This is a genomic window from Stenotrophomonas sp. TWI1151 (genome assembly GCF_039673135.1).
GTDB lineage: Bacteria > Pseudomonadota > Gammaproteobacteria > Xanthomonadales > Xanthomonadaceae > Stenotrophomonas.
On the sequence record NZ_JBDJLA010000018.1, the window covers coordinates 1 to 41,007 of the forward strand.

At 67.2% G+C, this 41,007-nt stretch carries 36 protein-coding genes; 11 read left to right on the forward strand and 25 right to left on the reverse strand.

Annotated features, from left to right (window positions below):
- Positions 1-253: 253 nt before the first annotated feature.
- From ABE422_RS17165 to ABE422_RS17175, 3 genes are read right to left on the reverse strand one after another with little or no spacing between them, the layout of a single operon-like run.
- Positions 254-1,693 carry a TolC family protein gene (locus tag ABE422_RS17165; protein ID WP_346483396.1) on the reverse strand — a complete coding sequence of 480 codons (1,440 nt, stop codon included), beginning with the start codon at positions 1,691-1,693 and terminating at the stop codon, positions 254-256.
- The gene (locus ABE422_RS17170; RefSeq protein WP_313211681.1) at positions 1,690-3,660 is read right to left on the reverse strand and encodes a MacB family efflux pump subunit; all 1,971 of its coding nucleotides are present in this window, start codon (positions 3,658-3,660) and stop codon (positions 1,690-1,692) included. The genes ABE422_RS17165 and ABE422_RS17170 overlap by 4 nt, the downstream gene beginning before the upstream one ends.
- Positions 3,657-4,925, reverse strand: a complete 1,269-nt coding sequence (locus ABE422_RS17175) for an efflux RND transporter periplasmic adaptor subunit (RefSeq protein WP_313211683.1) — start codon at positions 4,923-4,925, stop codon at positions 3,657-3,659. Before ABE422_RS17175 ends, ABE422_RS17170 begins: the two co-directional genes overlap by 4 nt.
- A 172-nt stretch (positions 4,926-5,097) precedes the next feature.
- Here ABE422_RS17175 and ABE422_RS17180 point away from each other — a divergent pair, with 172 nt between their 5' ends.
- The 3 genes from ABE422_RS17180 to ABE422_RS17190 all read left to right on the forward strand — a co-directional run bounded on the left by ABE422_RS17180 (position 5,098) and on the right by ABE422_RS17190 (position 10,422).
- The gene (locus tag ABE422_RS17180) at positions 5,098-5,826 is read left to right on the forward strand and encodes a response regulator transcription factor (RefSeq protein ID WP_121041545.1); all 729 of its coding nucleotides are present in this window, start codon (positions 5,098-5,100) and stop codon (positions 5,824-5,826) included.
- Entirely contained in the window at positions 5,823-7,241 is a 1,419-nt protein-coding gene (locus ABE422_RS17185; RefSeq protein ID WP_313211684.1) for an ATP-binding protein, read from the forward strand. Before ABE422_RS17180 ends, ABE422_RS17185 begins: the two co-directional genes overlap by 4 nt.
- Positions 7,242-7,449: 208 nt before the next feature.
- The gene (locus ABE422_RS17190; RefSeq protein WP_313211686.1) at positions 7,450-10,422 is read left to right on the forward strand and encodes a two-component regulator propeller domain-containing protein; all 2,973 of its coding nucleotides are present in this window, start codon (positions 7,450-7,452) and stop codon (positions 10,420-10,422) included.
- Between the two features lie 6 nt (positions 10,423-10,428).
- On the opposite strand, the gene rnt is transcribed toward ABE422_RS17190, so the two are convergent.
- From rnt to ABE422_RS17270, 16 genes are all read right to left on the reverse strand, one after another.
- Complete coding sequence (gene rnt / locus ABE422_RS17195; RefSeq protein WP_088433103.1) at positions 10,429-11,016, reverse strand: ribonuclease T; 588 nt, start codon at positions 11,014-11,016, stop codon at positions 10,429-10,431.
- A 111-nt stretch (positions 11,017-11,127) separates the two neighbouring features.
- Complete coding sequence (locus tag ABE422_RS17200; protein ID WP_346483397.1) at positions 11,128-11,637, reverse strand: DoxX family protein; 510 nt, start codon at positions 11,635-11,637, stop codon at positions 11,128-11,130.
- Between the two features lie 24 nt (positions 11,638-11,661).
- Positions 11,662-12,417: a putative DNA-binding domain-containing protein gene (locus tag ABE422_RS17205; protein WP_313211688.1), complete on the reverse strand. Its 756-nt coding sequence runs from the start codon at positions 12,415-12,417 to the stop codon at positions 11,662-11,664.
- Entirely contained in the window at positions 12,410-13,282 is an 873-nt protein-coding gene (locus ABE422_RS17210; protein WP_346483398.1) for a DUF692 domain-containing protein, read from the reverse strand. The genes ABE422_RS17205 and ABE422_RS17210 overlap by 8 nt, the downstream gene beginning before the upstream one ends.
- The gene (locus ABE422_RS17215) at positions 13,269-13,643 is read right to left on the reverse strand and encodes a hypothetical protein (RefSeq protein WP_313217755.1); all 375 of its coding nucleotides are present in this window, start codon (positions 13,641-13,643) and stop codon (positions 13,269-13,271) included. The genes ABE422_RS17210 and ABE422_RS17215 overlap by 14 nt, the downstream gene beginning before the upstream one ends.
- 295 nt (positions 13,644-13,938) lie before the next feature.
- Complete coding sequence (gene phoU / locus ABE422_RS17220) at positions 13,939-14,646, reverse strand: phosphate signaling complex protein PhoU (protein WP_152151802.1); 708 nt, start codon at positions 14,644-14,646, stop codon at positions 13,939-13,941.
- Between the two features lie 65 nt (positions 14,647-14,711).
- Positions 14,712-15,542: a phosphate ABC transporter ATP-binding protein PstB gene (pstB, locus tag ABE422_RS17225; protein WP_313211720.1), complete on the reverse strand. Its 831-nt coding sequence runs from the start codon at positions 15,540-15,542 to the stop codon at positions 14,712-14,714.
- A gap of 19 nt (positions 15,543-15,561) precedes the next feature.
- Complete coding sequence (pstA, locus tag ABE422_RS17230) at positions 15,562-16,428, reverse strand: phosphate ABC transporter permease PstA (protein WP_313211691.1); 867 nt, start codon at positions 16,426-16,428, stop codon at positions 15,562-15,564.
- Positions 16,428-17,396 (reverse strand): phosphate ABC transporter permease subunit PstC, encoded by a 969-nt coding sequence (pstC, locus tag ABE422_RS17235; RefSeq protein WP_313211692.1) that lies wholly within the window; start codon positions 17,394-17,396, stop codon positions 16,428-16,430. Before pstC ends, pstA begins: the two co-directional genes overlap by 1 nt.
- A gap of 109 nt (positions 17,397-17,505) precedes the next feature.
- A complete protein-coding gene (gene pstS, locus ABE422_RS17240) occupies positions 17,506-18,597 on the reverse strand; it encodes a phosphate ABC transporter substrate-binding protein PstS (protein ID WP_313211694.1) in 1,092 nt (363 codons plus the stop codon).
- A gap of 302 nt (positions 18,598-18,899) precedes the next feature.
- Entirely contained in the window at positions 18,900-19,919 is a 1,020-nt protein-coding gene (gene pstS / locus ABE422_RS17245) for a phosphate ABC transporter substrate-binding protein PstS (RefSeq protein ID WP_070471808.1), read from the reverse strand.
- Between the two features lie 123 nt (positions 19,920-20,042).
- Complete coding sequence (locus ABE422_RS17250; protein ID WP_313217759.1) at positions 20,043-20,822, reverse strand: hypothetical protein; 780 nt, start codon at positions 20,820-20,822, stop codon at positions 20,043-20,045.
- A 103-nt stretch (positions 20,823-20,925) separates the two neighbouring features.
- Positions 20,926-22,137 (reverse strand): OprO/OprP family phosphate-selective porin, encoded by a 1,212-nt coding sequence (locus ABE422_RS17255; RefSeq protein WP_313211697.1) that lies wholly within the window; start codon positions 22,135-22,137, stop codon positions 20,926-20,928.
- 180 nt (positions 22,138-22,317) lie between these two features.
- Entirely contained in the window at positions 22,318-22,992 is a 675-nt protein-coding gene (gene nth / locus ABE422_RS17260; RefSeq protein ID WP_313217761.1) for an endonuclease III, read from the reverse strand.
- Positions 22,992-23,354, reverse strand: coding sequence for a hypothetical protein (locus ABE422_RS17265; RefSeq protein WP_313217762.1), 363 nt, complete (start codon positions 23,352-23,354; stop codon positions 22,992-22,994). Before ABE422_RS17265 ends, nth begins: the two co-directional genes overlap by 1 nt.
- A 3-nt stretch (positions 23,355-23,357) precedes the next feature.
- Positions 23,358-24,140, reverse strand: a complete 783-nt coding sequence (locus ABE422_RS17270; protein ID WP_313217763.1) for an enoyl-CoA hydratase-related protein — start codon at positions 24,138-24,140, stop codon at positions 23,358-23,360.
- A 167-nt stretch (positions 24,141-24,307) separates the two neighbouring features.
- Between ABE422_RS17270 and ABE422_RS17275 the strand changes: the two genes are divergently transcribed.
- The 3 genes from ABE422_RS17275 to ABE422_RS17285 all read left to right on the forward strand — a co-directional run bounded on the left by ABE422_RS17275 (position 24,308) and on the right by ABE422_RS17285 (position 26,787).
- Positions 24,308-25,009 (forward strand): FKBP-type peptidyl-prolyl cis-trans isomerase, encoded by a 702-nt coding sequence (locus ABE422_RS17275; protein WP_019185884.1) that lies wholly within the window; start codon positions 24,308-24,310, stop codon positions 25,007-25,009.
- 87 nt (positions 25,010-25,096) lie between these two features.
- Positions 25,097-25,900, forward strand: a complete 804-nt coding sequence (locus ABE422_RS17280) for a CoA pyrophosphatase (protein WP_070426970.1) — start codon at positions 25,097-25,099, stop codon at positions 25,898-25,900.
- Positions 25,897-26,787, forward strand: a complete 891-nt coding sequence (locus ABE422_RS17285; RefSeq protein WP_070426971.1) for a sulfurtransferase — start codon at positions 25,897-25,899, stop codon at positions 26,785-26,787. The genes ABE422_RS17280 and ABE422_RS17285 overlap by 4 nt, the downstream gene beginning before the upstream one ends.
- 3 nt (positions 26,788-26,790) lie before the next feature.
- Here the strand turns inward: ABE422_RS17285 and ABE422_RS17290 are convergent, their stop codons facing one another.
- A complete protein-coding gene (locus ABE422_RS17290; RefSeq protein ID WP_346466661.1) occupies positions 26,791-27,360 on the reverse strand; it encodes an N-acetylmuramoyl-L-alanine amidase in 570 nt (189 codons plus the stop codon).
- A 57-nt stretch (positions 27,361-27,417) separates the two neighbouring features.
- Here ABE422_RS17290 and ABE422_RS17295 point away from each other — a divergent pair, with 57 nt between their 5' ends.
- From ABE422_RS17295 to ABE422_RS17305, 3 genes are all read left to right on the forward strand, one after another.
- The gene (locus ABE422_RS17295) at positions 27,418-27,945 is read left to right on the forward strand and encodes a hypothetical protein (protein WP_070426973.1); all 528 of its coding nucleotides are present in this window, start codon (positions 27,418-27,420) and stop codon (positions 27,943-27,945) included.
- A gap of 108 nt (positions 27,946-28,053) precedes the next feature.
- Positions 28,054-30,198 (forward strand): bifunctional 23S rRNA (guanine(2069)-N(7))-methyltransferase RlmK/23S rRNA (guanine(2445)-N(2))-methyltransferase RlmL, encoded by a 2,145-nt coding sequence (gene rlmKL, locus ABE422_RS17300; RefSeq protein WP_070427569.1) that lies wholly within the window; start codon positions 28,054-28,056, stop codon positions 30,196-30,198.
- A 15-nt stretch (positions 30,199-30,213) separates the two neighbouring features.
- Positions 30,214-30,750, forward strand: a complete 537-nt coding sequence (locus ABE422_RS17305) for a GNAT family N-acetyltransferase (protein ID WP_346466663.1) — start codon at positions 30,214-30,216, stop codon at positions 30,748-30,750.
- Positions 30,751-30,845: 95 nt separating this feature from the next.
- On the opposite strand, the gene ABE422_RS17310 is transcribed toward ABE422_RS17305, so the two are convergent.
- From ABE422_RS17310 to ABE422_RS17325, 4 genes are all read right to left on the reverse strand, one after another.
- Positions 30,846-31,181 (reverse strand): DUF3325 domain-containing protein, encoded by a 336-nt coding sequence (locus ABE422_RS17310; RefSeq protein ID WP_346482029.1) that lies wholly within the window; start codon positions 31,179-31,181, stop codon positions 30,846-30,848.
- The gene (locus tag ABE422_RS17315) at positions 31,178-32,794 is read right to left on the reverse strand and encodes a PepSY-associated TM helix domain-containing protein (protein WP_346483399.1); all 1,617 of its coding nucleotides are present in this window, start codon (positions 32,792-32,794) and stop codon (positions 31,178-31,180) included. Before ABE422_RS17315 ends, ABE422_RS17310 begins: the two co-directional genes overlap by 4 nt.
- Positions 32,791-33,150, reverse strand: coding sequence for a DUF3649 domain-containing protein (locus ABE422_RS17320; protein WP_237393520.1), 360 nt, complete (start codon positions 33,148-33,150; stop codon positions 32,791-32,793). The genes ABE422_RS17315 and ABE422_RS17320 overlap by 4 nt, the downstream gene beginning before the upstream one ends.
- A gap of 83 nt (positions 33,151-33,233) precedes the next feature.
- Positions 33,234-35,465, reverse strand: coding sequence for a TonB-dependent siderophore receptor (locus tag ABE422_RS17325; RefSeq protein WP_346483400.1), 2,232 nt, complete (start codon positions 35,463-35,465; stop codon positions 33,234-33,236).
- A gap of 384 nt (positions 35,466-35,849) precedes the next feature.
- On the opposite strand from ABE422_RS17325, the gene ABE422_RS17330 reads away from it, so the two are divergent.
- Together ABE422_RS17330 and ABE422_RS17335 are read left to right on the forward strand one after the other, a co-directional pair.
- Positions 35,850-38,210, forward strand: a complete 2,361-nt coding sequence (locus ABE422_RS17330; protein ID WP_083279878.1) for a TonB-dependent receptor — start codon at positions 35,850-35,852, stop codon at positions 38,208-38,210.
- Positions 38,210-39,505, forward strand: coding sequence for an aminotransferase class V-fold PLP-dependent enzyme (locus ABE422_RS17335; RefSeq protein WP_346466667.1), 1,296 nt, complete (start codon positions 38,210-38,212; stop codon positions 39,503-39,505). The genes ABE422_RS17330 and ABE422_RS17335 overlap by 1 nt, the downstream gene beginning before the upstream one ends.
- Before the next feature lie 63 nt (positions 39,506-39,568).
- Here the strand turns inward: ABE422_RS17335 and ABE422_RS17340 are convergent, their stop codons facing one another.
- Complete coding sequence (locus ABE422_RS17340) at positions 39,569-40,861, reverse strand: DUF445 family protein (RefSeq protein WP_346483401.1); 1,293 nt, start codon at positions 40,859-40,861, stop codon at positions 39,569-39,571.
- Positions 40,862-41,007 lie beyond the last annotated feature (146 nt).

Sequence of the window (41,007 nt, forward strand, 5' to 3'; positions counted from 1 at the left end):
ATCGATAGCCGACCAACGGTCGGCTCTACGTGGTGCATCGATAGCCGACCAACGGTCGGCTCTACGTGGTGCATCGATAGCCGACCAACGGTCGGCTCTACGTGGTGCATCGATAGCCGACCAACGGTCGGCTCTACGTGGTGCATCGATAGCCGACCAACGGTCGGCTCTACGTGGTGCATCGATAGCCGACCAACGGTCGGCTCTACGTGGTGCATCGATAGCCGACCAACGGTCGGCTCTACGTGGTGCATCAGCCCGCGCTTCCCCCCAGCGCCTTGAACAATGTCACATCGTTGATCAACTGCCGCTGGCGCACGGAGGCCAGTGACAGCTCGGCATCGCGCCGGGTCTGCTGCGCTTCCAGCCAGGTGCGCAGGTCGGTGGCGCCGACCCGGTAGCGCACTTCATACATCCGCTCGATCTCCACCGCTTCGTCGTAGGACGCCTGCGAGGCCGCCACCTGCGTGGCGAACTGGGTGCGCGCCGACAGGGCGTTGTCCACTTCCGACAGCGCGGTGTACAGCGTGCGGCGGAACCCGTTGGCCGCGATCTGGTAATCGGTGCCGGCCAGCCGGGTGTTCAACTGCGCCTGGCGCACATTGAGGAACGGCAACGACAGCCCGGCACCGAGGGTGGCCACCGGGTTCTTCAGCACGTCGGAGAGCGAGGTGGCGCCGGTACCGACGCTGCCGGTCAGGCTCAACGCCGGGTAGTACTGGGTAGCGGTGACCTTGATGGTCTTCAGGCTGTTGCGCAGGCGCAGTTCGGCGGCGCGCAGGTCCGGGCGGCGGCCGAGCAGATCGGCCGGCAGGCCTTCGGCAACCACCGGGCTGCCCACACGCTGCAGCTGCTGCGGCTCCTCGGCCAGTGCCAGCGGCTGCCCATCCAGCAGCACCGTCAGCGCATTGCGCGCGGCGACGCGCTGCTGCTCCAGTGCACTCTGCGCGGCGCGCTGGGCCTCCAGGCTCTGGGCCGCCTGGCGCACTTCCAGGCGCGAGACCGCACCGGCATCGAAGCGCGCCTGGACCAGCTCGCGGGTGCGCTGCAGGCGCTCCAGGTTGGCCTGGCCGGCGGCAATGGACTGGTTGAGGAAGGCCAGCGTCCAGTACTGCGTGGCCACGTCGCTGATCACCAGCAGCGCGGTGTTCTGCAGGTCTTCCTGGCTGGCCTGGGCTTCCCACTGGGCGATGTCACGCTGGGTGCGCAGGCGCCCCCACAGGTCGATCTCCCATTGCAGGGACACGCCGGCCGAACTGCCGCGGTTCCAGTCCGCGCTTTGGTCGATGGGGCGGTTGCCGCTGCTGCTGACGCTGCCCGAGGGCTGCGGCCACAGCGCGTTGTCGGCCAGACCGGCCTGCAGGCGCGCGCGCTGCACGGCCAGCCCGGCCGAGGCCAGGTCCGTATTGGCGGCCAGGGCGCGATCAATCACGCGGTCCAGGCCGGGGTCACCAAACTGGGTCCACCAGGCATCGCTGCGGACATCGGCCGTCGCCGCATGCGGTTGTTCGGTCACCGCTTCGGTGGGGGTGTTCAACGTGGCATCGCCACGGCCATAGGTCGCAGGGACCGCCGGTGCATCGATCGGGTAGCGGCCGGTGCTGACACAGGCCGACAAGGCCAGTGCGGTCACGCAGGCCAGGACCAGTGGACGCAGCGAAGCGGGGTGCAGCAGAGCAGGAGAAATCTTCATTCGCGCGCCAGCGCCTCCACGGGATCAAGTTGGGCGGCATTGCGCGCCGGCAGAAAACCAAACGCCACGCCGATCAGGCTGGAGCAGGCAAAGGCGGCCACGATGGATGCGGTCGAGAACAGCATCTGGAAGTCCGGCGCGAATTTGCCGAACAGCCAGCCGACCACCAGGGACAGGCCGACGCCGAGCAGGCCGCCGAGCAGACACACCAGCACCGCCTCGATCAGGAACTGCTGGCGGATGTCGCTCTGCCGCGCGCCGACCGCCATGCGCACGCCGATCTCGCGGGTCCGCTCGGTCACCGAGACCAGCATGATGTTCATCACGCCGATGCCGCCGACCAGCAGCGCGATCGCGGCGATGGCGCTGATCAGCAGGGTCATCGTGCGGGTGGTCTGCTCGATGGTCTGACGGATCTCGGCACTGTTGCTGAGGAAGAAGTCCTCGGTGCCGTGGCGCATGATCAGCAGCTTGGAGATGGCCGCCTGTGCGGCATCCATCGGGGTGGCGTCATCCACGCGCACGGTGATGCTGGACACATGGCTCTGGCCGAGCATGCGCGACATCACCGTGGTGTACGGCACCCACACGCTCAAGCTGGTACTGCCACCAAAGCCGAAGCTCTGCCGCTGGGCCACGCCGACCACGCGCACCGGCACGTTGCCGAGCAGGATCACCTGGCCCACCGGGTCTTCGCCGTTGGGGAAGAACTGGGTGCGGGTGTTCTCATCGATGATCGCCACCTGGGCCAGGCTGCGCACCGCATCGGTATCGAAGAAGCTGCCGGCGATCAGGGTGACGCCCTTGACCCGGAAGAACTGCTCGCCCACGCCGTTGACCTGCGCGGTAGCCGATTGGTTGCGGTAGCGCGCAGTCACCGAGGAGGACACGCTGGGCGTGGCGCTGTCGATGTAGCTCTGCCGCCCCAGCGCATCGGCGTCGCTGGCCTTGAGGGTCTGTACCCGGGCCGAGCGCATGTCGCCGAAACCGCGGCCGGGATACACGTCGATCGTGTTGGTGCCCAGCGCGCTGATGTTCTGCAGGATCTGCTGCTGCGAGCCATTGCCCATCGCCACCACCGAGACCACCGAGGCGATGCCGATGATGATGCCGAGCATGGTCAGGAAGGTGCGCAGGCGGTGGGCATTCATCGCCAGCAGGGCCATGCGGAACGCTTCGGTGAAACGATCCCGCGCAGCCCGCCAGCTGTGGCCCTTGCCGGCAGCCACGGTCGGCTGGCGCTGCGCGCGGTAGCTCGGCGCCTTCGGATTGATGCGGTCGGCGATGATCTCGCCGTCGCGGATCTCGATGATGCGCTGGGCGTGTTCGGCCACGCTCATGTCGTGGGTGACGATGATGATGGTGTGGCCCTCGGCATGCAGCTCGCCGAGGATGCCCATCACCTCTTCGCCGGATTTGGTGTCCAGTGCGCCGGTCGGCTCATCGGCAAGGATCACCTCGCCACCGTTCATCAGCGCCCGCGCAATGGAAACGCGCTGCTGCTGGCCACCGGAGAGCTGGCCAGGTTTGTGGTTCATGCGGTCGCCCAGGCCGAGCCGCTGCAGCAGCTGTTCGGCCCGCGCGGTACGCACCGGGCCGGGGCTGCCCGCATACACCGCCGGTACGGCCACGTTGCCGCGCGCATCCAGATCGCCGAGCAGGTGGTAGCGCTGGAAAATGAAGCCGAAGTGTTCGCGGCGCAGCTCGGCCAGTTCGTCCGGCTCCATGCGGCCGGTCTCGCGGCCGGCCACCTGGTAACTGCCGCGCGTCGGCCGGTCCAGGCAGCCGAGGATGTTCATCAGCGTGGACTTGCCCGAGCCGGACTGGCCAACGATGGCGACCATCTCGCCGGCCGCGATGTCCAGATTGACGTCGCGCAGCACAGCGATCGTTTCATCGCCTGCCGGGAACTCCCGGCGCAGGTCGCGCAGCCGCAGCAGCGGCGTGCCCGTCGAGGCGCTGCTCATCGGCGCGGCCCACCCATGCCGGGGCCGCTGATCCGCACGCCGCCGCCGCCGCGGTTGCCGCTGCCGGCGCCCTGCGCGCCGCCGCCTTCGCCCACGATGACCTTGTCGCCTTCTGCCAGGCCGGACAGCACTTCGGCAGTGGCGCCGTTGTTGATGCCGATCTTGACCTTGCGCGGCGTGGGCATGCCATCGGCATCGGCCACACGCACCATGTACTGCCCGTCACGGGTTTTCGGGCCGAGCGCAACGGCCGGGATGATCAGTACGTCCTTGGCCTGCTTGAGCATCACCGAGACCTGCGCGGTCATGTCGATGCGCAGCGTGCCGTCCGGGTTTTCCACGTCGAACAGCGCGTTGTAGTAGACCGCGGTGCTGGAGCTGGAGCTGGACGAGCTGGAGCTGGACGAGCTGTCATTGGCGATCGAGGCCGGTGCCGGGTTGATCTGGCGCAGCGTGGCGTGGAACTTGCGGTCCGGCTCGCCCAGCGTGGTGAAGTACACCGGCATGCCGGCCTTGATCTTGACCACGTCCGCTTCGGAGACTTCCGCATTGACCGTGACCAGGTCCAGACGGGCCAGCATCACGATGGTCGGTGCGGTCTGGTTGGCGTTGACGGTACGGCCCTCTTCGGCGACCACCGCCACCACGGTGCCGTCCATCGGCGCGGTGATGCGGGTGTAGGCCAGGTTGGCGCGGGCGGTGCCCAGTTCGGTTTCGCGGCCGGTGATCTGTGCATCGAAGGACTGGATCTGGGCGCGCGCGGTCTTGAGCTTGGCATCGGCCGCATCGAACTCGGCGCGCGAGGTGGCCTCGGCGGCGAGCATCTGCTGCTGGCGCGCGAACTCGAGCTCGGCTTCACGCAGGCTGGCCTGCTGCACCGCGCGCTGCGCCTTGACCTGGTCCAGCGAGGCCTGGGCGTTGAGCACCTGGTTCTGCTGGGTGGTGGCGTCGATCTCGGCGATCAGGTCGCCTTCCTTGACGCTATCGCCGAGCTGGACCTTCAGCGATTTGATCTGACCGGAGGCCTGCGCACCCACGCTGACCAGCTTGTAGGCATCGATAACACCGGTGGCTTCCACGGTCTGTTCGATATCGCCACGGCTGACCGGCGAGGTCGCCAGGGTGGGTGCGGCCGGCTTGCGCAGCATCCATGCCACAATCGCGGCGATCAGGACGAGCACCACGAGCAGCAGCAGGAGGCGAGCACGGCGGGTTCTGGGCAAACGGGGCTTCACGATGATCGTCAACTCGGCAGGCCGGTGCATCGGCGTTGTCAGCATTGTGAAGATCGTTCATTGCCGGCTCAATGCTCGCCGTGTACCAAGATGTATCCCTGCGGTGCTCAACACGTTTCGTTGTGTATCTGCATCACCCTTTGAAACAGACGTACGCAAACCAGGAGATGCGGTTCAGCTCCCGACAGGGGATGATCACCGCATGGAGACTGCCAACAGCATGCACAGACTGCTGATCGTCGATGACGACAACGATATCCGCCAGCTGCTCGCCGAGCAGCTTGGCCGCGCCGGCTACCTGGTGAGCACCGCCAGCGATGGCCAGGGCATGCGCCAGCTGTTGGAGCGCGAACACGTCGACCTGATCGTGCTCGACCTCAACCTGCCGCGTGAGGACGGCCTGACCCTGTGCCGCGATCTTCGCGCGCGCTCGAGCACACCGGTGATCATGTTGACCGCGCGCAGCGAGCCGATCGATCGCGTGCTCGGCCTGGAGATGGGCGCCGACGACTATCTGGCCAAGCCGTTCGAACCGCGCGAGCTCCTCGCCCGCATCCGCAACGTGCTGCGCCGCACCGAGGCGTTGCCAGCCAACCTGGAGCCGCTGGCGATCCGCCGTGCGCGCTTCTCCAGTTGGATATTCGATCTCGAACACCGCCATCTGGTCGATCCCGATGGGCGCGTGGTGGTTTTGTCCGGCGCCGAATTCCGGCTGCTGCGGGTGTTCGTCGGGCATGCCAACAAGGTGCTGTCGCGCGAACAGCTGGTCTCGCTGAGCAGCGGCCGCAACTACGAATCGCAGGATCGCGCCATCGATCTGCAGGTCAGCCGCCTGCGCAACAAGCTGGCCGATGATGGCGGCAGCGATGGCCTGATCAAAACCGTGCGCAACGAAGGCTATGTGCTTGCGGCGGCTGTCACCCTGGAATGAAACGCCTGCGCCACTTCTTTTCCTCGATGGTGGGGCGACTGTTCGTCATCCTGCTGCTGGGCATGAGCGTGGCCGCGATCGGCGCGACCATGCTGGCCAGTACCAAGCGCCAGCAGGAGTTCGAGCGGCAGAACCTCAACCGCATCGCCGACCGCCTGCAGGGGTTCGTGAATCTGCTGGACGGCAATCCCGAGCTGCGCCAGCGGCTGCTCACCAGTGGCGGGCCGAGTGTGCGGCAGCTGCCGGAGGGGGCACGCATCGGCCGACCCGATGCCGCGCTGATGGAGATCCTCGATGACCGGCCCGGCCCGGTGGCGAGCAGCCAGGTGGCTTTCACCTCCTTCCGCTCCTGCCTGCCGCGGCTGCCGGAGCTGCTGCCGCCGCCACCGCGCGACAAAGAAAAGATGCGGCACCCGCCGCGTGAGCGCGACCCGGCCTTCATCCCACCCAAGTGCCGCGTGGTCACGCTGCAGCTGACCGATGGCACACCGCTGCGGCTGGCGCTGGATTCCCCCGCCGTCGCGCACAATGGTGTGCTCGCCGTGGACCCGTTGTTCCTGACCTTGCTGGTCGTGGCGATCGCGATCCTGGCCTACATCGTGGCGCGGATGGCCAGCGCCCCGCTGCAGCGGTTGGCCGATGCCGCCGCCGCGCTGGGCGATGACCTGCAGGGCGCCCCGATGCCCGTGACCGGTCCGTTCGAGGTCCGCCGGGCCGCGGAGGCGTTCAACGCCATGCAGAAGCGGCTGCAGCGCCACCTTGGTGAGCGCACCCAGATGCTGGCGGCGATCACCCATGATCTGCAGACACCGGTGACGCGCTTGCGGTTGCGGCTGGAGAACGTCACCGATGAGACCTTGCGTGAACGCCTGATCGCCGATCTCGGCGCGATGCAGGCGCTGATCCGTGAAGGCCTGGAGCTGGCCCGCAGCGCCGAGAGCGCTGAACAACGTGCCGCGCTGGACCTGGATTCGCTGCTGGAGAGCATCGTCGAAGATGCCGCCGAAGCCGGCGCCGATGTCCATTTCGAGCAGCCCAGCGGGGCGGTGCTGATGCTGCGCCCGTTGGCGATGCACCGCCTGTTCTCCAACCTGGTCGACAACGCGGTGATGTATGGCCAGAGCGCACGCGTGCGGGTGGAGCAGGCCGGGCAGGACGTGGAGGTGCGCATCCGCGACAGCGGCCCCGGCCTGGCCGAGGACGAACTGGAAGCGGTGTTCGACCCGTTCGTGCGGCTGGAGACCTCGCGCTCGCGCCAGACCGGTGGTGCCGGGCTGGGGCTGACCATCGCCCGGGCATTGGCCGAAAAGGACGGCGCGACGCTGCACCTGCGCAACCATCCGCAGGGCGGGCTGGAAGCGATCGTCCGCTGGGCCGCGCCGGCGCGGGCGGCGGCGGGGCCACGCGGGGGCTGACGCTGGTCCCCCAAACCGAAAGGATTTGCCTACTATGGGCATCTCTTTCCAGCGTCTCCTCCATGAGAGCGTACGACTCTGCCAGCCATCGCGCTGGTGCACGGCCGTTCCCCCCATGCACACGGCGCCTGCCCAAGGTTGATCCATACGGATGAGCGATCGGGGGGGCAGGATCCGGTGGCGGCCGGCACACGTGAAGTTCTTGGGCATGCCAACGCTGCAGGCGGCAGCGCTATGGCTGTTGCTGCTGTGCGCGCTGCCATGGTCGCTGTCGGCGCAGGATGGGCCGCCGCCGCTGCGCGATTACGCCATCGACGTCTGGACCTCGCGCAACGGGCTGCCGCACAACTCCCTGCGTGATATCGCGCAGACGCCCGAAGGGCACCTGTGGTTTGCGACCTGGGAGGGGCTGGTCCGGTACAACGGCCTGGACTTCACCGTGTTCGACCGCAGCACCACCCCGGGCCTGCGCGACAACGGGGTCGGGGCGTTGCTGGTGGACCGCAGTGGCGGCTTGTGGATCAGTGATTCGCGCGGCAACGTGACCCGCCGGGGGGCGGATGGCCGCTGGCAGGTGTGGGAACACCGCGCCGACACACCGCAGGTGCTGATCCAGGCCATGCAGATGGACAGCCATGGGCGCCTGTGGCTGCTGTACGAAGGCAAGGGGATTGCCAGTCTGGGCCCCGACGGTACCTTCGATTACCAGGCGCCACCGGCCGACGTGCCGTTGGCGATGAGCTTCACCAAGCTGGTCGTGGATGCCCAGGACCGGGTCTGGGTCGGCACCCTGGATGGCCTGGTGGTGCGCGACAACGACGGGGTCCTGCGCCGGGCACCGGAGAGCTTCGGTCTGGGCCGTGGGCTGGTCTGGCCCTATCGTGCGCCGGATGGCGTGATGTGGGTGGTGGCCAGCGAGCGCATCTACCGCATGCAGGATGGCGTGCCTTTGCTGCAGCATCGCCTGCCCGGCGCGACCCACATCACGGCCATGCTGCAGGACCGCCACGGCGACCTGTGGCTGGGGACCGAAAACCAGGGCCTGCTGCGGCTGTCCCGGCACGGGCTGGAGCGGTTGCCGGCCGGGCTGTCCTTGCCCGGCGGGCGCGTGGTCAGCCTGCGAGAAGACGCCGAAGGCAGCATCTGGGTAGGCGCCAACGGTGGCCTGTATCGCCTGCGCGAAACCCTGTTCAGCAGCTACACCGAACGCGACGGGCTCAGTGGTGATTACGTCCGCACCGTCTTCGAGGATCGCCAACGGCAGCTCTGGATCGGCAGTGCGCGCGGGCTTGATCGCCGCGATGCCCAGGGAAACTTCAGTCCGGTGCCGCTGCGCAACAACGTCGGCAAGAGCCCCTCGGTGCTGAGTCTGGCCCAGGACCGTGACGGTGATCTGTGGGTGGGGACCTTCGGCGATGGCATCTTCCGGGTCGGCGAGAACGGGCAACCGCGGCGGACGTACGGCAGCGCCGACGGCCTGTTGGGGGGCAACATCCGCGCGATCAGCATCGACCGTGACGGGGTGATCTGGGCCGGCACCCAGAAAGGCGTGGTCCGCATCGTCGCCGACAAGGCCGAGCCGGTGGCCTTTCCCGGCATGCCCACCGGGCTGACCACCGCGCTGGCGCACGATGCCGAAGGCGCCCTGTGGATCGGCACCATCGAGGGCATCCGCGTGTTGCGCGGCAACCGCGTGCAGGTGATCGATCTGGAGGCACTGGGTGGTGGCCGCAGCGTGTTCGGCTTCCAGCAGATCGGCGATGCGATGTGGGTCAGCACCGATCGCGGCCTGTACCGCTACCAGGAAGGCAAGCTGGCACGGGTCGGCCTGGAGCAGGGCATGCCGGTGGATACGGTCTTCCAGCTGATTCCCGATCGCGTGGGCAACGTCTGGATCAGCAGCAACCGCGGCGTACTGCGGACCGACATGGCCATGCTCAACGCCGTTGCCGACGGGCGTGCCGCACGGGTCGAGGTCGAGCATTACAACGAGATCGACGGCATGGCCAACTCACAGGCCAACGGCAGTTCCGGCCCCTCGGCAATCCTGCGCCAGGACGGCACCTTCTGGGTGGTCACGGCCGGCGGGCTGAGCACCGTCGATCCACTGCGCCTGCAGCGTTTCCGTGAGCGCCTGGCGCCACCGGCGGTGATCGAGACCGTGCTTGTCGATGGCGTGCCACTGCACTGGCAGGGCAGCGACCACAACACGATCCCGGGCGGGCGACGCCTGAGCGTGAGCTATGTGGGGCTGAGTTACCTGCTTTCCGAGCGCATCCGCTACCGCACCCGCCTGGAAGGACTGGACAAGGGCTGGGTCGAGCGTGGCCAGCAGCGCAGCGTGGAATTCATCGGCCTGCCGCCGGGCGACTACACGCTGCACGTTTCCGCCGCGCATCCAGGTGGCGTCTGGAGCGACAGCGAAGCGGTCTGGGAATTCACGGTGGAGCCGTTCCTGTGGCAGCGCCACAGCGTGCAGTTGATCGCCGCGCTGTTGTTGCTGGCTGGGCTGGTGGCGCTGTACCGGTATCTGATCAACCGCTACAAGGCCAGCAACGTGCGGCTGGCGCGGATGGTGCAGGAAGCCACGCTGGATCTGCAGACCCAGACGGTCAACCTGCAGGCACTCAATCAGGAAAAGACCGAACTGGCCGACCGCCTGGCGGTGCAGGCCGAGGCGTTCGAGCGGCAGGCCCGTGAAGATGCGCTGACCGGTCTACCGAACCGGCGTGCATTCGATGAAGCACTGGCGCGCGATTTCGCCCGTTCGCAGCGCAGCCGCCACCCGTTGTGCCTGGTGGTGCTGGACATCGATCACTTCAAGGAAGTGAACGACCGGCACAGCCATTCGGTGGGCGACGTGGTGCTGGTGGAAGTGGCGCGTCTGTTGGCCTCGGCCTGCCGCGATTCGGACATGCCGGCGCGGACCGGTGGCGAGGAATTCGCGCTGCTGCTCAACGACACCCGCCTGGATGAGGCGGCCCAGGTCTGCGCGCGCCTGCGTGGGTTGTTCCATGATCATCCGGACTGGGCCGGTATTCCGGGCCTGAACGTCACCTTCAGCGCCGGTCTGGTCGAACTGGACGCTGCCGACCGCACGCCGATGCTGCTCTACCAGCGCGCCGATCGCGCGCTGTACCGCGCCAAGAGCGAAGGGCGCGACAGGACCGCTATCGGGTGATGCTGCTCAGGGGCGCGGCCAGCTGTTGGCGACCTTGCAGAACAGTTTGGCGGTCTGCTCGGTGTCGTACACCGCGCTGTGCGCTTCATCGGCATCCCAGCCCAGCCCGGCGGCGGTGGCGGCGCGTGCCAGTACGGTCTGCCCGTAGGCGATGCCGCCGAGGGTGACGGTGTCGAACACGCTGAAGGGATGGAACGGGTTGCGCTTGTGGCCGGTACGATTGACGGCCGCATTGACGAAGCCCAGATCGAAGTGGGCGTTGTGCCCGACCAGGATCGCGCGCTGGCAACCGTACTTTTTCATCGCCGCCCGGATCGGGGCAAAGATGTGGTCCAGCGCATCGCGCTCGACCTTGGCCAGCCGGAACGGGTGATCCAGAATGATCCCGGTGATTTCCAGCGATTTGGGATCGATCTCCAGGCCTTCGGCCGGCACCACGTGGGCGCTGGCGGTCTGGCCGGGATAGAGCAGGCCGTTCTCGTCCATCTCGATCGGAACGGCGGCGATCTCCAGCAGGGCGTGGCGATCAGAATCGAATCCACCGGTCTCCACGTCCACCGCCACCGGCAGGAAGCCGCGGAAGCGGGTTGCCATCAAGCGCTGGGCAGCAGCGGGCAGTGCGTCGGCAGCAGCCGGCGCGTCGGAGCGGGGGAGGTCGTCAGTCATCGCACCAGTTTAGCAGAGCGGCCTGTACCCCCCCTGCGCTCAGGCCAGGGCAGGGGGACGCCCGCGGCCGCGGCGCAGCAGGTGATCCAGGCTCAACGGGCCCGCGCCCTGCACGGCCAGAGGCAGCAGCATGGCCAGGAACAGCAGCGGCAGTTTGAAGTTGCCAAAGCCCTGATCGGTGATGACATAGCCCATCGCCAGCTCGGCCAGACCATCCCAGTGCATCGGCCAGTGCACGGCGGCGGTGGCGACCACGGTCAGCACGAGCAGGCAGCTGGCGGCCAGGCGGGTCCCCAGCCCGAACAGCAGGCAGACTGCGCCAACCAGCTCGAACCAGGTGGCCAGCTGCCAGTTGAGGGTGGCCGGCAGCTGATCGAACGGAAACGGGAAGGCCTGCTGCAGGTCCTCGAACCAGTTCTGGCCACGCAGTTTTTCACGGCCGGACTCGAAATACTCCCAGCCCATCAGCAGGCGCAGGCCGAGCGGGGCCAACCACGGGCCGAGGCGATCCAGCCGGTCGCGCAGGGCGAGCAGGGGCGGTGACTTCATCGATGCGATTCCTGTGTGGAAGGGTCAGGTGGCGGGCGCAGCGGGCCCGATCACGCCGTTGTCGTGGAATTGGCGCAGCAGGGCGGCGCCGGGCAGGCGCAAGGCATCGGCCGCCATGCCGTGCGTCTGCGCGAGCTGCTGCAGGTAAGTGGCCCCTGTGCTGCCGGGGTGCTGGCCGATCTGCTCCAGCAACCGTGCGGCCATGGGGCTGACCACGGCGAAGCGGACCTGGCCATCAGGGTCGCGCCGGACCAGCAGCCCGGTCGGCTCGGGGGCCGGCTGGGAAGGCGCGTCATCGGCGCCGAGCCGATGCACCGGCCACTGATAGAGCAGTGGCCAGGCCAGCGGCGAGCGCTGCAGCGACGCGTGCATGGGGTCCATGCCCGGTGAGGGCGGCAGGGGCTGCGCGTCCAACTGGTAGAGGGCCGTTTCCACCCACTCGTAATGGGCCAGTTCGGCCAACGCCGGGTGCGGCAGCGCGGCTTGATGGTGCAGCCACTGCACGAACTCGGCGGCCAGTTCGGTGAACAACGGCGTCTGCGCCGGGTGGCCGGCAAGGAAGCGCCGGACCAGGGTGGCCCACGCCGTGTCACCCAGCAGCTGGACGCATACCGGGAAACCGTTGCCGAGCAGCCCCAGTACAGTGTTGAAGACCAACCGCTGGTAGATGGCCAGCCGGCGCGGGTCCATGCCCTCGGGTGCGGCGATATGGTCCGGGTCGCGCAGATGCGCGGTGAACGCTCTCTGCTGTGCGTGCAGGCGCGCCGGGGCGTCAGTCATGTCCGTTCCCGGCATGGGCGGCCATCAGCTGGCGGATGTGCTGCAGTTCGCCGCGTAGTTCGGCATACGGCGGAAAATTGAAATCACGTTCCAGCAGCGTCGGGCGTGCACCGATGCGCGCATAGGTGCGGGCGAGCAGGTCCCAGACCGGATCGATCACCGCGCTGCCATGGGTGTCGATCTTCAGATCGGGCGCCTCGTCCAGATGGCCGGCGACATGCAGGCACACGATGCGGGCGGCCGGCAGCCCGGCGATGAACGCATCGGCGTCGTAGCCGTGGTTGCAGGCGTTGACGTAGACATTATTGACGTCCAGCAGCAGATCGCAATCGGCCTCGGCCAGCACGGCATTGGTGAAGGCCAGTTCGTCCATGGCCGGTTCCGGGGCGAGGTAGTAGGACACGTTCTCCACGGCAATGCGCCGGCCCAGCAGGTCCTGCACGCGGGCGATGCGTGATGCAGTGTGGCGTACGGCCTCGTCGGTGAAGGGGATCGGCAGGAGATCGTAGAGGTGACCTTCATCACTGCAGTAGCTCAGGTGTTCGCTGTACAGCGGCACGTTGTGCCGCGCCAGGAAGCGTCCTACCTGTTCCAGCAGCACGGTATCCAGCGGCGCGGTGCTGCCCAGCGAGAGCGACAGCCCATGGCAGGTCAGCGGGTGGCGCGTGGCCAGTTCGGCGAGTGCGTCGCCGGCCGGCCCACCGATACCGATCCAGTTTTCCGGCGCGCATTCGAGGAAGTCGATATCGCCGGCGGGCGCGTCACGCAGGTCCTGCAGCAGGGCGCGGCGCAAACCCAGTCCGGTCGCCGCCGCAGGCAGCGGCGACCGGGCCAGGCCAGTGGCGAAGGCGTCAGTGCTTGGCACCGCACTTGCCTTCGCCGCATTTGCCTTCCGCTGCCTTCTTGTCGCCAGCGGTCGTTGCCTTGGCGCCGGCAGCCTTGCCCTTGTCGGCGCCGCACTTGCCTTCCCCGCACTTGCCTTCGGCGGCCTTGGCACCGGTGGTCGCGGCCTTGTCGCCTGCCTTGGTGCCGGCCTTGTCGCCATGCGCACCGCACTTGCCTTCGCCACACTTGCCTTCGCCGGCCTTGGTCGCTGCCTGGCCAGCCACCAGGTAGCCTTGGGCCAGCTCGGTCATGCTCAAGGCGGATGCCGAGGCGGTGACGCCCAGGCCTGCGGCCAGCGCAGTGGCCGCCAGCAGGGACAGCGAACGGGTGGGTGTGCTCATCGGGTAACGCTCCTTGGAATGGGCCGGGGCCCGGGATGGCTGCGTGGGGGCAGCAGGTGCGGCCATGGTGGCCCGGCCCGGCTCATCGAATCCTCACACAGGATTCAACGTTTCGTGAAGTGCAGTGCCGCATTCCTCAGCGGCAAGTGGGTCGGCCGCTTCGGGGCCCTGACGCTCGCGTCAAGGCTCGAACGGAGACACCTGCAGCGCCCTCACCGAGCCAGGACTTTCCAGTCACAAAAAAAGCCGCCACCCGAAGGCAGCGGCTTTTGCGTTCCACTTCGGAAGCACGCGCTCAGACGTGATCGGTACTGCTGGTCTCGTCGCGCTTCTCGCGCGGCGGCAGCGCCTGCTCGCCATGCACCAGGAACCACACGTTCTCGGCGATGTTGGTGGCATGGTCGCCCACGCGCTCCAGGTTCTTGGCCATGAACAGCAGGTGGGTGCACGGGGTGATGTTGCGCGGGTCTTCCATCATGTACGTCAGCAGCTCGCGGAACAGCGCGGTGTACTGCGCGTCCAGGCGGGCGTCATCGTCGCGCAGTTCCAGCGCCGCGGCGGCGTCGTTGTCGCGGTAGGCCTCGATCGCGCGGCGCACCTGCTGTGCGGCCAGTCGGCCCAGGGCGCGCAGCCCCTGGATCTGCGGCAGCGGTGGCACCTTGCTCAGGGCGATCGAGCGCTTGGCCACGTTGGCGGCGTAATCGCCGATGCGTTCGATGTCGGCCGGAATGCGCAGGCCGGCCAGGATCTCGCGCAGGTCACGTGCCATCGGCCCGCGCAGCGCCAGGCGCATCACGTCGTGGCTGATGTGCTGCTCAAGCTGGTCGATGGCTTCATCGTTGGCGATGATGCGCTGGGCGGCGTTCTCGTCGCGCTTCTCGATGACGTCCATGGACGCCTCCAGCTGCGCGACGGCCATCTCGCCCATGCGCACGATCTCGGCCACCAGGCGCTGCTGCTCTTCGTCGTAGCTCTTGACGATGTGGTCGTTGGGAAGATTCATGGTCTGCAATCCGGGTAGAGCCAGGCCGTGCCTGGCTGGGACATTTGGTGAGGGAACAGCACCGATCAACCGAAACGACCGGTGATGTAATCCTCGGTCTGCTGCTTGTTGGGCTGCGAGAAGATCACTTCGGTGCGGTCGTGCTCGATCAGGTCGCCCAGGTACATGAAGGCGGTGTAATCGGACACGCGCGCGGCCTGCTGCATGTTGTGGGTCACGATCACGATCGTGTAATCGTGCTTGAGCTCTTCGACCAGCTGCTCGATGCGGCTGGTGGAGATCGGGTCCAGCGCGGAGGTCGGCTCGTCGAGCAGCAGCACGTCCGGGCGCAGGGCCACGGCGCGGGCGATGCACAGACGCTGCTGCTGGCCACCGGACAGGCCCAGCGCGCTCTGGTTGAGCTTGTCCTTCACCTCGTCCCACAGTGCGCCCTGGCGCAGGGCCTGCTCGACGCGATCGGTCATCTCCGACTTGGAAAGCTTCTCGTGGTGGCGGATGCCGTAGGCCACGTTCTCGAAGATGGTCATCGGGAACGGCACCGGCTTCTGGAACACCATGCCGACCTTGCTGCGGAGGCGGTTCATCGGGTACTTCGGCGAGAGGATGTTCTCCCCGTCCAGCATCACTTCACCCCGCGCTTCCAGCTTGGGGTACAGCGCGTAGATGCGGTTGAAGATGCGCAGCAGGGTGGACTTGCCGCAACCGGAGGGACCGATCAGCGCGGTGACGCGCTTTTCCGGAATCTCCAGGTCGATGCCCTTCAGCGCATGGAACTTGTCGTAGTAGAAATCCAGCCCGCGTGCGGCCAGCTTGATCGGCGCCGGGGTGTGCAGGCTTTCATGCGAAGCCGGGACCACGATGCGCTGCATCGGCACGGCGTTGGAGAGATCGTTCATGGCGATGTCCGTGGAAAGGTCAGTCATGGGAGATACGGTTGCGCAGCAGGATGCCGCGCGCGGAAAGGCTGACCAGCAGCACGAACACGGTCAGCACCAGCGCGCCGGCCCAGGCCAGCACCTGCCAGGATTCGTAGGGGCTGCCGGCAAACTGGTTCATCACCACCGGCACCGAGGCCATCGGCTGGAACACGTTGCTGTTCCAGTACTGGTTGCCGAAGGCGGTGAACAGCAGCGGGGCGGTTTCACCGGAGATGCGGGCCAGCGCCAGCAGGATGCCGGTCACGATGCCGGCGGCGGCGCTGCGGTACAGCACCTGCACCGTCACTTTCCACTGCGGGATGCCCAGCGACAGCGCCGCTTCGCGCATCTGCGAAGGCACCAGGCGCAGCATTTCATCCGTGGTCCGTACCACCACCGGCAGCACGATGAAGGCCAGCGAGAGCGCACCGGCGAAGGCCGAGAACTGGCCACCGGTCTGCATCACGTACAGGGTGTAGACGAACAGGCCCAGCACGATCGACGGCGCCGAGAGCAGGATGTCGTTGACGAAGCGGACCACCGTGCCGGTCTTGCGGAAGTTGCCGTACTCGGCCAGCCAGGTGCCGGCCAGCACGCCGAGCGGCGTGCCGATGGCGATGGCCAGGCCGCACATCACCGCGCTGCCGAAGAAGGCATTGGCCAGGCCGCCTTCCTGCATCGGCGGTGGGGTCATCTTGGTGAACAGATCCAGGTTGATGCCGGCCAGGCCCTTGGAGGCCAGCGTCCACAGGATCCAGCCGAGGAAGAACAGGCCGAACAGTGCGGTCAGGCAGGACATCAGCAGCGCGACCACGTTGACGATGCGGCGGCGCAGGTACAGCGGTTGGGCGTTGGCGGTGGACATCAGTTGCCCTCCTTGCGGGCCAGGCGCATCAGCATCAGGCGGGCGATCGCCAGCACCACGAAGGTCACCAGGAACAGCACGAAGCCGAGCAGCAGCAGTGCCGAACGGTAGGTCTCGGTGGCTTCGCCGAAATCGTTGGCAATCAGCGCGGCGATGGTGGTGCCCGGTTCGAGCAGCGACGGCGACAGGCGCACGCTGTTGCCGATCACGAAGGCCACCGCCATGGTTTCACCCAGGGCACGGCCGAGGCCGAGGAAGATGCCGCCGATCACCGCCGAGCGGGTGTAGGGCAGCACGATGTCCCAGCTCACTTCCCACTTGGTGGAGCCCAGCGCATAGGCCGATTCCTTCAGGCGGGTCGGCACGGTCAGGAACACTTCGCGCATCACCGAGGAGATGAAGGGGATCACCATGATCGCCAGCACGAAGCCGGCGGTGAGCACGCCGATGCCCAGCGGCGGACCCTGGAACAGCGGGCCGATGATCGGCAGCGTGCCCAGGTGATCATTGAGGAACGGGGTGACGTACTCGGTCATCACCGGGACCAGCACGAACAGGCCCCACATGCCGTAGATGATCGAGGGGATACCGGCCAGCAGTTCGATGGCGGTACCGACCGGGCCACGCAGCCAGCGCGGGGCGACCTCGGTCAGGAAGAAGGCGATACCGAAGCTCACCGGCACCGCGATGACCATCGCGATCAGAGCCGTGACCAGGGTGCCGTAGATGGGCGCGAGGGCGCCGAATTTGTTTTCGACCGGATTCCATTCGGACGAATAGAAGAAGCTCAGGCCCTGCTCCTGCAGGGCATGGCGGCCGCCCCACAGCATCGAGAGCGCGGCGCAGGCCAGGGCGACCAGCACCAGGATGACGGTGGCGATCAGGACCCACCGGAACAGTTTGTCATTGCGGGCGTCACGCAGGTCGCGGGTGGACGGTGCGGGAACAGGCTGGGCGATGGCATTCATGGGAAAGGCGGGGGCCCAAAATTAGGTGGGGTAGTGCCAGGCCATGCCTGGCAGAACGGTGTCATGGCGCCACACTCCGGACCCGCGCAATGCGCGGGTCCGGTCTGGATCACTTGAATTCAGCCGCCCAGTACCCTTCGATCTGCGTGACCAGCTCGGCCGGCAGCGGCACGTAGTGCAGTTCGTTGGCCTGGGTCTGGCCCTTCTCGAAGGCCCACTTGAAGAACGCCAGGGTGTCCTTGCTGCGCTGGGCATCCTTGGGCTGCTTGTGCATCAGCATGAAGTTGGTGGCGGTGATCGGCCATGCCTGGTCGCCCGGGGCATTGGTGATGACCAGGTTGAAGTCCTTGGCGCTGGCCCAGTCGGCGCTGGCGGCTGCTGCGGCGAAGGTTTCCGCGCTCGGCTGCACCCAGTTGCCGGCGGCGTTCTGCATCGAGGCGTACGGCATGCCGTTCTGCAGCGCGTAGGCCAGTTCGACATAGCCGATCGAGCCCTTGATCTGCTTCACGTACGAGGCCACGCCTTCGTTGCCCTTGCCACCCACGCCGTCCGGCCACTGCACCGAGGTGCCTTCGCCGACCTTGCTCTTCCAGTCCGGGCTGACCTTGGACAGGTAGTTGGAGAAGTTGAACGTGGTGCCCGAGCCGTCCGAACGGTGGACCAGGGTGATCTTGCCGTCGGGCAGTTTGACGCCCGGGTTGGCGGCGACGATGGCCGGGTCGTTCCAGGTCTTGACCTTGCCCAGGAAGATATCGGCCAGCAGGGCGCCGCTCAGGCGCAGCTTGCCGGCTTCCAGACCGTCGATGTTGACCACCGGCACCACGCCACCGATCGCCGACGGGAACTGGCCGAGGCCGGCCTGGGCCAGCTCTTCGCTGCTCAGCGGCTTGTCGGAGGAACCGAAGTCAACGGTGCCGGCCTTGATCTGGGCGATGCCGCCACCGGAACCGATCGACTGGTAGTTGATCTTGGCGCCGGTGGCGGTGTTGTAGTCGGCCGACCACTTGGACACCAGCGGGAAAATGAAGGAGGCACCGGCGCCGGAAATCTCGGCGGTCAGGCGATCGCCAGCGGCCGGAGCGGCAGCGGGCGCATCGGTGGCCGGCGCGGCGGCCTGGCCTTCAGCGCCCGGCTTGCAGGCGGAAAGACCCAGCGCGATGGCCAGGGAAAGGGCGGCGATGCTGGCCGTGTGCAGTTTCATGCGTCACTCCATAGCGGGATAAGGGCCGGTCTTTCCGGCGACGCGACTATGAAATGATGTTTTTGTTACAGCTTGATGACGCCGTGACCGAGCGCACGCAAAGCCTTGCGGCACAAGGGTCGGGCGTTTTGCGGCAGGCAACAAAAAGGCGCGGAACCTTGCGGTCCGCGCCCGATGGCGCCGGAAGGGGAGAGAGGTCCTTCCGGCGCCATTGCACTGTCCGGTGGGTTGCGTCGGGGGCGACGCGTACCGACCAACGGTCGGCACCTACCGGCAGGTCACCACCGTGGGTGGTGACTTCCTCAATACTTCAGGTTCTGCGACCAGTAGGTCTCGATCTGCTTGACCAAGGTGTCCGGCAGCGGGACGTAGTCGAGCTGCTTGGCCTGCGCATCGCCGCTCTTGTAGATCCAGCGGAAGAACTCTTGGGTGGCCTTGGCGTTGGCGACGTTCTTGGGCTGCTTGCGGACCAGGATGAAGTTGGTGGCGGTGATCGGCCACGCATCGGCGCCCGGGGCGTTGGTCATGACCAGGTAGAAGTCCTTCGCGCTGGCCCAGTCGGCGCTGGCAGCAGCGGCGGCGAAGGAGGTGTCGCTCGGAAGCACGATCTTGCCCGAGGCGTTCTTCATCGCAGCGTAGGACATCTTGTTCTGCAGCGCGTAGGACAGTTCGACGTAGCCGATGCCGCCCTTGATCTGCTTCACATACGCGGCAACGCCTTCGTTGCCCTTGCCACCGATGCCGACCGGCCACTGGACCGAGGTGCCTTCACCGACCTTGGTCTTCCACTCCGGGTTGACCTTGGAAAGGTAGTTGACGAAGTTGAAGGTGGTGCCCGAACCGTCCGAGCGGTGCACGACGGTGATCTTGCCGTCGGGCAGCTTCACGCCCGGGTTCAGCGCGGCGATCGCCGGGTCGTTCCAGGTCTTGATCTTGCCCAGGAAGATGTTGCCCAGGGTCGGGCCATCGAGCTTCAGCGCGCCCGGGGCAATGCCGGCCACGTTGATCACCGGGACCACGCCGCCGATCACCGACGGGAACTGGGCCAGGCCGGCCGCCGCCAGTTCTTCCGGCTTCAGCGGGGCATCGGAGGAGCCGAAATCAACGGTCGCCGCCTTGATCTGGGCGATACCACCACCGGAACCGATGGACTGGTAGTTGACCTTCTTGCCGGTCGCGGTGCTGTAGTCGGCCGACCACTTGGACATGACCGGGTAGATGAACGAGGCGCCCGCGCCGGTCACATCGGCGGCGTTGGCGGCGAACACGGACGACGCGGCGAGGACGGCAACAGCGGCGCGCGACTTGAAGGCGTGGATCACGGGGTGGCTCCTGGGATGGATGAAGGTGCGGGGTGTCCCGCCCGGTGCTCATTCCATAACGGTTCGATGACAGCGCAGCGTCTGTCATATGACCACCTCGTGACACGCCTTCTGGAAGGGGTGTCACAACGGCTGCAGCGCCTCCGGGACCGCGTAGCGGCGGCCGTCGAAGCGCAGCACGTGGCGCTCGCCTTCCACCGGCGTGTCCTGGTCGCGGCAGCTGTCACCGTCCATCCAGCTGTGCGTGGTGACCCGTCGCTCGCGCAGGATGAGGTCGGCCAAGCCGTGTCTGCCTTTGGGCCCAACGGCCACGGTGCGCGTCACGTCGATGGAGTCGCCGGCGCAGCGGGTATCCCACTCGGCCTGGAAGCGACGCAGCACCATCGCTGGGCCGAGCGTGCGCAGCGTGTCTGCCTGCACCGCCAGCAGATGCACCTGTTCTTCGCTGAACGGATTGGGCCCGGAGCCATTGCGCCGCTTCACGCGCAGGCCGAAGGCGAGGGTGTCCGGCGCAAGCTGGTAGCGCGCGGTATCCAGGTGCATGCCATCGAAGAAGATCGCATCGCTGTCGAGTGCGCCGAGCAGCACCGCCCATGCGCGCGTGGCAAGGGTGTCGGTATCGATCACCAGTACCTCCACATCGCCATCGCGGGAGTCGTTGTTGCCGCCGTCGCGCCAGACCGGCGTGGCCACCAAGGTCAGCTCCGGGCGTGCCGGCCATCGGCGGCAGACGCTGGCGGCGATGTCGCGTGTGTAGCCGGCGCGGTCGGGCAGCACGTTGGGTGCCCGGACCGTGTAGGCCTCCTGCGCTGCCGCCTGGGCGTCATGGCAGTCCTGGGCTTGGGCGGGCAGGGCGGCGGCACTGCACGCGGCGGCCAGCAACAGCGAGAGTGCGATACGCATCGGGTCCATCCATGGGGCGAGGGGCGCACAGCATACCCGCGGACGAACACGAAAAAAGGCGCAGCCGAAGCTGCGCCTTTGTGTCACACGCGTACTGCAGGGCTTACCAGAAGAACTGCAGGCGCGCTTCGAGGATGTTCGGATCGTCGTTGACGAACGTGCGCGCGGTCGAGCTGTACTTCTTGCTGTCCACCATCACGTAGTTCAGCGCGAACTTGGTGTTGGAGCGCCAGTAGTAGTTCACGCCCACGGTCCAGATGTCCATCTTGCCGCCCAGCACGCCATCGACGATCGGCGGGCGACCGGCCACCGGGTTCGCCGACAGATTGCCGTCGTTGAGGTCCATGTGGTCGTAACGCGCACCCAGCTGCCACATGCCGCGGCCCGGCTCATCCGGCAGGCCGGTGGTCGGGGTGCCGCCCTTGTAACCCCAGGTCTCGCCGCTGATGTTCCACAGGCCGCTGACGTAGTAACCGTCGCTGCTGTAGTTGTCGTGCGAGTAACGCTTGGCCTTGCTGGTGTAGTACTCGGCCTGGGCCTTGAACGGGCCGCCGATGTACATCGCTTCGGCACCGATCGTGCTCACGCGGTCGGTGTCCACCATGTTGCCGCTGTCGACCAGGCGCGCGGTGGCCAGGTCGGCGTTGGGACGGGCACGCACGCGCAGGGTGTCGGCGTCGGTGTCGTAGTCCACATAGCTCAGGCCGAAGTGCAGGACCTGGCCCTTCTCATTGATCGGGGCCCAGGTGCCACGGGCGCCGTAGCCGCTGCCGTGCGCGAGGTTGCGGGTCAGTTCGCGGCCGAAGCCGCTGGCGGTGACGGACCAGTTGTTGTCACCGATGCTGTAGGCGCCACCGAGGCGGCGGGCCACGGCGTAGGTATTGGTGACCGCGGCCTTGGAGATGAAGTCGTTGTTCTTGGTGCTGGAGAGTTCTTCCAGGCTGTTGGGCTGCTTGAACTGGCCGAACTGCACGAAGTGGTTGGCGTTGCCGGCCAGCTTGTACTTCAGGTTGGTGTCCAGGAACTTGTCGGCCTTGGCGTCGTAGCCCACCACCCATTCCACGTTGCCCGGGCCCTTGCCCTTGAGCACCAGCTCGGCGCGGCGCAACTCGAATTCGCTGTTCTTGCCGTTGCCGGCATCACCGCCGTTGAGGTCGGTCACATCGTTGTCGAACCAGTTGCCGTCGGCCTGGACCAGGCCCTCGAACGTGATTTCCGAACCGCCGATCACATCGATGGCCACTTCAGCGTGAGCGGCCGGAACGAACAGCGCAGCCGCCACGGCCGCAGTAAGAAGTTGGCGATGCAGTTTCATGGAAGGAGCCTTGCAGGCAGGTGGGAAGATGCTGCGCAGGCTAATTAGTGAAGATTGCGTAAATGTGACAGTTTCGGACAAACCGTCATCGCCCGTATCCCAAGCGGCGTCAGGGGCTGCTATTGATGCCGTCTGGAGATGACCGCCGGGTTGCGCCCATATGGCAGTCGTCGCCCCCGTTCAGGCAGCCGTCTTTTCCTTGAAACGGCACAGGTCGCGGATCACGCATTGCGGGCAGTCCGGCTTGCGTGCCTTGCACACGTAACGGCCATGCAGGATCAGCCAGTGATGCGCATCGAGCAGGAACTCGGCCGGGATCACCTTGACCAGCAGATCCTCCACCGCACGCACGTCCTTGCCCGGCGCCAGCCCGGTGCGGTTGGAGACGCGGAAGATGTGTGTGTCCACTGCCATCACCGGTTCGCCGAAGGCCGTGTTGAGCACGACATTGGCGGTCTTGCGACCGACACCGGGAAGCGCCTCGAGTGCAGCACGATCACGCGGCACCTCGCCGCCGTGCTGTTCGACCAACATGGCGCACGCGGCAATCACGTTCTTCGCTTTCGCGTTGTACAGGCCGATGGTGGCGATGTACTTCTTCAAGCCGTCCTCACCGAGAGCGAGGATCGCCTGCGGGGTATTGGCGACCGGGAACAGTTTGCGCGTGGCCTTGTTGACGCCGACATCGGTGGCCTGCGCCGACAACGTGACCGCCACCAGCAGTTCGAACGGCGAGCTGTACTCCAGTTCGGTCCTGGGGTGCGGGTTGAGCTCGCGCAGACGCGTGAACATTTCGATCACGTCGGCCTTGGGCATGCGCGCGGTGCGTGCGACGGTTTTCTTCATCGTGGCCATCAGGAGGTGCGGCCCGCGGCCTTGGCCTTGGCGCGCGCGAGAATCGCGGCAGCGGCCGAGGGCAGGGCGGGTTTCTGGATCTCGGGTGTAGGGGGCGGTGCACGGCGTGCATCGCGCTCGGCAGCACGGCGCGCGAGTCGCTGCTGGCGCTGGCGGTAGCGCTCGCGTGCGGCCCAGGCACGTTGCAATTGCTGCTGTGCGTGCTGCAGCCGCTGTGGAAGATCGGGATGATCGGGCCGCAGCGCTTCGTCGCCCGGCTGCGGGACGTAGTCCATCAACCCGGCCGCCAGCGCGGCATCCCATTGATCGTCGAGGACGAGTGCCAGCAGCTGCGCCGGCGAAGCGGTATCGGAAGGCGACATGGCTCAGCGGTTCTGGAACACCGGCGGCCGCCGCGCCAGGAACGCGCTGGTGCCTTCGCGCATGTCCTCGGTGGCGAACATCAGGCCGAACTGCACGCTCTCGTACTCCAGCCCCTCGCCGAGCGAACATTCGCCGCCGATATGGATCGCATCGAGGATGCCGCGCAGCGCGAGAGGCGCGGCCGAGGCCAATTGCGACGCCAGAGCCTGGACGCGGGCATCCAGCTCCGCAGCCGGGACCACCTCATTGACGATGCCCAGTTGCGCGGCACGCGCGGCGGTGATCGGGGTGCCCAGCAGGCACAGCTCCAGTGCGGCGGCGCGGCCGCACAGGCGCAGCAGCCGCTGGCTGCCACCGAAGCCGGGGATCAGGCCCAGATGGATCTCTGGCTGACCGACCTTGGCGGTCTCCGCGGCCACCCGGAGGTGGCAGGCCATGGCCAGTTCCAGGCCGCCGCCCAGCGCAAATCCGTTGATCTTGCCGATCACGGGCTTGGGCATGCGCTCGATGCGGCGCATCAACCCTTGGCCGAGCAGTGAGAAATCACGACCCTGAACCGCGCTCAGGCCGTTCATTTCGGCAATGTCCGCACCGGCGACGAACGCCTTGGGACCGGCGCCGGTCAGCACCACCACCCGCACCCCAGGGGCGGCAGCGGCCTCGGCGAAGGCCGTATCAAGGGCTTCCAGGGTCGCCCGGTTCAGGGCGTTGAGTTTGTCCGGGCGGTTGACCGTCACAGTGCGTACGGCACCATCGTCCATAATCGCGATAAGGGCGTCGGCCACGGCAGGACTCCTGAAAACGTTAAAAAAAAGTGATGTTGAACTCTTGAAACGAAGTCAGGTCAGAGCCTGCGTCGTTAGTGGCGGTTCAACGTTGCGGCGGCTATCCTAACCCGTCGCCTCAGGGCGGCCCAACGCGTCCTGAGTTACCACCCCTGGAGAAAAGTTTGATGAAGTTGCGTTCTATCGCGGTCGCCGTCGCGGCCCTGGCCCTGACGGGCAATGCCTTCGCCCAGGACACCTCGTCCGAAAAGGGCAAGCTGAGCTATTACTTCGGTTACGACTACGGTAACAACCTGGCTGAACTCACCGCACGCGGCGAGCAGCTGGACATCAACTCGGTGGTGAAGGGCCTGCAGGATGCCTACGCCAAGAAGCAGCCGTCGATCACCGCCGAGCAGTTGAAGCCCGCCGTCGAAGCCTTCCAGAAGCGTGAGCAGGGTCGTGCGCAGGCCGCCAAGGCCGAGTACGACAAGGCTGCCGCCGAGAACAAGACCAAGAGCACCCAGTTCCTGGCCGCCAACAAGGCCAAGGCCGGCGTGCAGTCGCTTCCGAGCGGCGTGCAGTACCGCGTGATCGAAGCCGGCAAGGGTGCCAAGCCGACCCAGGCCAGCACCGTGCAGCTGGAAGTGGCCGGTCCGTATCCGTTCGGCACCCGTCCGGCCGAAGCGCGTCCGGCCCAGCAGATCCCGGGCATCAAGGTCAGCGAAGTTGAAATGAAGGCCATGCGTGAAGCCCTGCTGCAGATGCCGGCTGGCTCCAAGTGGGAAGTGACGCTGCCGCCGGATCAGGCCTATGGTGCCGATCCGCGCACGCCGTTCCCGCCGAACGTCGCGGTGCAGTTCGAAATCAAGCTCGTCAGCGTCAAGTAATTTTCGCAACATCAAGAACGCGCCGGTGGAAACACCGGCGCGTTTTTTGTTTCCGTGCAATCGCGGTACTGTTGACCGGTGCAATCGATGGAAGAATCCCCGCATGCCGTGCCCACTCCCTGCATCGGAATCTGCGCGCTGGATCGCGCCGGTGTCTGCACGGGCTGCCTGCGCACCGTGGATGAAATCACCCGCTGGCGAACCATGAGCCGACCCGAACAGCATCACGTCATGCAGCACACGCTGCCCCTGCGCGAACAACTGCGGCAATCGCTGCGCGGTTCGCTGGCCGAACACGAGCGCCTGCTGCGCGCGCTGCATCCGCTGGACCGGCCGCCGTCCGGCGACGGCTGGAACCGCAGCGAACTGATCGATCTGTTACCGCCCGGCCCGCCCGTTGAAGCGGCCGTGCTGGCCGGCATCATTCCGCGCGAGGGCGGCGCGCAGGTGCTGCTGACCCGGCGCACCGACACGCTGCGCCATCACGGGGGCCAGGTCGGTTTTCCCGGTGGCCGCATGGAGCCGGAGGACCGCGATGCCGTCGCCGCCGCGATCCGCGAGAGTGACGAGGAAATCGCACTCAAGCACGATCAGGTGCAGGTGCTTGGGTATCTGGATCCGTTCGTGACGATTACCGGCTACCGGGTCATGCCGGTGGTGGCCGTGATCGATCCTGCCTTCGTGGCCGTGCCCGAACCGGGCGAGGTCGCGGAAGTGTTCGAAGTGCCGCTGTCCTACCTGATGGATCCGGCCAACCTGCACCACGTGGAGATCGACCACCGCGGTCGCATCCGCCACGTGCTCGAATACGGCTGGCCCGGGCAGCGGATCTGGGGTGCGACCGCCGCCATTCTCTACAACCTGCGTCGCCGCCTGGAGCAGACCGCATGACCACGCCATTGATCGATGTCACCGCCCTCGCACAGGCGTTGGACGACGGCGCCACGCGCCTTATGGATGCACGTGCGACGGCCAGTGCCGCCCCCACGCTTCGGGTAGTGGATGCGCGGTTCTCGTTGGCCGATCCGCAGTCCGGTGCGGCGTTGTATGCACAGGGCCATCTGCCCGGCGCGCTGTACGCCGATCTCAACCGGGACCTGTCCGATCCTGGCCGCACCGGCCATGGCCGTCATCCGCTGCCGGACAGCGATGCGTTCGCCGCGCGCCTGGGCGCGTGGGGCATCGGGCCGGAAACCGAGGTCGTGGTCTACGACGCCGGCGACGGCAGCATGGCGGCCGCGCGGTTGTGGTGGCTGCTGCGGCTGATCGGGCATGCACAGGTACGCGTTCTCGACGGCGGATTTGCGGCATGGCAGGCCGCCGGTCTGCCGGTCACCGCAGCGCTGCCGCAGGTGACGCCGTTGCCGCCGTACCCGGGGCAGTTCGACCGCCGCCAGATCGCCTCGGTGGAAGAGGTGCAGGCGCGTCTCAAGCACGCGCCGGGCTGGCTGATCGATGCGCGGGCGGGCGAGCGTTTCCGGGGCGAAGTAGAGCCCTTGGATCCGGTCGCCGGCCACGTGCCCGGCGCGGTGAATCGTCCGTTCGCGTTGAACGTGCATGAGGGACGGCTGCGCCCTGCGGAGGATCTGCGCGCGGCGCTGCAGCCGCTGATCGGCACCCACGCGCCGGACGAGGTGGTGTTGATGTGCGGCTCCGGCGTCACCGCCTGCCACCTGCTGCTGGCGATGGACGCCGCGGGCCTGGAAGGTGCGCGGATCTATGCGGATTCGTGGAGTGGCTGGGTCAGCGACCCGTCGCGTCCCGTCGCCACCGGCTGATCATCACCCACGCAGTTCCTGCAGCGGCACCGCCGCCAGCACGCGTGGCCACGGGAACATCGGACCCGGATCGCGCTTGCGCGGCACCCGCCGTTCCGGATCGTCGCTGGCCACTTCCTCGCGCGTATCCAGCCACTCATGCCCGGCGATATGGGCCAACGCGGGCAGCGTCCCGCACAGGTGTTGCAGCAGGTCGATCAGCGCCGCGATCTGCGCATCCGGGTAGGGCTCGTCCATCGCCTGGTGGCGGGAATCCCACCAATGTGGGTAGCGCCCGGTGTTGACCAGTTCGATCCCGATCGAGCGCGGGTTATAGCCACTGACCTGATGCGCGACGCGGTCCAATGACACGTACTGGACGATGCGCCCATCGCGGTCGATGTAATAGTGGCCACTGTTGCCGGTGCCGCTGTCATACAGCACGCGTTCGCCGTACTCGCGTGCCATCGCCAGGTCCGGCAGTTCGGTGCAGTGGATGACCACCAGATCGATCTCGTCGTGCGTGCGGGACAGCAGCCTGTCCTGGTAGGGCAGGGGCTGTGCATCGATGGCGGGCGGGGCGCGGTCGGGCATGCGGCGATGCTAGCATTCAGGCATGAACGCTCCTATCGATTCCCGCGCGGTGTGCGCATGAGCCGCGGCCACTGCATCCTCTCCCATGGCTTTGAAAGCGGCCCGGACGCCATCAAGGTGACCGCTCTGGCCGACGTCGCCGAGCGCCTGGGCTGGACCCACGAGCGCCCGGACTACACCGATCTGGACGCCCAGCGCGAGGTCAGCAGCCTGGGCGATGTGCGCGCCCGCCTGCAGCGCCTGGTCACCCTGGCCACCGCCCGTGTCGTGCAGGGCCCGGTGGTACTGGCCGGCTCCAGCCTGGGTTCGTACATTTCGGCCATCGCCTCGCTGCAGGTGCCGGTCCAGGGCCTGTTCCTGATGGTGCCGCCCACCCGGATGGGGCCGATGCCGGCGCTGGATGCCGCCCGCGTGCCGACCAGCGTGGTCCACGCCTGGCACGACGAGCTGATCCCGCCGGCGGAGGTGATCGCCTGGGCCCAGGCCCGCTCGGCCCGCCTGCTGATGGTGGACGACGGCCACCGCCTGACCGATCACGTCGAGGCCTCGAGCCGGGCCTTCGAGGAACTGCTGGCCACGCTGTAACCGGGCGTTCCAGCCCGCCTCACGTACAATGGCCCCCCGGACACCCGTGCCCGGCTGCTTGCCGTGCCCGTGGGCACCCCCTCTCCGCTGACCTGCGATACCGATTCCGTGAAATTCTTTGTTTCCTGCGCCAAGGGCCTGGAGTATCTGCTCGCCGACGAACTGTTGGCGCTCGGCCTGGACAAGGCCACCGCCACCATTTCCGGCGTCAACGCCGAGGGCGAGCTGGCGCAGGCGCAGCGCGTGGTGCTGTGGTCGCGCCTGGCCAGCCGGGTGCTGTGGCCGCTGACCGAGTTCGACTGCCCCGACGAAGGCTCGCTCTACCAGGGCGTGTCGGCGATGGCGTGGGAGCAGCACATCAGCCCCGAGCTGACCCTGTCGGTGGACGCGCATGTGTCCGGCACCGAGATCACCCATGCGCGCTTCGCCGCGCAGCGGGTCAAGGACGGTGTGGTCGACAGTCTGCGGTCGCAGGGCCTGGAGCGACCGTCGGTCAACACCGACTTCCCGGACGTGCGCATCAACCTGTCGCTGCGCAAGGGCCGGGCCACGATCTCGATCGACCTGGGCGGTGGCCCGATGCACCGCCGCGGCTGGCGCATGGCGCAGAACGATGCGCCGCTGAAAGAAAACCTGGCCGCCGCGGTGCTGCTGCGCGCCAACTGGCCGAAGATCCACAGCGAAGGCGGTGGCCTGCTCGACCCGATGTGCGGCAGCGGCACGCTGCTGATCGAAGGCGCCTTGATGGCCGCCGACGTGGCCCCGGGCCTGCAGCGCCATGGCAGCATTCCGCCGAGCCGCTGGCTGGGCTTCGACCGCGACGCTTGGAACAGCCTGATGGAAGAAGCGCGCGCCCGCGAAACCGCCGGCCGCAGCGCACTCAAGCAGGTGATCCACGGCAGCGACGTGGATCCGCACGCCATCCATGCGGCCAAGCAGAACGCCGAAACGGCCGGTGTGGGCCATGCCATCTGGTTCGGCGTGCGCGACATCACCGATGTGCAGGTTCCGCCGCAGGAGACCGGCTGCGTGGTCTGCAACCCGCCCTATGACGAGCGCCTGGCCGCCGACGCGGTGCTGTACCGCCAACTCGGCGACGCGCTCAAGCGCGCGGTGCCGCAGTGGCGCGCCAGCCTGTTGTGCGGCAGCGCCGACCTGGCCTTCGCCACCGGCCTGCGCGCCAACAAGAAGTACCAGCTGTTCAACGGCGCCATCGAGTGCGCGCTGATCGTCTGCGACCCGATCGCGGTACCGCAGCGCGAGAACACCGGCCAGCCGCGCGAGCTCAGCGAAGGCGCGCAGATGGTGGCCAACCGCCTGCGCAAGAACATCAAGAAGTTCAAGACGTGGCGGACGCGCGAGAGCATCACCTGCTACCGCGTTTACGATGCCGATCTGCCCGAGTACGCGGCCGCCATCGATGTCTATGAAGAAGACGGTGGTGCCCGCCGGACCTTCCTGCATGTGCAGGAATACGCGGCCCCGGCGACCATTCCGGATGTGGATGTGCGTCGCCGCCGCAACGAGCTGCTCTCGGCCGCGCGCGAGGTCTTCCAGGTGCCGGCCGAGCAGGTCGCGCTGAAGTCACGCGAGCGTGGCAAGGGCGGCAGCAAGTACGGTCGTTTCGAGCAGCGCGGCGAGTTCGTGCTGGTGCGCGAGAACGATGCGCTGCTGCGCGTGAACCTGTTCGATTATCTGGACACCGGCCTGTTCCTGGACCACCGTCCACTGCGCTGGCACATGGCGCAGGAAGCCCAGGGCAAGCGCTTCCTCAACCTGTTCTGCTACACCGGTGTCGCCTCGGTGCAGGCCGCCGTGGCCGGTGCCGCGACCACCACCAGCGTGGATCTGTCCGGTACGTACCTGCAGTGGTGCGCCGACAATCTCGCGTTGAACGGCAAGGGCGGCAGCCAGCACCAGCTGATCCAGGCCGATGCGCTGGCGTGGCTGGAAGCCGAACGTCACCGCTTCGACGTGATCTTCTGCGATCCGCCGACGTTCTCCAACTCCGCCCGCGCCGATGACTTTGATATCCAGCGCGAACACGTGCGCCTGCTGCGCGCGGCCGTGGCGCGCTTGAGCCCGGAAGGCGTGCTGTATTTCTCCAACAACTTCCGCCGCTTCAAGCTGGACGATGAAGCGATCAAGGAATTCGCGGAGTGCAAGGAGATTTCGCCCGAGACCATCGGGGCGGACTTCGAGCGCAACCCGCGCATCCACCGCGCGTGGGAACTGCGCCGCTACGGCGCCTGACGGGAACGGGCTGACATGGACGACAGCCAACTCCACGCCGACGGGCTGCTGCTGCGACCGTTCGAGGATGCCGACGCCGCTGCGTTCGCAGCGGCGGTGCGTGAGTCGGCCGAGGGCATGCGGCGCTGGATGCCGTGGAGCTCGGTCGACTACCGCGTCGAGCAGGCGCTGCAATGGTTCCAGGCCTGCCGGGACGGTTGGGCGGCAGGCACGGCCTGCGAATACGGAATCTTCGACCAGGACACGGCCGCCTTCGTCGGCGGCGCGGGATTGAACAAGATCCAGCACGATCCCCGTTTCTGCAACCTGGGCTACTGGGTGCGGCAGTCGTGCCGTGGCCAGGGCGTGGCGCCCCGCGTCGTGCAGGCGCTGGCGGCCCAGGCGTTCGGGCCGCTGGGCCTGCATCGGGTGGAGATCGTCGTTGCGGTAGACAATCTCGCCAGCGAACGGGTGGCGGTGAAGGCCGGCGCCCTGCGCGAAGGCGTGGCGCGCAACCGTCTGGTCATCGACGGCCGTCCGGTCGCGGCGCACATGTTTTCACTGGTGCCCTGAGCGGCGATCGCGATGCGGCGACGCCCGTGAGGGTGCGGCGGGTGCACCGCAGGGATCGATCTGAAGGTAGAGCCACGCCATGCGTGGCTGCTCCCTCAACGCGCGACCAGCGCCACCGCCAGCCCCACCACCGGCAACGCCCAGGCCAGCGGCGCGATCCACCGGGGGCGGTACGGGTACAGCCCGAACGCAATCACCACCCCGCTGATCGTCAGCGCACCCAGCCACAGCACCGGACCGATCGCCCAGCCGTGGTCCAGCACGCACAGTGCGAATGCGACGGTCAGCAACGTCCAGCCCACCCAGCGCCACACCCGCATGCGCGATGCGCTGGCGCCGGCTTTGCCGTGCAGGTCCAGCTGGTGCTTGTCCATGGCCAGCGACAACGCCGTGAACGCCGAGAAGCTCAGCGTGATTGCGAGCAGCATCATGCCGTCGCCCCCGCAGCAGCGGCCTGCTGACGGCGTTTCTTCTCGGCCGCACTCAGCGGTGGCTGCCAGCGCTGCATGCGATGACCGCAGTAGGCCAGCATCGCGCCGAAGGCGAGCATGGTCAGATCGAACCCGGCGAGCACCCAGTCACCGGTGCGCAGGGTGACGCCCAGATGCGCATGCGTGGTGAATGCGTTGACCACCGGAATCAGGGCGAACAGCACGCCACCCAGGTACAGCTGCCAGGTCCACATCCTCCGCTTGGGCCAGAGGAAACCGGCCAGCAATGCGGCGGCCCATGCATAGAAGAACGCATTGACCTCGGCGTTGGCGCGCTCGGCCATCTGGACCGGCAGCAGACGATTGGCCAGGAAAAAGGTGGCGAAAGCGATCGGCAGGCCGGCCACCGCACCGATGTTGAGCGCGTCGACCAGGCGCAGGCCGAACCCGGTCTTGCCGGACTTGGCGTGCTTGGGTCGTTCCTTCACCGCCCATAGCACCACGCCGCTGGCGACCATCAGGCAACCGATCAGCCCGGACAGGAAGAACAGGGCACGCAGGCCCCAGTCGGCGAAGCGCGCCAGGTGCAGGCCGTACATCACGCCACGGGTCTGGGTGGCACCGCCCGAGGCCGGGCTGGCCTCGAGCAACTGGCCGGTGATCGCGTTGAAGCGCAGCGACGGGGTATCCACCGACAGGCGCTTTCCATCGCGCTGGGTGATATCCACGATCGCATTCGCCGCGCCCGGGTGGTAGAGGGTGAAGCCGGCCACATCCGCACCCTTCCATTCGGCGCGCGCGCTGTCCAGCAACTGCTGGATGGGCAGTGGCGTGGCGCGTCCTTCGGCCGGGGTCTCGATCTCGGCCAGACGCGCGAAGGCCTCGCTGAAGAACGCCTCCTCATCCTTGGGATAGGCCACGCTCACGCCCCACGGCAGGTACATGAACATCAACGTGACGATGCCGGTGTAGGTGATCATCGCGTGGTACGGCAGCGCCATCACCGCGCTGACGTTGTGGAAATCCAGCCACGACCGCAGGCCCTTTTCCGGGCGGAAGGTGAAGAAGTCCTTGAAGATCTTCTTGTGCGTGATCACGCCGGTGATGATCGCCACCAGCATGAACATCGCACAGAAGCCGACCAGGTAGCGGGCCCAGTAAACGGGGATGTAGTGCAGGTCGAAATGCAGGCGGTAGAAGAAGTCACCGCCGCGGGTTTCGCGCGCGGCGATCTCTTCGCCGGTGTTCGGATCGACGGTGGCATCGCCGAAGCGGCCTCCGCCGCGCCGGCGGCGCTCGCCTTCCACCGGCGGCTTGACCATCGATTCGGGGTTGCGCCAGAACATGCGCATCGCCGGGTTGCGCGGGTCGGGCAGGGTGACATTCCAGCTCTCGGCCTGCGGCGCCTTGTGCTGCAGGAAGGTGAGAGCACGCTCGGCGGCCACATCGGCACTCACGCTGCTGCGCGGCAGCTCCGGGCGCATCCAGCGGCTGATTTCCTCGCGGTAATAGCTGGCCGTGCCGGCCATGAAAATCAGCAGCAGCAGCCAGCCGACCAGCAGGCCGGTCCAGGTGTGCAGCCAGGCCATCGACTGGCGGAATCCGTTCTTCATGCGGCCCCCTGCAGCAGGCGGGTGCCGAGCCAGAACAGCGCCGTCGGGATCAGGATGCCGACCCACGCGCGCAGCGCGGTACGGGTAGCGAACGCCCACAGTGCCGCGCAGGCGCACAGCACGATCGCCACCAGCATGCCGGTCAGCACCGCTTGCCCGCGCGCGATCGGCAGCGCGACCGCAAAGAACATCGAGCAGGTCGCGGCCAGCGCGTAGCCGCCGAAGATCGCGGCGAGCGAACGTGACAGGACACCCAGCCAGGGGCGGGCGAAGAAGGAACCAAGACGGTTGAACCTGGCGCTGGCGTGCGGCGTGCTGTCCACGGAAACCTGCTGATCGATCGGGGAAACGGGCATCACCGGCCGCAGCCGGTGATGAATGATAGTGGCCATCCCTGGCCGTGTTCACTGCGCGTCGCAGTGGTCCCTTGGAGCCGGTGTCAGAGCTTCCAGCGCAGGTTCAACATCACGTTGCGCGGTTCGCCCCAGTACACGCCGTTGTAGAAACCGACGTTGCTGTAGTACTTCTTGTCGAGCAGGTTGTTGACGTTGAGCTGCGCGGAGAAATTGTCATTGAAGCGGTAGCCGGCGAACACATTCACCAGGTAGAACGCATCCTGGGTGATGAACGCCGATTCGGTGCGGCCACTGGTCGCGTAATCGGCACGCGGCTTGGTGCTGGCGCGGTAGATACGACTCTGCCAGGTCACGCCGCCCCCCAGCGAGAGGCGGTTCCACTCACCACTCGGGCGCCAGCTGGTGTTGAGCCGGAAGGTGTCCACCGGGTTGGTGGTGTTCTGCGCCACGCCCGCCTGGTTGCGGATGGTGGTGTGCGCGAAACCGGCCGAGACGTTCCAGTTCTCGGTCAGGCTGCCCTGGGCTTCCAGTTCCCAGCCCTTGACCTTGTTGCCCTTGCCGGTGGAACGGTAGGCGCTGCTGCCATCGGGCAGCGAGGCGGCCGGTACCGAATCATCGAGCTCGGCGACATTGTCCTTCTCGCCCTTGAACACCGCGGCGGAGGTGTTCAGGCGGCCACCGAAGAATTCACCCTTCAGGCCGGCCTCCCACATGTCGCCGACCACCGGCTCCAGGTAATCGTTGTTCCTGTCGCGGTAGTCCTGCGGCTGGAAGATGTCGGTGTAGCTGGCGTAGGCACTGAACTGCCTGCTGAAATCGTAGACCAGGCCGACGTACGGGGTCAGCGAATCGTCCGGCTTGTAGCCGCCGCGGGTGGTACCGGTGCGGTTGCCGGCCGCATCGTTGGTATAGCGCCAGCTGCGGGTCTCCCAGCTGCCATAGCGCGCGCCGAGCACGGCCAGCAACGGATCGGCCAGCTGCAGGCGGGCGGCCACGTAGGCGGCCTTCTGCGTCAGCTCGTTCTCCGAGGCCAGCCAGTCATGCCGGGTGAGCGGCAACGGGGCAACGTCGCCGGTCCAGGTGCGCCAGTCCGGTACCACGTCGTAGCCCGGCGGCTGCACGAACTCCGAGGCAGGCGATTCGCCCTTGCGAACGGACTGGCCGACGCCGAACACCAGTTCATGCTCGCGGCCGAACAGCTGGAACGGGCCGCTGGCGTTGAGGTCGAACACGTTCATTTCGCTGCGTTCGGCGAAATGCGAAAGGTAGGCGCGCACACCGGTACCATCCGGCGCGGGATAGCCCTGCGCGCCGTACCAGACGTCGCCATCGGTGTTGCGCTTGGCCTGGGTCGCGCTGGCCTTGAGCGACCAGCCGTTGCCGAGCTGCTGCTCCAGGCGCATGAAGGTGGTCTTTTCCACGATCGGCCAGCTGCTCCAGCTTGCCGACAGGTTGGTCGAGCGCGGCAGGTTGGCCGGCTTTCCGTCCGGGCCCCAGTACGGCACCACGCCCCAGGTCACGCCCTTGGTTTCCGGCGACTGGTAGTCATAGCCGACTTCGAACAGGGTGCTGTCGGTCAGGTCGGCCTGGACGATGCCGTAAAACACGTCCTTGTCGAGACGGTACACATCGCGGAAGGAATCGCTCTGCTGCTTGGCGGCGACAAAACGCGCACGCACGCGGCCGTCCAGCGCGACCGGGCCGCCGATGTCCGCTTCCAGGCGCTGGTTGCCCCAGCGGCCCAGGGTCAGGCCGACGCTCATCGCCATCTCCTGGGTCGGGCGCTTGCGGACCATGTTGATGGTGCCCGACGGATCACCGGCGCCAGTGGTGAGGCCGGTCGCGCCGCGGACCACTTCGATGCGCTCGTAGATCGCGCTGTCGGTGTTGGTCTTGAGCGAGCCACCAAACGTGTTGAGCATCCCGTCGATCTGGAAATTGGTGATGCTGTAGCCACGCGAGATGTAGTTGATGCGCTCCGAATCGGTGACCGATACATGCACGCCGGTGACCTGGCCCATCACGTCGGACAGCGCGTACAGGCCCATGTCGTCCAGGCGCTGGCGGGTCAGCACGGTGACCGACTGCGGGGTGTGGCGCAGCGACAGGTTCAACTTGGTGGCGGTGCTGGCCTGCTTGACCGTGTAGGAGTTGGGAATCTCGCCGTCGGCGGTCACCTTGATCGTGTCCAGGGTGGTCGCATCGCCAGGTTCGGCCTCGGCGAACGCCGGCAGCGCCGGGCCGGCGAGGGCAGCAACGAGGGCGATCGCCAACAGCGATGGCCGGGACAACGGTGAAGCGGACGAGCAGGGCATGGCAACACTTCCAGTGTGGGAGAACGTCAGCGCGCCACGCACAGCGGCGCTGCCGAAGGCAGCAGGGCAGGCAAGGCAGCGGATCAGGGGGTGTACACGGGGCGTTGCGCGGGGAAGGCGTGATGCTTCCGGGCGCCGGTTGGCTAGGCGTACAGCCGATCAGTGAATGATAGTCATTATCATTTCGTTAGACAAGCATCATGGCGGTGTCGAGAGCGGGGAAAGCCGTGCGCTGGCGGGCGGGCTGCAAGAACGTCGCCTGCGTGTCATTGCCGGGCAATATCGCGTCAACAGACTGTGAGGATGTCGTGACACGCCGTTACGGCATCCCCCATCTGTTCGTCCGCGGAGTCGTCAGTGAATCGTTGTGTGCTTGCTGTAGCGGTGTTGTCCGTCCTTACCTTTGCCACGGCCGCCGATGCGCGTGCCGAGGCCGCCCCGGCAGGGACTGCCGCGGCCCCCGCCACCCTGGACACGATGATCGTCACCGGCACGCGCGGCAGCAACCGCACCCAGTTCGACACGCTGGCCCCGGTGGACGTGTTCTCGCAGGAAGAGATCCAGGCGATCGAGTCGTCCGACCTCAACGACGTGCTGGCCCAGCTGGTGCCTTCCTTCGTGGTCCAGCGCATGCCGATGAACGATGGCCTGGTGTTCGTGCGGCCGGCCACGCTGCGGGGTCTCTCGCCGGACCAGACCCTGGTGCTGGTCAACGGCCGCCGCTTCCACCGTTCGGCGCTGCTGGGCGCACGCGGCGCGCAGGGGCCGGACCTGGCGCAGATTCCGGTGCATGCGATCCAGCGCATCGAAGTGCTGCGTGATGGCGCGTCTGCGCAGTACGGCTCGGACGCCATCGCCGGGGTGATCAACATCATCCTGGATGACCGCGTCGGCGGGGAACTGTCTCTGGGCCTGTCCGAATACAGCGAAGGCGATGGGACCGGTCGCAAGATCGGCGGCCGGCACGGCTTCGCGCTGGGTGACAAGGGCAGCCTGTCGCTGTTCGCCGACTGGGACAAATCCGACGCGACCTCGCGCAGCCGCCAGCGCGCCGATGCGATCGCCTTCCAGAACGCCCACCCGGATCTGGTCGTGCCCGATCCGGTGCAGCGCTGGGGCCAGCCGGACCTGGAAAACCGCCATTTCGGCTTCAACCTCAACCTCGCCTTGAACGACAGCGTCGACCTCTACGGTTTCGGTCTGTACGGCCACAGCGAAGGCGTCAGTGATTTCAACTGGCGCAATCCCGATGGCACCGCCTCGGTCTATAACCGCAGCCGTGTGTTCCCCGGCTGGGACGCGCGCAGCCTGTACCCGACCGGCTTCAGCCCGAAGTACGGCAACGAGCAGGACGACCTGCAGGGCGTGCTCGGTCTGCGCGGTTACTGGGGCGAGCGCTGGCGCTGGGATGTGAGCGGCTCCTACGGGCGCAACCGCATCGACTACACGCTGGGCCATTCGATCAATGCCTCGCTCGGCCCGGACAGCCCCACCTCGTTCTACCTCGGCCGCCTCTCGCAGGAGGAGAAGAACCTCAACGCCGATATCGTCTATTCGCTGCCGGTCAGCGCGCTGGCCGCACCGATCAACATCGCCTTCGGCGCGGAGACGCGCGAGGAAACCTACGGGGTGGATGCCGGTGATCCGGCGTCGTATGCGATCGGGCCGGGGGCGGTCACCGGCCTGGCCGGTGGCGCCAACGGTGCGCCGGGTTTCAGTGCGGCCAATGCCGGGCGCTGGAGCCAGCGCAGCCGCGCGGCCTACATCGATGTCGAAGCGCCGTTGACCGCGCGCTGGACGGTCGGCGCAGCCACCCGCTACGAGCACTTCTCGGCCTTCGGTGAGAGCGTGGACGGCAAGCTTTCCAGCCGCTTCGAGTTCACCCCGGACCTGGCCGTGCGCGGTTCGGTCTCCACCGGCTTCCGCGCGCCCACGCCGGGCCAGCTGTACACGCAGAGCACCCAGCAGGGACTGGATACCGTGACCTTGCAGGTGTTCACCACCGGTCGCCTGTCGCCCAGCGATCCGCTGGCGATCCAGCTCGGCGCCCAACCGCTCAAGCCGGAACAATCGCGCACCGCCTCGCTCGGGCTGACCTGGAAGAACGACCTGGGCTTCTCCGGCTCGGTGGACCTGTACGACATCAAGGTCACCGACCGTTTCAGCCAGTCGGCCTCGTTCGCGGTGCCCGCCGGCGTGCCCAATCCGCTGGCGTATACCTCGGTGAGCTTCTACACCAACGATTTCGACACCACCACCCGCGGTGTCGATGTGGTGGCCAGCCACACCACCGCACTCGGGGCGGGCCGGCTGAGCACCACGCTGGGCTACAACTACAACCAGACCCAGGTGGACAGCGGTGCCACCGGCGTGGCCACCAATGAAAGCCAGCGCCGCATTTTCGAAGAGCGCCTGCCGCGGCAGAAGGCCACGCTCAGCAGCACGTATGCGTGGGGCCGCTTCAGCGTGCTCGGCAAGCTGCGATACTACGGGGCATGGACGGACTCTTCGGGCAATGCCACCGGCGACATCTTCCAGCGCTTCGGAGCGATGAGCTTCGTCGATCTGGCCGTGAGCTGGAATGTCACCGAGCAGCAGACGCTGCGGATCGGCGCGGACAACCTGTTCAACCGCTACCCGGACGAGGCCAGCTTCCAGGCCAGCCGTGGCTTGATCTACTCGCGGAACGCGCCGTATGACACCGACGGCCGCAACCTCTATGCCGAATACCGGATCCGCTACTGATGGACCGGCAACGACGTGCTCTGCTGCGTGGCGCACTGGCCCTGCCAGTCGCTGCGGCACTCTCCGGTGCGAACGCCATGGACGCTGAGCCGCTGGCGCTGCCGGCAGTGGGCGCGCGCACGCCGGCCGAGCTGGCCGCCGACGAAACCTGGTGGGCCCAGGTGCGCGCGCTGTACGACCTCACCGACGAGGTCGTGATGCTGGACAACGGCTACTGGGGCGCGATGGCGCGCCCGGTGCTGCAGGCCTACCAGCAGGCCACCGCCACGGTGAATGCCGGCAACGCCTGGTTCGGGCGCTTGGCGTTTCCACCGCTGTTTGAGCAGGCCCGCGTGCGTCTGGCGCAGGTGCTGGGCGTGGAGACCGACGAAATCGTGCTCACCCGGGGCGCCACTGAAGCGATGCAGGTGCTGATCGGCAGCTACCGCGGGCTGTCGCCGGGTGATGCGGTGATGTATGCCGATACCGACTACGACAGCATGATCAGCGCGATGCAGTGGCTGCAGGCGCGGCGCGGTGTGCAGCCGGTGGCGATCACGCTGCCTGAGCCATTCGACCATGACAGCATCGTGGAGACGTACCGCCGCGCGCTGGCCGCCAACCCGCGCGTGCGCCTGCTCCTGCTGACCCACGTCAACCACCGCAACGGCATGCTGCTGCCGGTGGCCGAGATCGCCGCGCTGGCCAGGGCGGCGGGCGTGGAGGTGGTGCTCGATGCGGCGCACGGCATCGGCCAGGTGGATACGCCGCTACGCGCGCTGGGCGTGGATTTCATCGGGATCAACCTGCACAAGTGGATCGGCGCGCCGGTCGGCGTCGGCGCGGTGTATGTCCGCCGCGGGCGGGTGCGCGATCTGGATCCGTACATGGGCGAGCAGGACCACGACGACATCCGTACCCGTGTGCACACCGGGACGGTCAACTTCGCCGCCTACATGGCGTTGCCGGTCGCGCTGGATCTGCACGAGCGCATCGGTGTGGCCAACAAGCGGGCGCGGCTGCTGCGCCTGCGCAATCAGTGGATGGACGCGTTGCGCGGCGACGAACGCCTCCAGCTGCTGGGCTCGGACGATCCGCGCCTGTCCAGTGCGATCACCTCGTTCCGGCTGCGCGGGCAGACCACGATGCGCGACAACACGGCCACCTCGCAGCGGATGGTGAAGCAGTCCGGCGTGTTCGTGGTGCCGCGCGAAGGGCTGGCTTCGGGCGCCTGCCTGCGGGTCACGCCGGGCATCTTCAGCACGCCGGCGCAGATGGACGCACTGGTGGCGGCGGTACGCGCGGTCGCTGGCTGAGGCACCCGGCGACGCTGGCGGTGACCTCGCCAGCGTCCGTCGGCAGGCCCGACGCGGGTCGCGTTACCAGTGGAACCACACCGTCAGCGCATGCAGGATCACGCCGATCAGCCCCCCCACCAGGGTGCCGTTGAAGCGGATGAACTGCAGGTCGCGGCCGACACTCAGTTCCAGCTGCTCGACCAGATGGCGTTCGTCCCAGCTTTTGACGGTCTGTGCGATGTGCTCGGTCACGCCGCTGCGCAGCCGCGTGGTCAGGCGCTCGGCACCGTCCATCAGGTGCTGGTTCAGCGCTTCGCGCAGTGACGGGTCGGCCTGCAGCGCCTCGCCTACGGAGGCCAGGCTGCGGCGCAGATGGCCGGCCAGTGCGGAATCCTCGCTGGCCAGGTCGGCGCGCAGGCTGGCATGGATGCGCGCCCACAGGCCCTGCACGTACTCCTGCACGGCCGGGTGGTCGATCACCTGCTGCTTGAGTTGTTCCACCTTCTCGGCCAGGGCCGGGTCTTCGCGCAGCCGCTGGATGTAGTCGCTCAGCCAGGTCTCGTAATCGCGACGCAGCGGATGCTCGGGCTGGGCCAGGATCTGCTGCAGTTCCTCCAGCACCGCATGCGCCAGGCGCTCGGCCAGGGTGTCACCGATCTCGTCGATCGGCTTGACCCAGTTGACGGTGCTGGCCAGCTTGGGCCACTCGCGCTGGATGTAGCCCACGATCAATGTGGACGCGCGGTCTTTGACCTTCTCGTTGCCCAGCCAGTCGCTGATCCGGGTCAGGCCTTCGTCCAGCACGCGCTGGTGGCGGTTGTCGGCGGTGAGCAGGCCGAGCAGTTCTCCCGCGGTGGCGGCCGCGTTCCATTGCCGCAGCTGCTGGATCACAAAGCCCTGGATGCTCCGCCGCACGGCGGCCTCATCAAGGAAGTCCAGCGCCTGCAGCGCCCAGCCGCGCGCCATGTCGGCCAGCATGCGGGCCCGCGCCGGCTCGGCCAGCCAGCTGCCCAGGCGGCTGGCCGGATCGAACACCTGCAGCCGGGCCAGCAGGGCCTGCGGTTCCAGGAACTGGTCGCGCACGAACAGCGCCAGGCTGTCGGCGATCCGGTCCTTGCTGCGCGGGATGATGGCGGTATGCGGGATGGGCAGGCCGAGCGGGCGCCGGAACAGCGCCACCACCGCGAACCAGTCGGCCAGCGCGCCGACCGCGGCAGCCTCGCAGAACGCCGAGACCCAGGCCCAGATGCCACGTTCGCCGTGCCAGTGGCTGACCGCGAAGCCGGCCAGCATCGCCACCAGCATGGCCAGGGCGATCAGTTTGAGCCGACGCAGCTGCGCGCGGCGCGGGTCGGGAGGGGAGGTGGGCGTCATGGCGGCAGTTTAACGACCCCGGCATGAGCAACAGGTAGTGCCGGCCGCTGGCCGGCAACCAGAAACCCCGCGCAGAAGCCACCGTACTGGGGGGGGGGGGGGGGGGGGCCTCCCCCCCCCCCCCCCCGCCCGCGGGGGCGGGGGAG

Coding starts and splice junctions, on each gene's coding strand:
- pstB (WP_313211720.1), bottom strand. CDS start 15,542: ATGAACGATCTCTCCAACGCCGTGCCGATGCAGCGCATCGTGGTCCCG.
- pstS (WP_313211694.1), bottom strand. CDS start 18,597: ATGAAACTGCACACGGCCAGCATCGCCGCCCTTTCCCTGGCCATCGCG.
- ABE422_RS17180 (WP_121041545.1), top strand. CDS start 5,098: ATGGAGACTGCCAACAGCATGCACAGACTGCTGATCGTCGATGACGAC.
- ABE422_RS17185 (WP_313211684.1), top strand. CDS start 5,823: ATGAAACGCCTGCGCCACTTCTTTTCCTCGATGGTGGGGCGACTGTTC.
- ABE422_RS17175 (WP_313211683.1), bottom strand. CDS start 4,925: ATGCACCGGCCTGCCGAGTTGACGATCATCGTGAAGCCCCGTTTGCCC.
- ABE422_RS17305 (WP_346466663.1), top strand. CDS start 30,214: ATGGACGACAGCCAACTCCACGCCGACGGGCTGCTGCTGCGACCGTTC.
- ABE422_RS17265 (WP_313217762.1), bottom strand. CDS start 23,354: ATGTCGCCTTCCGATACCGCTTCGCCGGCGCAGCTGCTGGCACTCGTC.
- rnt (WP_088433103.1), bottom strand. CDS start 11,016: ATGGCAACCCGCTTCCGCGGCTTCCTGCCGGTGGCGGTGGACGTGGAG.
- ABE422_RS17295 (WP_070426973.1), top strand. CDS start 27,418: ATGAGCCGCGGCCACTGCATCCTCTCCCATGGCTTTGAAAGCGGCCCG.
- ABE422_RS17255 (WP_313211697.1), bottom strand. CDS start 22,137: ATGAAACTGCATCGCCAACTTCTTACTGCGGCCGTGGCGGCTGCGCTG.
- ABE422_RS17320 (WP_237393520.1), bottom strand. CDS start 33,150: ATGCCCGTTTCCCCGATCGATCAGCAGGTTTCCGTGGACAGCACGCCG.
- ABE422_RS17315 (WP_346483399.1), bottom strand. CDS start 32,794: ATGAAGAACGGATTCCGCCAGTCGATGGCCTGGCTGCACACCTGGACC.
- ABE422_RS17340 (WP_346483401.1), bottom strand. CDS start 40,861: ATGACGCCCACCTCCCCTCCCGACCCGCGCCGCGCGCAGCTGCGTCGG.
- ABE422_RS17275 (WP_019185884.1), top strand. CDS start 24,308: ATGAAGTTGCGTTCTATCGCGGTCGCCGTCGCGGCCCTGGCCCTGACG.
- ABE422_RS17190 (WP_313211686.1), top strand. CDS start 7,450: ATGCCAACGCTGCAGGCGGCAGCGCTATGGCTGTTGCTGCTGTGCGCG.
- ABE422_RS17250 (WP_313217759.1), bottom strand. CDS start 20,822: ATGCGTATCGCACTCTCGCTGTTGCTGGCCGCCGCGTGCAGTGCCGCC.
- ABE422_RS17170 (WP_313211681.1), bottom strand. CDS start 3,660: ATGAGCAGCGCCTCGACGGGCACGCCGCTGCTGCGGCTGCGCGACCTG.
- pstC (WP_313211692.1), bottom strand. CDS start 17,396: ATGAATGCCATCGCCCAGCCTGTTCCCGCACCGTCCACCCGCGACCTG.
- ABE422_RS17200 (WP_346483397.1), bottom strand. CDS start 11,637: ATGAAGTCACCGCCCCTGCTCGCCCTGCGCGACCGGCTGGATCGCCTC.
- ABE422_RS17205 (WP_313211688.1), bottom strand. CDS start 12,417: ATGACTGACGCCCCGGCGCGCCTGCACGCACAGCAGAGAGCGTTCACC.
- pstA (WP_313211691.1), bottom strand. CDS start 16,428: ATGTCCACCGCCAACGCCCAACCGCTGTACCTGCGCCGCCGCATCGTC.
- phoU (WP_152151802.1), bottom strand. CDS start 14,646: ATGAATCTTCCCAACGACCACATCGTCAAGAGCTACGACGAAGAGCAG.
- ABE422_RS17215 (WP_313217755.1), bottom strand. CDS start 13,643: ATGAGCACACCCACCCGTTCGCTGTCCCTGCTGGCGGCCACTGCGCTG.
- nth (WP_313217761.1), bottom strand. CDS start 22,992: ATGGCCACGATGAAGAAAACCGTCGCACGCACCGCGCGCATGCCCAAG.
- ABE422_RS17285 (WP_070426971.1), top strand. CDS start 25,897: ATGACCACGCCATTGATCGATGTCACCGCCCTCGCACAGGCGTTGGAC.
- ABE422_RS17165 (WP_346483396.1), bottom strand. CDS start 1,693: ATGAAGATTTCTCCTGCTCTGCTGCACCCCGCTTCGCTGCGTCCACTG.
- ABE422_RS17335 (WP_346466667.1), top strand. CDS start 38,210: ATGGACCGGCAACGACGTGCTCTGCTGCGTGGCGCACTGGCCCTGCCA.
- ABE422_RS17325 (WP_346483400.1), bottom strand. CDS start 35,465: ATGCCCTGCTCGTCCGCTTCACCGTTGTCCCGGCCATCGCTGTTGGCG.
- ABE422_RS17290 (WP_346466661.1), bottom strand. CDS start 27,360: ATGCCCGACCGCGCCCCGCCCGCCATCGATGCACAGCCCCTGCCCTAC.
- ABE422_RS17310 (WP_346482029.1), bottom strand. CDS start 31,181: ATGATGCTGCTCGCAATCACGCTGAGCTTCTCGGCGTTCACGGCGTTG.
- ABE422_RS17280 (WP_070426970.1), top strand. CDS start 25,097: ATGGAAGAATCCCCGCATGCCGTGCCCACTCCCTGCATCGGAATCTGC.